Genomic DNA, 57,671 nt, shown 5'->3' with positions numbered 1-57,671 from the left:
CAGCATTGCAAGATTTTCAATTTTTTCTCTTTTCCATTTGTCTGCCAAAGCTTTATCATTTGCAATAAATCTTGTAGTTGAAGTAAGCAGTTCTTCAACTATTCTCAACTTATTCGCTCTTAACGATGAACCTGTTTCAGTAAGCTCAACTATTGCATCGACAAGGCTGCCGGCTTTGGCCTCCGTAGCTCCCCATGAAAATTCAATGTTTGCTTTTACTTTATTTTTTGCAAAATATTTTTTGGTGTAATTTATAAGTTCCGCAGCTACCCTTTTTCCCCGCAAATCTTTTATGGATTTTATTTTTGATGTTTCAGGAACACACAAAACCCAGCGCACCGGTCTGAATCCTGACTTTGCATAATTTAATTCGCATATTTCTTTGACTTTTGCTCCACTTTCGCATATCCAGTCAAAACCTGTAAGTCCGCAGTCAAAAAATCCGTCCTGCACGTATTTTGCCATTTCCTGTGAACGAATAAGCATTATTTCAAGTTCATCATCATCGCATGAAGGAAAATATGAACGCGAGGAAACATTTATTCTTATCCCAGCTTTTTTAAATAGTTCTAAAGTGGAATCCTGAAGACTTCCTTTGGGAAACCCCAATCTTAATTTTTTCATGACTTCTCCATAATAATTTTATTGATTTTCATTATTGCTCTGTCTTGCGATTACTTTATTTTCAAGCAGCACCGGCACATATCCTTTAAAAATTGGTATGTTTTTATGCATTGAAGCTGAAATGGTTTTGTAAAAAGAACGCGCTGTGCCGTCCAGCGCATGCGTCCCATAAGTAAGCGATGGAACTACAATATTTATACATACGATAAACCATACCAAAACGCTCAAAACCGCCCCGCCTGCTTTATCAATTAAATTCATATAGAAAAACCGAACAATCCTGAGAACAAATGCGCCGGCCATATAAGAAACCAAAGCACATATTGCAAAAATTAAATAGTAGTTTATTCCGAACTGATAAGGATATTTTTCAGCAGCCATAATCGAGACAAATCCCGCCAAAACGGCAAAAAAACTTCTGGTAAGCCCCGCGGACCAGCCAAACCAAGCTATTAAAGCGATGCTTACCAGTATAAAAATGTCTATCAATAGTGTCATATCGTTCTTATCACAATTCCACTTGCAAGTTTAGGATAAAAATATGTGGATTTTTGAGGCATCATTTCATTATTTAAGCTGATAGCCTGCAAAGATTCTACAGGAGTAGCCGGAACAATAATGGCTATTTTCCCTGTTTTCTTGGCAAGAACTACGGCCTCTTTATCATCTTTAACATAAGTAAATTCCGAAGCGTCCACGTCTGGCATAAGTACATAATGCAAAGCACTGACAGCAAGATATCTGTAAGCTTTGCATTTATCCGGCATAGCTTTTTTAAGCAGCCCTTCTTTTTTTATGGTAAGCGTTCTGTATTTTCCACCTTTATATATAAGCATCGGCTGTATGTCTTTTTTTAAAAATCTTGCGTAATCGCTTAAAGGCCGCACATCAAAATATTTTTCAATGTTTCCTTCAAGATTTTTTGGCTCTTCAATAACTCTGTGAGTAGGCCAAATCGAAATTCCAGGATCTTCCATAGGGCAAAGATAAGCCAAAACATAATTGTACGCTTTATCTGAAGAATATTTTTTATCTTTTGTTTTTCTTTCCTGACTGTAATTCCATGCGGTTTCGTATCTGTGATGGCCGTCAGCGATAAAAATCTTTTTATTTACGAGATATTTTTCAATATCGCATATTATTTCGCTGTTGGAAACTATCCAGAGTTTGTGGAAAGTTCCTTCTTTGTCTCTCGCCGTAGCTTCGGGACGACTTTTTGCTATTTTTCTGCATAAATCGACAATATTCTTTTTCCCGTCGTCAAAAAGTCCAAAAATCGGACTGATGTTTGCTTTTACGGCTTTAAGAAGTTTTAACCTGTCGGCTTTAGGCTTTGCCAAAGTTTTTTCATGGGGTTTTACTGAACCTTTTGCGGAATGCGGATTTTCAAGTTTTAAAGCGGCAAAAAAGCCTCTCCTTGTCATTTTTATCCCGTGGTCTTCAAAAACCTGTTCGTAAAAATAATATGCAGGTTTGCCGTCATACTTTAAAACGCCTTCTTTTATCCAGCTTTTAAAAATTTCTGATGCATTGACATATTTATTTTTTTTGCCTTTGATATCTGGCAATTCGACATTTATTATGTTGTAAGGAGAAAGTTTTTGAAGCCTTGCTTTTTCCTGCGGGTTTATAACGTCGTAAGGAGGACATATATAGTTTGTAATATTTTCTTGTGGATATCTTACTGCATCAAAAGCTTTAATTTCTGCCATGGCAAATCTCCATTTTTTAATCTCAAAATATAGTAATAACTAAATGGATTTTATCATAATTATTCCGACATTGTCAAAATGCCGCAAATCTTGTAAAATAGTCCAGAAATGAATCAAAAATTAAGAAAAATATATATTTGCATTATCACATTTATCGTAACGGCTGCCGCATATTCATGGGTATTGTTCACAAAAATAAGCAAGCTCGAATTTAAACCCGAACCTGTAGAATATATTATGGATATTGAGAAAACCGTAATCGTTTACAGAGATTCTTTTGATTTGGCTTTAAAGAAAACAAGGCTTGCAGACAATGATAAAACGGCAATAAAGAAAGAACTGGGCAAAATAGGATTCAAAATCGGAAAAATTAACGCGGGAGACTTTTTTGAAGTCGTCTATTCCACAACAACAGGGCAATGGATAAACTTTTGGTATTATCCCGCAGGAGAATCTTTTTACTCAATACAAAAGATGGATGACGGTTCAATCGAATCTTCAAAAAAAGTTCTTGCAAAAACACTATCTACTTTCAATATATCCGGCACGATAGATTCGTCTTTGTGGAACGCTATGGAAGGACAAGGTGTGCAGTCCAGTTTAATTATATCTTTTGCTGACATATTTGCATGGCAGATGGACTTTCTTACCGACACAAGACAAGGCGACGCTTTTACAATCATCTATGAGGTTGAAACCATAGCAAAGAAAAATGTACAGTCATATTCAAAAATTATCGCTGCACGATATAAATCAGGTAAAAAAATTTATAATGCCATTTTGTTTAAAACAGCAAAAGGAAAATTTGGATATTTCGATGAAAATGCAAAGTCTGTAAGAAGTGCATTTTTAAAAGCGCCGCTCCAATTTAAAAGGATAAGTTCAAAATTTAATCCGAACAGGCTTCACCCGATATTAAAAATAGTGAGACCTCACCTTGGTATAGATTATGCAGCTCCTACCGGAACACCAGTATCTTCAATCGGCGATGGAACCGTTACAAAATCTCAAAAAAATGGCGGATTCGGCAATTACGTCGAAGTTAGGCATTCAAACGGGTATGTAACATCTTACGGACATCTGTCAAAATATGGCAGAGGAATAAGAAGAGGCATAAGAGTAAGACAAGGACAAATAGTAGGATATGTCGGCAGTACTGGACTTGCAACAGGTCCGCATCTTGATTTCAGAATTAAAAAAAATGGTAAATTTGTAAACTTTCTAACGATGAAAACCCCGCCTGTAGCAGTTTTATCGGGAAGGGATAAAGAAGAATTTCTCAAATATGCAGAAGAAATGAAAATGAAACTTGATGAAATTTAAATCCTGATTTATCATTAAAAAAGTTTGCAGGGCACATTTTACTCCTAAAATAATCGTTTGCTTTGTGCCTGTCCTCTTAATTGAGGCAGGCATAGGCGGCGATTATACGAGTTAGTGAAATGGCTCAGATATTTTGCCGCCTTTTTATTTGCCTAACTAAAAACCCCAACAAAAAATAATGAACCTCCGGTATCAGTTGTCATTGCGGACTGCGAGCCGCAATCCATTTTTAAACTAGGCTTCCCGCTTCCGTGGAAAGTCCGCAGGGCAGAAGGTTAATAATAAAATAAAAAGTGAGATAAAAAATGAAAAAATTACTATTAGTTTTGCTGGCAGTCATTATTTTTTCAAGTTCAGAAATGGGCGGTTCTCTGAATGTTTTGAAGCAGGCTGACGTTTTGTAAATGCAAGTTATTTTAGTGACGGATACAATAATATATATGGTAATTTTGGGTTTAAATATTCATTTTAGTTTTGCTTGTCAATGAATGTTGTTTTTGAAATATAAAATAATTATCTTTGTTTATAACCCTTCTTTGTAAAGTTGATTTTTAACTTTATTTTTACCCTTATTTTTACTTTAATTTATTCTTTACACACACCTCCATTTATTACTATGGTTATGACTTCTATTGCTTCTAATCCGTCTTTGTCTACTCCCCTTACTGCTATCTGATATTTTCCCGTTGATAATACTTTCGTCTGCTTTCCTTTTTTATCCAGCATTATCTCTCCCTTAAATCCTTTTTCCTCATTATACTCAAAATCCCATTGCCATATCTCTACTTTATCCCCTTTGGCAACAAAGGTTATTTCTTTATCCTTCTTTGTTCCTGCTTCTTTCCATTCATAGCTAATCTCTATGCGCGGCGGTTTTGCTATTGGAATTATTTCTTCTACTTTCTTCAATATTATTTCTATTCCCTCATCTCTTTTTAATCTTGCCGCCTCTTCTACCGCTCCTTTCCCAAACGAAAACCCTATTATATATCCACGCTTGCAAGTTTTATCAAAACGCGCCATTGCTGATTTGAAATTGTCTATAACATTTCGCCCTATATTATCGCTGCGCTTCACTTGTATCGGCACGGATAAACCAGCTTCTTTTTTAATGCCGTCTATTCCACCATCGCTGCGCTGCTTACTATTGCTATTACCGCCAAACTGCTCTATTATAAAACTTTCAAACTCAAATGCAGGCTGATTGCGGATTGCTTCATAATCATATTTATACCGCTCCACGCTAAAAGTGGCTGAAAATAAATCTTGTTCCTTTTCCAACCTTGCCTGTGATACTGCTATTGCTTGCACAGACTGGTCTATCCCTATAAACCTTCTATTTAACTTTTGCGCTGCAACCAGTGTTGTACCTCCGCCGCAAAATGCGTCAAGTACCACATCACCTTCATTACTGCTTGCTTTTATTATTCTCTCTAATAAAGCTAACGGCTTTTGTGTAGGGTAACCGATATGCTCTTTGGAACTGCCTTGTACATTTCGAATATCAAACCATAAATTGCTTAATAATTGTCCTTTTGTTTCACTTAAATATTTTTTTGAACGAGGTCTTTTTGATAAATCAAATTTTCCGCTTGTATCCTTGGGGTAAAAAATTCTGTTTTCATTATCTAATATTTCCATTGTTTCCTTTTTATAGCGCCATCCTTTTAGCGGATATGGAAATCCTTTCCATTCATACATCATATTTGGTCGTGAATTTGGGCTCGACATATCCACTAACTTATATAAGCCTTTCCCATCACCGTCATCATATTTATAAAAACTGTCGGTATATTTTTCGTCTAAAGAACCATAAATGGGATTGTAGATGGATTTATTCGATTTAGTATAATACCAAATTGTATCGGTGAGTACGGAAAATTTCTTTTTTGCGTCATTATGGGAATTATGGCGCTGCCAAATAATCTCACATCTAAAATGATTCATGCCGAAAATTTTGTCCAGAATATCCACACGGATATAGGCATTTGCATGCCAGTCGCAATGTAAATATAAGCTCCCCGTAGATTTCAACACTCTATAAATCTGCTCCACACGCTCATATAGCCACCCAGTATAATGTGTTATTCCACCAGACCATCTATCCTTAAACGAGCGTATCTCCCCGTCATCTCCCCATATAACCTCATAATTCCTGTTAGAAAAAAATGGCGGATCTATATAACATAAATCCACGCTTTCGCTCGGCAGCTTTTTCAATACTTCCAAATTATCACCTAATATCAGCTGGTTTTTCATTTTGCTAATCCTTTATAGAATCACAGAAAAATATACAATTTTTAGAATAATCTTTCAATTATAAAATAGACTAGTTTCCATGCTGAAAAAAGGAATTATGAAATATGCCAATGATACGAGATAATTTACAAAATATTTTAGGAATTATAGTGATTTTTATCTCATAAGATATAAAAAAGACCTATTTGATGGAAAAGAGTGTAATAAAATTACTGATTTTGACAACGGGTGGATTAAATATTTTTATTTTCTCAGCCGTATGGCAGGTATTTGGAAAGGTTTTATCGAAAGAAAAACATCTTTATTTTGCGCACTGTTGACAAAAAAATCAACGATTTTTGTCTCCCCGTCAAGGCCGCTTATTGCAACAATCTGATAACCCCAGTTTGACGGATTTCCTCTTATATATTTTTGAAGAACTGAAAAAGATGATTGCAAATCATGAAATGAATTTTGTATCTCGGCCAAAAACGTTACAGAATTTGCGGTATGTCTGTACAACAAAATCTTGTCTTTATTTACTCTTAAAGCATATTCCCAAGCTGAATCTGGCGTTAAATATCCGTTAATATCTGGCATCATAGAGGTGGAACCGGCACCTTCAAAATTGTTCATATCTATATATATGTCAAAGTAAGATACTTTTTCATCCCAACCAATATCGCCTTCAAAAGAAAACGATATATTTAATCTGCCTTCTTTTGACAAGACCGTTAGATTTTTTAATATTCCGTCATTATTTATTGACACGCCGCCTTCAATCGGAAATATTTCCGTATGTAAAACTTCTTCGGTACCCATGTACAGAGCGCTATCCGTTATAAGAGGCTTTTTAGTGGACAATTCTTTATCTGAAGGTGATTCCGCTCCCAAAAGCCTATATATATTATTGTATGCTGCGTCAAACATTCTGCGGCTGGCAACTTTATTGGAAGATACTCCTTTTAAAATATCATAGCTGCAAAGGTAAAGCAGCTCACTTTGGGCATTTCTGTAAGAGTATTCGAGAAAATCGGCAGAAGTCCTATAATCATTGATAAAAGAAAATGCGTAATAAAGTTTAGTCATAATGTCCGGCTTTACGGAAAGCAGTTCAAAAGAAACCGATTTATTTTCCGGAATCATTTCACGTTTTACGGAGGACACATAAAGAGGAACCGCGGGTATTATATATTTGCTTCTGTCAAATAACTCTATTATATATTCCATAAATTCCTCATTGCGCAGATGTCTTTTTGTAATAAGCACGGGGATTATATTTTCTTTTTTGGACTCAAGCCATTTCATTACATTTTTTTGTGCGGTCGGAAAATTTTTATATATGGAAAAAGCCACAATACCATCAATATCATAAACTCCATTAAAAGATTCTTTCATATTATCAACATTAATCCATGAAAGTTTTAATCCGGCAAAATAATATAAAATATTGTGAGAAACTTCTCCTGAACGTAAAAATAGGCCGAACTTTTCTTTATTCACAGAATTTTCAAAAGCGCTTATTCCTCCGGCAATAAAATCGTTAAAGACTAGTCTGTCAACTTTTTTTTCACTTGAACTGTAAACTGTCGCAAGAATCGGAAACACGGGTTCAGGCTCAAAAACCAAAGAAGGCTCTATCCTGCCTCTTGATACAAGCTCTTCAAGCCCTGCCGCAACCGTACTGCCGGAAATGACAGGAACTGTCATACAAAATCTTTTTGAAAAAAGTATTTTATCCACAACTTTTTCGGCAATATCGGAACTTTCGGCAAAAAATACTATATATCTTACTTTTACCTCCGCGGCAAAAGATACAGCAGCAAGCTGAGCAATAAAAATAAAAGGCAATATTACTTTTTTCATACGATTTATTATACCTATACGGAAAAAACTTTTCAACTTGCCAAAATTCTGTTATTTTTTTGTTAGTATTTTGATTTTTTAAAAATATTTTTTTGGAATTTTAAATATTGTTATTTATATTGCTGGTCCAACTGAAAGCGCCACAGATCATAATCTTCAAGCCGTCCTGCCGCATATTCTTTATGACCCTGAAAAATATCCAACACGGAATTCAATGCTCCGGAAGAAACAAATCTTATTTGATATCTTATAAAATTTCCAAAATAATTTTTATAAGAGTATATTATGACAAATGATGAATTGTTCTCATAGTAGTCGCCGGTTACAAAAGTCCTGCTCAAAGGGTCGTATTTGCGGACTTTTTCTGTTTTATCCGAATCGTTAACATATGGGATAATTTTTTCTATATTTCCGTTATTGGTCATCCAAATTATCAGAACGGACCCACGATCTTTCCACTTTTCAACGTAAAGTATTTTGTGATTAGCGTCTAAACCTGCAATTTCAGCGATTCTTCTTTCATTCTCCGGAGTAAGATTGTTAATCATTTGAAGTGTAGGTTTGGATAGTTTAAAAAATGTCAAACCAAATAGTCTCGTGATAACCATTATTGTGGCCGATGCACAAAAGAACGCAAAAGTCAAAATTATAATCATCTTTTTTGTCTTTTCTTTCATTAAAATTACCCCTTAACAATAAAATTATAAATTTTATTGACAGATAAATCAAAATTCAATTTATTTTACGTGTGTATTTATTTCTCTTTGTCCTGCAAGTTATCACTTTTTCTATAAATATAAATGATTGCGTCTTCAGCAAATATGTTTTATAATTTGCCTTTAGATAAGGGTAAAAACTATGGCTAATCAATTTATTTATATTGTTCAAGCATCCAAAGAGTTGTCATTTTGTAAAATTGGCAGAACCGACGATTTAGAACGGCGATTGAAAGAATACAATAATATGACAGGAAAATCCAAAGATAATATCTATGAATACCTATTTACTTGCGAAGTATCGGATATGGTAAAAATAGAAAATGTAATCAAAGTAAAATTTGGTCATTTGAGAGAAGATAAAAGTAAAGAGATATATTTTTATAATTCAGGGCTGTTTGAGCAATATGTCAATTTTATTAAATCCCATAATTTGTTCGTGAGAGAAACATTTATAAAACTTGAACCTAAAAACAAAATTGTAAAAATCAAAGTTGTCAAAAAAACAACTCCATCATTAGAAGAACGGGGACTTACAAGAGAAAATATTATAACAAAAGCGAAAAAAATAGATAATGACGAATTTTATACAAGGTATGAAGACATAAAAAAAGAAATAGAAATGTATGACGCAGAAATATGGTGTGATAAGGTTATTTTTTGTAATTGCGACGATGCAGTAGATACTAATGAAACGGGACACAACCCTCGTAATACTTCTGCCTTTGCATTATACTTTTTACAAAACTTTCAAGAACTTGGGCTGAAAAAATTGATATGCACACATTATAGCGGAAAGGTAGATTTATTCAATCAGGGTTCAGCCGGATACATATTTACAAAAGACGGATTTTCAGAGTTTGGCACAAAAGAACATCCCAAAGGATACACGGGAAGTTTTGCCGATCCATTGTCTATAAAAATACTTAATGAAGAGGTGGATATAGTGTGTACAAATCCACCATTTTCAAGAGCAATAGAATATTGGAAAATCACCATTGAAAGTGGTAAGAAATTTTTGTTTATATCTAACATTGTCAATATCTTGAACACAGCATTTATTCCATATTTCAAAAACAATAAGGTATGGCCGGGATATAATAGTGTAGATTGGTATCTGAACCCTAAAAGAGAGACAGTAAGGGCTGCAGGACATTGGTATACAAATCTGCCAATAAACAATAGACCTAAATATAAACAATTAAAAATAATGCCGCTGAAAGATATACCCACACAATATAAAAAGTATGACGATAGCGGACTGCTATTAGTTGACAATAATTTTATCCCTGAGGGATATAAAAAAAGCTTTGGGGTTTCTTCTCGTCCGTTATTGAATGGATTGCTGGAAAAGGGATATAAAATTATAAACGATAAACAATACATTCCTTATATTAACGGAAAACCAACTTGGTCAAGAATAATAGTCAGAAAAGTTTAGAATATTCTTATCTTGCAATTTACCATCAAGTTAATCAATAGTCACTTGTATATTTTTCCCTTGCAAAAACCGTCAAAATATAATACATTTGTATTCCTAAAGGATTTTAAACTTTTTAAGGAAATCCAAAATGGATATTTTTGATAAATTACAAATTCTTGCCGCTTCAGCAAAATACGATATCGCATGCACTTCAAGCGGGACTTCGGACAATTCTATAGGCAGCGGCAGTATCGGCAGCAAATGTCTTGCAGGTATATGCCACAGCTTTGCCGCCGATGGTCGCTGCATTTCTCTGCTGAAAGTTTTACAGACAAATATATGTACATACGACTGCAAATACTGCTTAAACAGGAAATCCAACGACAAAATTAAAAGAGCCTTTTTTAAGCCCGAAGAATTGGCGGATTTAACCGTACAATTTTACAAACGCAACTATATTGAAGGTTTGTTTTTAAGTTCTGGAATTATCGGAAATCCGGATTATACATGCGAACTGATGATACAGACATTGACGCTTTTACGCAAAACGTATAATTTCGGTGGATACATACATGCAAAAGCAATTCCGGGAGCAGAAAGCAAACTCTTGCGGCAGATTGGGCTGCTTGCCGATAGAATGAGCGTAAATATAGAAATGCCTTCACAAAAAAGTCTTACTCTTCTCGCTCCAGATAAAAGTAAAAATTCAATTCTCAAGCCGATGGGATTTATAAAAGAAAATATATCCGAAAACAGCAGAGATTTAACCGTTTACAAAAAAACTCCGAAATTTGTTCCCGCAGGACAAAGTACGCAGATGATCATAGGCGCTTCACCTGAAACAGACATCCATATTCTAAAACTGACAGAAAGCCTTTATAAAAAATTTAAATTGAAAAGAGTTTTCTTTTCAGCTTACATTCCCGTATCTGACAATTCCATGCTGCCTTCATTAGACACAAATCCACCGCTTTTGCGCGAACATAGATTATATCAGGCCGACTGGCTCATGCGATTTTATAAATTCAACGCCGATGAAATACTTGATGATAAATCGCCGAATTTTAATCCTTTTTTAGACCCTAAATGCAATTGGGCCGTAAATCATCCTGAATTTTTTCCCGTAGAAATAAACAAAGCATCTTACGAACAATTACTGCGCGTACCGGGAATAGGCGTAAGAAGCGCTCAAAGGATAATCATGGCAAGAAGGTATGGTGGACTCAATTTTATCTCTCTAAAAAAACTCGGCATAGTTTTAAAACGTGCTCAATATTTCATAATATGCAAAGGCAGAAAAAATGATAGTTTGATAATAAAACATGACAATATTTTGAAGTCCTTAATGTCAAAAAAAGAATTTGATATGTACAAAAACGAAAAATATCCAAGACAGATTGATTTTTTTGAAAAACCAAAACTTACGCACAAAAAGGAGCATTTATGGCTGAATTTTCCACACGTAACATAATTTATGATTATGACGGTACTTTTGAAGGTTTTTTATGCTGCGCTTTTGAAAGTTTTACCCTAAGAGAAATTCCAGCAAACATATTAAATCAAAAAGATTTTCAACCCGGACTTTTTGAACATTTTAATATAATAACTGACATAGAAAAAGCAAACCTCGTTAAAAAATCAATTCAGAAAAAAATGAATGCAGAAACGCTTGTTTTTTTGGAAGATGCGCTTTTAACGTCTCTTAAACATAAGGAAATGTTTATGCTTGATTTTATGCGCATAGGATATAAAACTGGCAGAAAAATAATTAATATGCTTGCTGACGATACGGTCATTATTCTGACAAAAGCCGTAAAACAAATGACACATGAAGCACATAAGTTTACTGGGTTTACACGTTTTTCCGTACATGGCAATTTACTGATCGCAAAAATAAAACCTAAAAATTTTGTATTACAGCGCATAGTACCGCATTTTGCCGCCAGAATGCCTAATGAAAAATTTATAATTTACGATGAAACACATAATATGATATGCGCTTATGCAAAAGGCAAATACGTTATTTCGGATATTTCCGATATTAAAATACCTGAAGCCGAAGCCAAAGAGTATCATTACCGAAATCTATGGGAAATGTTCTATGACACAACAGCCATTGAAGAACGCAAAAATCCAAAACACAGAATAATTCTCATGCCGAAACGCTATTGGAGCAATATGACTGAATTTTAACCCAATTTTGTCATTAGGCTAAAAATTTCCTAATGACCGCCAAATAAACCTTCCCGACCGTGAGGTCGGGGAGGTCTATTATGTGTTTGAGCTTTTACAGTATGCCGATTAATTTTTTTATTTGTTTCTTTTTGGCTTTGACTGCTTTACGCTGTTTTTTTTGTCTTCTTCTTTTTTTGATTCATCTTTTGAATCTTGCGCAGGCTTTGCTTCTGGATCTTCTTCAGATTTTGCTTCGGGCTTTGTCTCAGGTTTTGCCACAGACTTTGCCGTAGGCTGAGTCTGTTTTTTTAGGTTGTTTATTTTATCTTTCTGTTTTACTGATTCAATCTTTGTCTGCTTAGTCCTCGTCTGAGCAGACTTTGTCTGTGCAGCAGGTTTCATTTGTTTAGTGGACTTTTGTTCAGGCATTACCTGTTCAGTTTTAGCCTGCTGGGATGGTTTTTGCGCAGTCTCAGCTGCTGTTGAAGGACGGCTTGTAACATTTTGCTGCATGTTTTGCGTCACAGTCTGCTGAACAGTGCTTTCAGATCTGGCAGGCATTGCCTGTTCGGTTTTTTTGTCAGTTTGAACACTTGTGTTTTTACGGTCATTATCAATATCAGGTTTTGGTTTTGGTTTTGCCTGCTCATTTGTCTGTTGATGTATGGGCTTAACTTCAGTTTTAGATACCGTCGTTACTGTTTGTACAGGCTTATTAGCCTCAGGCTTAGCATGACTATCATATTTTTGAGCCGTATCTCTTTTAACTGCATATCCTGCAGGCTTTTTATGTCTGGCAGCTTCTTCGTTTAAAAATCTTGTTATTTCTGCATTTTTTGAATAATGGACAGCGGTCCGAGCCTTTTTATTTTGGACATCAATATGTGCTCCCTGTACAACTAAAAATTTTACTCCGTGCATATTTCCGCGTTCAGCAGCAACCATTAAAGGGGTAAACCCATCATTATCTGCTGCATTCAACATTTTTTTATTGTAAGGATAAACAAATTCTAAAACTACAATGTCGTTTCTTTCTGCGGCATAAAACAGCAGACCTCGCCCTTTTGCATCTACCACGGAAACATTGGCTCCTGTTGCAATTAAAAGCCGCATAGCTTCAATATTTCCAAGCTTGCAGGCTTTAATTAAAGCGTAATCAGCGTTGCGTCCTGCGATTGGTAAACTTCTTTTTGCTGCGCCGTTATCCAAAAGATATTTTAAGACGGCAGTATCGCGTTCCCTAACGCTGTCTTCAAGAATATTTGGCGCAAAAATATAAGCTCTGTTTGAAACCAAAAGGCGCACCATTTTTAAATCATTCTTACGTACAGCCATTTCAATAGCGGTTTTATCGTTAGCTTTTAAATTTATGTTTGCCCCAAATTTAATAAGGTATTGTGCTACAGCAGTATTTCCATGTTTTACAGCTTCCTGTAAAGGTGTTGCTTCATATTGCGGGCTGAAAAAAATTTCGTTAACATTTTCTCCTCGGCTTAACAAATGTTGAATATCACCAAGATTGTTAACACTTACGGCATAAATTAACGGGGTCGTTGCGATTTTGCGGTTATGATGAACGGAAACGGACTGGGGCATCGGAGCGGGCAAAGGCACGGCTTCCTGCACAATTACCGTTCGCATGGCACACCCTATAAAACCGGCTAAAAAAAGAGCTGACAATAAAAAACAAATTTTTTTCATAAGTATCTCCTAAAACAAAGTTTTTTAATTTGACATATGATTATTTTAGCTTTTATTACGGCAAATTCAAATTGCTAATGCAGCAGCAGAATAAAAATCTCTTCTTGCTCTGTTGTTAAGCCAAAAACTGTTTCAGTAGACCAATGACTGCTTATTTGATTTTCTATTTCTTTTCTTAATGCATAACTCTTTAAAACAAATTTCTTGCAGCTTTCTTATATGTTTTGTTCAAAAACAGAATTTTTCGCTTTAATTATTTTACTACTTTGATTTTTCATGTATCCCACTGCTTCGGCAGCTGAAACTCTTTTTCTCCTTTAAAGACTTAACAGCGGCGGTAAGGCGGCAAGAATTAGCAGATATTTCAACTTTGCTTTCTCAAACAACTACAAGTACTGCATTAGCATGTTGAACTTAGCTCGTACAAAAATTTGACAATAACATAATAAGTTTATATAATCCTGTAAAGTTATTAAGTTCTTTTTGTTAGATTAAGTTTTTGCGTATTGAAATATTTCGCATAAAGTGATTTGCGGGATATTTTATTTTTATACTTTAAATAGTGATACTTATCACTATTTAAAATATTATAACGGTCATTATTTAAATAAGTTCTAATGATATAAATATACTGTCATAATTATATTCATTGCTTGTTATTCGTAATGATAAGCACCGTTAAGCGGACTGCAAACTGTTTATATTTGCGGGCTGCGTTTTTTATAAGTTAAATAATAGTGAAATAAATCACAAATAAATATAAAAGGAGAAAGAAGTATGGAAAAAGAAACAAATTACCCTACTGTTGACAGTGTTATGGCTCTTGAAGAGCTTATTGCGCGTGTAAAAAAAGCGCAGCTGATATTTTCAACTTACCCGCAGGAGCATGTTGACAAAATTTTTAAGGCGGCAGCGGTTGCTGCAAATCAAGAACGAATCAGTCTTGCCAGAATGGCTGTTGAAGAAACAGGTATGGGCGTGCTTGAAGATAAAGTTATAAAAAATCATTTTGCTTCAGAATACATTTATAATAAACATAAAAATGCAAAGACCTGTGGAATAATCAAAGAGGATAAACCCAATGGCATTAAAATCGTGGCGGAACCTTTAGGTGTAATAGCGGGAATCGTGCCTACAACAAATCCCACTTCGACGGCTATTTTTAAGTCTTTAATTTCTTTAAAAACCAGAAATGCCATAATTTTTTCTCCTCATCCTCGGGCAAAAGCCGCTACGATAGCTGCAGCTAAAATAGTTCTTGAAGCGGCCATAAAAGCCGGAGCGCCTAAAGACATTATAGGCTGGATAGATGTCCCCTCTCTCGAATTGACCAACATTCTTATAACTCATAAAGATATAGCCACAATTCTTGCAACCGGCGGGCCGGGAATGGTGAAAGCCGCTTATTCTTCGGGAAAACCGGCTTTGGGCGTCGGCGCAGGAAACACTCCTGCCATTATCGATGAGACAGCAAATATTCAAACGGCCGTATCTTCGATACTTATGTCTAAAACTTTTGACAACGGCATGATTTGCTCTTCTGAACAATCAATTATAATAGTGCAGGACATTTATGATAAAGTTATTGACGAATTAAAACTCAGAGGTGCATATATTTTAAATGCGGAAGAAAAAGAGAAAGTCGCAAAAACGATAATTATTGACGGCAAATTGAACGCAAATATCGTAGGGCAGCCTGCAACGAAAATAGCACAGATGGCAGGAGTAAGCGTGGCAACTGACGTGAAAGTTCTTGTGGGAGAAGCCGAAAAAACAACAATCGACGAAGAGTTTTCCCACGAAAAACTCTCACCCGTAATAGCAGCGTATAGAGCGGAGAATTTTGAAGACGCGGTTTCAAAAGCTCATCAGCTTGTGGAACTGGGCGGAGCGGGACATACAGGCGTTCTTTATACGGATGAAAGAAAGTCCGACAGAATAGATTTTTTTGCCGGAAAAATTCACGCCGGCCGTATTCTTGTAAATTCTCCATCTTCGCAGGGCGCAATAGGAGATTTGTATAATTTTAAAATAGAGCCGTCTTTAACCTTAGGCTGCGGTTCTTGGGGAGGAAATGCCGTGAGTGAAAACGTCGGAGTAAAACATTTACTGAATTATAAAACAGTTGCAGAAAGAAGGGAAAACATGCTTTGGTTTAAAGTTCCTCCGAAAATTTATTTTAAGCGCGGCGCGACGGATTTGGCTTTGCGCGAACTTGCAGGGAAAAAGCGCGCTTTTATAGTAACGGACAGATTTTTATTTGATTCCGGGTCGGTGTATAATATTACAAGAATAATTGAAGAAGTTGGAATAGATTATCAAATTTTTTTCGATGTAAAGCCCGAGCCAACGCTTTCAACTATAGATGACGCTTTGCAGATGATAAGAACTTATCAGCCGGACGTTATAATAGCTTTCGGTGGAGGTTCGCCGATAGATGCCGCAAAAATTATGTGGCTGATGTACGAACATCCGGAAACGGATTTTGATGATATAGCCATGAGATTTATGGATATAAGAAAAAGAATCTGCTCAATTGCTGATTTGGGAACAAAAACAAAACTCGTCGCCATTCCTACAACTTCGGGAACAGGTTCTGAAGTTACGCCATTCGCTGTTATTACCGATGATAAAACACATATAAAATATCCTATTGCCGATTATGCTCTTACACCGGACATGGCTATTATAGATCCGAATTTTGTAGATTCTATGCCTAAAAGTTTGTGTGCAGCTTCGGGGATAGATGCTTTAACACATGCTGTAGAAGCTTATGTGTCAGTGCTTGCTACAAATTTTACAAACTCACCGGCGCTTGAAGCTGTAAAATTGATATTTAGATATCTGCCGCGCTCTTATAAAGACGGTAAAGACGATCCGATTGCAAGAGAAAAAATGCATTATGCATCCACTCTTGCCGGCATGGCTTTTGCAAATGCGTTTTTGGGAATATGTCATTCTATGGCGCATAAGCTCGGAGCGGCATTTAATATCCCTCACGGCATCGCAAACGCTTTACTGATAAATCAGGTAATACGTTTTAATGCTACTGACTGCCCCAAAAAGCAGGGTATATTCCCCCAGTATAAATATCCGAATGCCAAAACAAAATATGGACAAATTGCAGATGAATTAGACCTCGGAGGAAATAATGATGATGAAAAAATAGAACTGCTTTTAAATGCCATAACCACGCTCAAGCGGGAAGTGGGCATACCTCTTTCAATTAAAGAAGCCGGCATTCCAGAAGACAAATTTTACGCTAAAGTCGACAAACTGGCGGAACTTGCTTTCGATGACCAATGCACCGGAGCAAATCCAGTTTATCCGCTTGTAAAAGATTTAAAAGAACTGCTTATAAAAGCATATAATGGAGAAATATAAAAAATGAAATTATCTGACAAAGTAATTAACAGGCTTACGTTGTATCATAATATTCTTGTCGGATATATGGAAAAAGGCGTCTATAATATCACAAGTCCGCAGATAGCGCTCCTGCTTAAAATAGATGCCTCGCAGGTAAGAAAAGATTTGAAGCTGCTTAACAACAGCGGAATATGTAAAGTTGGATATTCGGTAGTTGAGTTAAAAAAATCCATCGAAAATTTTTTAGGTTTTGTCAAAACCAAAGAAGCATTTATTGTCGGTGCAGGAAATCTCGGAATGGCTTTGGCCAAATACGATAATTTTGGACTTTACGGATTTAATATATTGGCTCTTTTTGATAACGATCCGCTAAAAGTCGGACTTTCAATAAATAACAAAGAGGTCCTTCATATTTCAAAATTGAAAAGTTTGGCGCAAAGTTTAAATGTAAATATTGCCATTTTAACCGTACCTAGACAATTTGCACAATCCGTTGCGGAATTGCTTGCAAAATCCGGTATCAAGTATATATGGAATTTTTCTCCATGTGTCATAGAAGCAGCGGAAGGTGTTGAAGTGTGGAATGAAAATTTAATAGGAAATTTCTTACAGTTTACGATTAATCACGGACAATGACGCGTTTTATCATGTAAGTCTTCGGGAAGCCATAGCCGCAGGTCGTGTCGGCGGCTTGCACTGGCTTTTTGTTGGGTTAAAGTATTTTTCCAATTTTAATTTGAAATCCTTCCTAAAACTAATCCGCTTTTAAATCTTAATTAACACGGCTTTTAAAATTCAAATAAATGCCATTTAATAAAAGACTGGGAGAATTATATATAATGTATGTCGTTTGGAAAGGATTATCATGAAAATAAAAAAATTAATTCATAAATTTAAGAAAAGATGGAAATGCCGCGGCGGATATTTAGATTTTTTTAAAATCGCACTCCCTCTTATAATTTCAACGGGCGCATGGGCAACACAAACTTTTATAAACAGATTCTTTTTAGCTTGGCATTCAAAAGAAGCTTTTGCCGCATCTCTGCCTGCCGGCGTATTGAATTTCTCAATTATGAGCATTTTTGTAGGCACTATAACTTATGTTGATGTATTTGTTTCACAATACTACGGGAAAAAGGAATATATATCGATAGGACCTTCCGTTTGGCAAAGTTTTTATTTAGCATTTATAGGCGCTTTTATATTGCTTCTAATCTCTTTGTTTTCTGAAAAAATATTCATTTTTATAGGACATGTCCCTGTTGTAGCTGCTGAGGAAATAAAATATTTTAAAGTTTTATGCTATGGGGCATTTCCTTCTTTAGCGGCTTCAGCTTTGTCAGGATTCTATGCGGGAAGAGGAAAAACTAAAATAGTTTTGATAGTGAATGTTATAGGTATATTGGTAAATATACTTTTTGATTATTTTCTTATTTTTGGAAAAGCAGGCTTTCCGGAACTCGCAATAACCGGAGCCGCGCTGGCAACAATTATCGGCGCAGTTACAATGTTTATAATATTTGCGGCGCTTATTACCTCAAGAACAAACAATAAAATTTACAATACGAGAAAATTAGTGCCGGATTTTACTTTCATAAAGAGACTTCTAAAGTTTGGTTTTCCAAACGGAGTCCAGCTCTTTTTTGACATGTCAGGATTTACTTTTTTTGTTCTTGTAATAGGCACTTTAGGAGAACTTGAACTTTCAGCTTCAAACATTGCACTTAACATAAATAATTTGGCTTTTATGCCGCTGATAGGCTGCGGAATTACGACTTCAATACTTGTGGGGCAGTTTCTCGGAAAAAATAAAGCTTCTTTAGCTGAAAGAAGTGTGTATACGGCTTTACACATTATATATTCTTATATATTTATTATGGTGTTGGCTTTTATCTTAATTCCAAACCTGTTTATCTATCCATTTTCAAAAGGTGCCGAAGCCGAGATAATAGAACAGATACGTCCCATGGTGATAAACCTTTTGAGATTTATTGCCTTATATTCCGTTTTTGACCCTATGAATATTATTTTTGCTTCCGCAATAAAAGGCGCAGGAGACACTGCTTTTGTCATGAAACTGCTGATAACCTTATCAATTTTTTTTGCAGCAGTACCTATATATATAGTTGTAATAATTCTTAAACTTGGTTTATATGTCGGCTGGAGCATAATGGTTTTATACGCCATATCTCTTGCTTTGTCTTTTTATTTCAGATATAAAACGTACAAATGGAAGAAAATGCGCGTTATAGAAATGGATATAATCAACGGATAAAATGTGAGATTGTTTTATTGTGTCTTTTAAGGTAAACTATAAAAAATATTAAAAAACGCCGAGGTGGTGGAACGGCAGACACGCAGGTCTCAGAAGCCTGTCCCCGCAAGGGCGGTACGGGTTCAAATCCCGTCCTCGGCATTTTAATTTTTTTATCTTTTTATAATAACGCTTTACGATGATAAATTGTATTTGCATTAGCGCAAATAAGAAAAAATCTTCAAAATATATGCAGACATATATCAACAAATAGACAATATTAGATAAATTTAATTATTTCCCAAAGTGATAATAATGAAAAACACATTATACACAAATGACAATCTATATATTATGAACGGGATGAACAGTCAATCTGTGGATGCGATATATTCTTACATATCTGTGCCGCAATGTGTGCATTGTGTTATCATATCCCCCGACTATATTCTTTTATCTATGATAACATATATTATTTCTCTCTTCAAAAATCACCGTTTTGACGGCTCGTGAAAATTTGTTAAACAAAAACAATTTGATTATAATTATTTAAGGCTTCATAGGTTTTTAATTTTTAACCATTGCTTGTTTTTGAATAGAGAATTCTTTAATATAAAAAGTAACATAGTTCCTTCCCCTGGTGTTTTCCTGCATGCAAAAGCAGATAATTCTATTTTATCGACGGAATACAAAATTGACAAACAGAAAATTTATCAGACTAATAAAAAACTCTGTGCCGGAAATATTTTTTCATGCATTTCGCATGAATTTTCACGATAATAGATTCTGTTATTTACTGTACTTTTTAAAAAATAAATATGGTTTTTGATTTTAACGGTTAAATTTAGTAAAATTGCTTTACATTTCAGTAAATTTTATAAATTCCCTAAGATTTAAAAAAATTTACAGAAGAGAGGTAAATAATTATGCAGGCTGTTATTATGGCTGGGGGATTTGGCACAAGATTAAGGCCTATCACATGCAGTATTCCTAAACCTATGGCGCCAATGGCAAATAAACCGATGCTTTGCCATATTATTGACCTTCTCAAGAAACACGATTTCAAAGATTTAACCATGATGCTTTATTATCAGCCTGAAATAATTACTGATTATTTCGGAGACGGAAAAGACTTAGGCATAAAAATAAAATATCTTCGTCCAGAATCGGATTTGGGAACAGCCGGCAGCGTAAAATATGCCCAAAAAAATATTGATGATACTTTTATAGTAATTTCCGGCGACGTGCTGACGGATTTTGACCTTTCAAAGGCTGTAGAATACCATAAAAAGAAAAAAGCTGCGGCCACGATGATTCTTACCAGAGTAAACAATCCTCTTCAATTTGGAGTGGTGATAACAGATAAAGACGGCAAAGTCGAAAGATTTTTGGAAAAACCGTCATGGGGCGAAGTTTTTTCTGATACGATAAATACCGGAATTTACATTTTAGAACCAGAAATTTTCGACTATATTCCTCAGGAAAAATCTTTTGATTTTTCCAAAGATTTATATCCTTTGCTGCTCAGAGAAGGCAAAGCCTTGTTCGGCTATATAGCTGAAGGTTACTGGAAAGACATAGGCAATCATGATGAATACAGGCTCGCTCAGTACGATATTCTTGACGGAAAAGTAAAAATCAGCCTTGATGGAAAAAAGATAAAAATCGGCGGAAAGGAAATTCTTACCGGCAGAAATGTAGTTATAGGCGATAATGTAGAAGTTGACGAGCAGGTTCTGCTCGGTGACAACGTGGTTATAGAAGATGGAGCGAGAATTTCCCGTTCTGTTATCGGTTCAAACGTGAGGATCGGCTCAGGTGCAGAAGTTCTTGGCTCTATATTATGGGAAAATGTATTTGTAGGAACAGAAGCTAGATTAAAAGAAGACGTGATAGGCAATTCCACAAAAATCGGCGACAGAGTCGTTGTTCAAGTAGGTACGATAATTGCTGACGAATGCCGCATAGGAGCAGACGCCATAATAAGGACAAATCTCAGAATCTGGCCGCATAAAATCATCGAAGCAGGTGCGATTCTTTCAAGCAGTCTCGTATGGGGAGAAAAATGGAACAAAGCTTTATTTAACGCTTACGGCATAACCGGGCTTGGAAATATAGAAATAACCCCAGAATTTGCGGCAAAAATCGGCTCAGCTTACGGAGCATATATAGGAAGCTCTTCATATATATTGACGTCAAGAGATGACCATCGCGCTACAAGAATGATAAAAAGAGGAATTATTTCGGGGCTTCTTTCGGCCGGAGTAAAAGTCGGAGATTTGAGAAGTTCTCCCATCCCCGTTGTAAGATATGAAATAGGAAACGAAGGCGAAGCCGGTGGGATTCACATAAGGCAGTCGCCTTATGATCCGCGGCTTGTCGATATAAAATTTTTTGATTCAAAAGGCAGTGATATTTCAATAAATCAGGAAAAAGCCATCGAACAGCTTTTTTTTAGGGAAGATTTTAAACGCGCTAACATGAACGATGTCGGCGAGATTACTGTCCCGCCGCGCGCAGTAGAATACTACAAAACAGGATATTTGAACACTATTAAAAAAGGCAAAATCAGAAACTCTAAACAAAAAATTGTCATAGACTATGCTTACTCGTCGGCTTCTATGATATTTCCCGCAATTTTGGGAGAATTGAATATTGACGTAGTTGCTTTAAACGCTTTTACGAATTCTTCAAAAATTACTAAATCTCAGGAAGAGTTTTCCAATTCACTTAGTCAACTTTCAGATATTGTCATAACTCTTAAATCTGACGCCGGATTTTTGATAGATACCGGCGCTGAAAAGTTATTTTTAGTCGATGAAAAAGGAAAGATAGTGCCAGACGATTTGGCAACGCTTATAGCCGCGTATCTGGTAATGAAAACGCATAAAAATGTAGTTATTGCTGTTCCCGTAAATGCTTCTTCCGTAATCGAAGAGCTTGCCGAACGGTTTGGTGCAAAAGTTAAAAGAACAGCTACAAGTCCGAGAAATATAATGAACGCGGCCAACGACAAAGGAGTAACTTTCATAGGAGACTGTATGGGCGGTTTCATTTTTCCGGAATTTCAAAATACTTTTGACGCCATGTACGCCATTGGGAAAGTTATTGAAATGCTTTCAGAGGAAAATTTGTCGCTTAGCAGAATAAGCCGTGAAATACCTTCTTTTGAAGTTTTGCATAAAGCGGTTCCGTGTTCATGGGATAAAAAAGGACAGGCGATGCGCAAAGCAATTGAAGATGCAAAAGGCAAAAAATCCGAACTTATAGATGGGGTAAAAATATATTTCAATAACGGTTGGGTTCTTTTGGTTCCCGATCCTGATGAAGCATTTTTTCACATCTGGGCCGAAGCCAGAGATATATCCACGGCTTCCGGATTTATTGAAATGTACGGCGAAAAAATCAAACAATGGCAGGAATAATTCCAACTCAATATTTTTAAGATAATTAAACAACAATTTCAGAGGAAAGATTTATGATTAAATTTGGAACGTCAGGCTGGAGAGGAATTATTGCCGAAGAATTTACTTACGACAATGTAAGAATAGCGGCTCAAGCCGCCGCTAAACTTATAAACGAAGAAAACAAGAAGGCTTCCGTAATTATAGGTTATGACACGAGATTTATGTCAGAAGATTTCGCGAAGGTTTGTGCACAAGTGCTGGCGGGAAATGCAATCAAAGTATTGCTTTGTAAAAGGAACACTCCTACCCCTGTAATAGCTTTTGAGATAATAAATTCAAAACTTGCGGGCGGCATAAATTTTACCGCCAGTCATAATCCGTACAAATATAATGGAATAAAGTATTCTCCGTCATGGGGCGGTCCTGCTTTGCCAGAAACCACAAAAAAAATAGAAAAGTATTGCGCTTCCATAAGCATAAAAGACGTTAAGATAATGCCGTTTGAAGAGGCAGTTAAAAATAAAATTATAGAAATTCACAATCCGCGTACGGCTTATATGAAAAAAATTAAACAACTTGTGAACTTCAAAGCTTTAAAAAAAGCTAATCTGAAAGTCGCAATAGATGTTTTGCACGGCTGCGGAAGCGATTATCTTGACGCTTTGTTTGACGATGCCGGAATAAAACATAAAACCATAAACAAGAATAGGGACACTATGTTTGCCCCGAATGGTGCTCCAGAACCGAACAATAAAAATATTGATACTCTTTTCCAAATGGTAAGAAAAGAATCCTATAAATTGGGACTGTCCACAGATGGGGACGCCGACAGATTTGGAATAATAGATTCGAACGGGGAATTTATAACGCCAAATCAAGTAATTCCGGTTTTGCTCTATCATTTGAACAAAACAAGAGGCTGGAACGGAATTGCCGCCAGAAGCGTTATGACAAGCCATATGCTTGATAGGCTTGCTGACAAAATCGGCGTTCAGGTCATAGAAACTCCCGTAGGATTTAAGTATATCGGCGAAATTATGGTAAATAATGCAAAAGATTTTATAATCGGTGGTGAAGAGTCCGGAGGACTTACTATACGGGGACATATTCCAGAAAAAGACGGTATACTCGCCTGTCTTCTGATAGCCGAAGCCGTAGCGATGAATAAAAAATCTGTGACCGCTATGCTTAAAGACATCAAAAAAATTACAGGCGAGATTATAACTTCAAGGCTTAATTTTCATCTTCCACTTGAAACTATGGAAGCTTTCAGAAATACACTTAAAGCGAAATCTCCAGAAAATTTTGCCACAATGAAAGTGCAAAAGAATATTTCTATTGACGGATATAAATTTATTTTGGACAACAGCACATGGATAGGGTTTAGACTTTCCGGTACGGAACCAGTAGTGAGAGTGTACGCCGAGTCCGACAGTCAGACAAAAGTAAATAAACTTTTAAAAGCAGGGAGAGCTTTTGTATATGGAAAATGAAAAGGATAGTCAGCGGCATGGCGGAATATTACAGAAAAAAACTTTAAAAAAAAGAATCGGGGTTCTTCTTAAAAGATATTTGGCAACGGGTCTGATAGTTATTATTCCCCTTTGGCTTACTTTTTTTGTAGTAACAATTCTTTTTAATTTGATAAGCAATTTTGCAGCTCCATATCTTATCCCCATGCTTGATTTATTTATGCCGGACAAAATATGGGTATATAGGTTTCAGAAGCTTATTTGTTTCATTGTCGCCATAGCAAGTATATGTTTGCTTGGTTTTGTCACAAACAGAGTTGTCGGAAAAACTCTTCTCAGCTGGCTTGAACAATTTATAGAAAAAGTGCCTCTTTTGGGAACGGTTCATTCTGCCGCAAAACAGTTTGTGCGTTTTGTTTTCGGCAAAGAACAAAATAATGGATTTAAAAAAGTCGTTTTGATTCCTTTCCCAAGCAAAGGTTCATATTCAATAGCTTTTTTAACAGGATATCATGAAGTTGACGGCGAAAGGCATGTTTGCGCTTTTATGCCCACGACGCCTAACCCGACCACGGGCTTTTTATTGTTGTTTAAAGAAGAAGATGTTAAAAATACGAATTATACCATTGAAGACGCTTTCCAGTTTATCATTTCTATGGGCGTTATAAGCCCTGATAAAGACAAAAGAAACGGCAAGAAACTTACGGAATCGGAAATAAAAGGAAATTTAAAGAAGTCTCCGTTTTAAATTAAAAAACAGAATTATTTCTTTGAAGTGAAGTATTTGTTGTTCTTTATTGAAGTAAATAGTTTAAAATAGCATGAAATTATGGAAAACTCAAAATTAACAGAAAAATTTCACACAGAGTTTAAAAAACTTGCTGGTATTTTCGGAAGAAATTATGCAGAGTGTGTGAAATATAATGAAGAACAAATTCGTAAGGATTTTTTAGATCCTTTAATTGAGAGTCTTGGCTGGAATATTAGAAATTCTGAGGGCTATATTGGAAAGTATCAAGAAGTCATTGTTGAACCAAATGTGAATGGGAAAGTACCTGATTATTGTATTCAGTTTGGCGGACAAAAGATATTTTATATTGAAGCAAAAAAACCAGCTATAAAAATAGATAAAGACCAAAAACCTGTTATTCAAGTTCGTGAATATGGGTGGAATAGTAAAATGCGATATTGTTTACTAACAGATTTTGAGGAATTTGCAGTTTATAACACAATAATAAAACCTAAAAAGAAAGATAAATCATCTACCGCACAATTACTTTATTTTCATTATAATGAATTGGACAAGATTTCTAATGATGGCAAGACTGCAAACTGGAAAAGATTATATGATTATTTTTCCAAAGAATATGAATTAAATGGCAATAATAGACTTGTTCCAATTAAAGGAAATAAAAGTGTTGATGAAGATTTTCTTGACACAATAGAAGAATGGCGGCAAAAGTTAGCAAAAGATATAATAAAAAGTGCCTCACAAGAAATTAAGGATAATCTTAATGAATTGGTGCAAAAGACAATAGACCGAATTGTGTTTTTAAGAGTATGTGAAGATAGAGAAATTGAAAAGGAAGACCAACTCAAAAATATCGCCGCTAAGCAAAATATTTATGCTGAACTTATAAAACTGTTTAAACAATCAGACAAACAATATAATTCTGGATTATTTCATTTCAGAAATGAACAGCAGCAATCAGAGGATTCGGATATATTATCAACCAAAATACAAATAAGCAATAAAGTGTTAAAAGATATAATAAATTCTTTATATTCGCCGTTTCCATATAGATTTGATGCAATGCCTGCTGATATTTTGGGTTCCGTTTACGAAAGATTTTTAGGAAAAGAAATTGAAATTAACGGCAAAAGGGTAACAATAAAAGACAAGCCCAATATTAAAAAAAGCGGCGGTATTTATTATACTCCATCTTATATTGTTGATTATATTGTTGAAAATACAATTGAAAAACAGCTTGAAACAAAAACACTCAATACAATTAAAGACTATAAAGTTGTGGATCCTGCTTGTGGCAGCGGCTCATTTTTAATTGCTGCATATCAAAAGCTTTTGGATTGGTATTTAGAGCAATACATAAAATCGCCAGAGAAAAATAAAAAATATATAGTAAAAGGGGATGAACAAAGTTATAAATTAACTATTACCGAAAGAAAAAGAATTCTTTTAGCACATATATATGGCATCGATTTAGATACTCAAGCAGTTGAAGTATCAAAGCTGTCATTATTATTGAAAGCATTAGAAGGGCAAACTCATACTGCTATTGCTAAACAATTATCTTTATTTGACAATGAACAACGGGTATTGCCAGACTTGGGAAATAACATACAATGTGGCAACTCGTTAGTTGGTTCAGATATCTATGGATTATATGATACTGACAAAAATCGTAAGCAAATAAAAGCATATGATTGGAAATTTGGTAGTTATGATTGTGTAATTGGTAATCCTCCTTATATGAAAAACACCACTGACAAAACACCTTTTCTTTTGCCTAAGCAATCATATTTGAAAGATTTCTATCAAGGTAAAATGGATTTATGGTATTTCTTTGCTGTGCTGGGAATTAAATTATTGAAACCATATGGTAAACTTGGATTTATTGCAACAAATAATTGGAATACAAATACAGGCGCCGCAAAGCTGCGCGGCTTTATTTTAAATAATTCAAAGATCGAAAGTTATGTGGATTTTAATGAATATAAAGTATTTCAAACAGCAAGTATTCAAACAATGATTTTTATATTATCAAAGGAATCTGTAAATAGTTATCAATTTGACTACATAAAAAATACTAATAAAAAAGTTATTATTGAAAATCTTGCCATTTCATTGAAAGACAAAAGATATTTTAGCAAAATATCAGCAGCCATAAAAAGTAAAGAGTTGAAGGATAACTTTATAGAATTTGTGTCAAATGATACACACATATTATTAAATAAAATTAAAAAAGCAGGAAATTTTAATCTAGATAAAGACGAAATGACAAATGGAATCCACCCGCATTTCGATTTTATTGGTAAAAAACAAGCAGAGAATTCAAGGCATAGAGCCGGGGAGGGGGTTTTTGGATTGACCACTGCTGAATTAAATTTGTTGTGCCTGACAGCCGAAGAGAAAAAGTTCATCAAACCATATTATAATTCCACTGACTTGCTAAAGCGATATTATGGTAATCCAAATAATAAAATTTGGTTGATTTATACCACTTCTAAATACAAAGATAAAAAATCTATGAACACCTATCCAAATTTAAAAGCACATTTGGATTTATATAAAGATATAATTGTTTCTGATAATAGACCATATGGATTGCATCGTTCGCGGGTAGAAGATTTTTTTATTGGTGAAAAAATTATATCTGCCCGCAAATGCCCTAAACGGCCTGCTTTTACTTATACAGATTTTAATAGCTATGTATCTGCCGCATTTTATGTTATCAAGACATCTCGCATAAACCTAAAATATTTAACGGGATTATTGAATTCGTCATTAGCTGCATTTTGGTTAAAATATAAGAAAACACAAGGTGGCAGCTATCAAGTGGATAAAGAGCCATTGCTGAGTATTCCACTCGTCAAAACCAATAATAAAAAACTTGAAACAGATTTGATTGCAAAGGTTGAAACGATTATTGAAAAGAAAGGAAAGGAATTATCGGAAACAAATTTACAAGTTAAAAAAACATATCAAATGGAAATTAAAAAATCAGATTTTGAGATTGATGATTTAGTGTTTCAAATTTACAAGGTAACCGATAAAGCAGAACAAGACTTTATAAAGCAAAGTATCTGAAAAATCTATCAGAATAGTCAAGATACTTTGCAGCAGCTATGCAAATTTTAATTTATTGTTTATCAAGTTTTTCATAGAGTTGTACAATTGGACTATCCATCCAACATCAAACAAAGACACATTGGATATTAGAACATTGAAAGTATTACTGCATGTCAAAGGATAGTTCAGTTAAAAAATCATAGGCGGTTAAAATGAACAAAGACAGCTTTTTACCTCCCACAGGAACGCGCGACATTGAACCTGCTGCCGCAGAAATAAGAACTAATGTCATAAACACCATTACTGCAATCTATAAAAAATACGGATTTAATTTTATCGAAACTCCGTGTCTTGAGAAATTAGAAAATTTGCTCGGGAAAAAAGGTGGGGAGAACGAAAAATTAATTTTTAAAGTACTCAAACGTGGCGGCGAATTAAAAGAAGCGCTTCAAAATATTCCCTTTGCAGAAAACGATTTAGCGGATTTCGGGCTGCGTTATGACCTTACCATACCGCTTGCTCGCTATTATGCCCGCTATAAAGATAAACTTCCAAAACCTTTTAAAGTTTTTCAAATCGGCAGCGTGTGGAGAGCCGAAAGACCTCAAAAAGCTCGTTACAGACAATTTACCCAATGTGATATAGACATTATAGGTGACCCTGCTCCAAACTGCGAAATAGAACTGATATATGTTACTTGCAAAACGCTTCACGAACTTAAAATAAAAAATTTTGAAATAAGAATCAACGACAGACAAATATTAAAAAAAATAAGCAGAAACTGCGGCATAAACGACGATGACAAATACAGAGATTTTCTCATATCTTTGGATAAACTCGATAAAAAATCTTTAGATGATATTATTGAAGAGCTTGGAAAAAAAGGTTTTAACAAAGATATTCTTTCAAATATAAAAAATACCTTTGAAGGTTTAAAATCCGCAGCAAAAAGCATAGATTTATTGTTTAAAGACGACTCTGATCAAGAATATTTAAAAACATGCAAAAGTTTAACAGCGATAATTGAGGGAGTAAAAAATCTTTTGGGAGATGTAAATATCAGATTCGATCCAACGCTTGTGCGTGGAATGGATTATTATACAGGCACGATTTACGAAGTCAACGAAATAAATGAAAAAAATTCTTTTGGCGGCGGCGGACGCTACAACAATATGATAGGCAGTTTTTCACAACAGAATGTTTCAGCATGCGGTTTTTCTCTAGGATTTGAAAGAATAATCGATTCTTTTTTTTCGGCAGCTTCGGATAATAACGGGAAAAAAATCAAAAAAGCGGCTTTGCTCTACTCTTATGGCGACAATTTTTGCGATATAATACATTATTGTGAAAAACTTAAAGAAAATTATTGTGTAGTTTCAATTTTTGACAAACAAAAAAATACAGCAAACCAGCTTGCAAAATTGAAAGAAACAGGATTTACGCATTGGGGAATTTATAAAGGCGAAAATACGATAATAGCAGAGATGGAAAAGTAAAAACTGCATTTAACTGTTTTTTCTCCCACCTAAATTGGCTTTTTATCGTAGTTTCTTATTTTTTCAAAAAAAACAGTCAAGTAAGTTATAATCTCATCTGCAAGAACTGTCTCTCAAACAAAGCTGCAAGCAGCTTTCTGCTTGTCATCCTCTGTGATGACAAATTCCTAATTGGCAGCAAATATTTGCAAGCTTTCTATTACCTTTTATATTCCCACCATTAGATTTTATAATTGCTTATCAAAATGCTGTTTATGCTGTCAATCAAATATTGTTCCTGCGTTCTTTTGTATTCTTTGTATAGCCAGAGAATTTCATTTTTATATTCTTTATTCTTTCATTCGCCAATGCAATATATTTATTGTTAATATCATATCCGACATAATTTCTTTTTAATTTTATTGCAGAAACAGCCGTTGTCCCGCTTCCCATAAAGGGATCTAAAACAATATCAGTAGTAAAAGAATATAACTGTATCAATCTATTCGGTAATTCTTCAGGGAAAGGTGCAGGATGTCCAATGCGTTTAGCACTTTCAGCATTCATTGTCCAGATTGATTTTGTCCACTCCATAAATTGTTCTTTGGCTATAGTATCTTTTTTTATTTTTAATTCGTCTTTTGTTCTTTCCCGCTTATATATACCTTTTGAAAATACTAAAATATATTCGTGAACATCGCGTAATGTTGGGTTACCTGCGCTTTTCCAGCTTCCCCATGCTGTTGAAGGACTTGCACTGGCTGCCTTATTCCAGATAATCTCTCCTCGCATATTAAAACCAATACTAATCATTATTTCTGAAATATAATCAGAAAGTGGAATATAGGGTTTTCTTCCTAAATTGGCAACATTAACACAAGCACGTCCACCATTAACAAGCACGCGAAATGTTTCCGTAAATGCCTGCCGTAATAATTCAAGGTATTCTTTTAATGATAAATCATCATCATATTCTTTTGAAACATTGTAAGGCGGGGAAGTTATCATTAAATGCAATGAATTATCGGGAATCTCTTTCATATTTATACATGAACCCTGAATAATAGTATTAAGATATTTGTGTGGAAAACTATTTACTTTTTTTGAAATGTCAACTTCTTTTTCCAATTCTTTATATAGCTTTGAATTATAAAATTTTGCGGAGTCGTGGTTTATTCTTCCATTTGTACCGAAAGCACTTGTAGAAGTACCTTGTCTTGTAGTTGTTAACCCTTTTGCCATAATTCCACCCATCTTTCAAACGGTTTAAAATTTATAGTCTTTCTTTTCCAATCAATTGGTATTTTTAAAGTATCTGGATTTGATATTAATTGTCTCATTGCCTCGACACCTATTTCAACACCTCTAGGATTTGTTCCCTGCTTTGGTAACTTTATGTATTTTTCTCTACCGATCAATTTTAACGTCTTATTTTGAATCTCTTTACTTATATAATAAAAACCACCGACATTATCCCAATTTATCTGAACTAATATCATATCACAACACGGTATATATTTACTACTAAATTCTAATGCTTTTTGAGTATCAACAGTCCATATCAATTTTACACCACTTAGATTTTTTCCGGTAATTGTCTTAATAGAAATTGGATTCCCAAATACTTTAACATCTACTTCTGCTTCAGTTATTGGTAATTCAGTCTCAACATTTTCTTCACTAAATTTGTATATTAGGAGTGCACTAACAATCTTTTCTCGAACAGAGCCTACTTCCATTCCAACTTTCCCAGCTCTTGAGCTTTCCAACTCAGCCAATTGAAAAAGTTGTGGTAATTTGACTTTAATTCTTGAAACTAAGCTTTTATCTTCAAACAGCTGACAAATTTCATCGCTCATATGAAAAACTCCCTATTTTTAATATTATAATTTTACTTTTGACAAGTTCACGTATAAATATCCCGCATGGTGAAGATTTTATATTTAAAAAAGCATTTGAGGCGGTTTGATAATTTAAACCTTTGTGATATCTTTTTGTATTATACAAAAATGCCAATTTTTAAGTTTTTGATTTGCAGTATTGCAATTTTTTATACAATCTTCGTTTTTATATGTGTTTGAATTTTTACAGAATTAAGCATATTGCGGCAGGTATTTTTTAACGAGTTTAAGCATTTCAGCATGAGTCATAGAAGTCGTTCTTCCGCTTTTAAATAAAGCGTCAATATCTTCTTTGATTTTGATTACCGCAGGATTGTTTTTATCAATTTTTTCTTCTGAAACCCTAAGTCCCGGAAGCTGGGTATTAACCCAAAATGCAATTCCCGCAAGGCCCGCTCTGTCGGTTATTTCCACTTCCGGAGGTCTGTTTAAAATTGCTTGAGTATCGAACACATTATAGATTTCCTGTTCTTTTAAAAGTCCGTCGGCATGAATGCCGGCCTTTGTCATATTGAAATTCGCGCCGACAAAAGGCTGGTTTTTGGGAATATCGTAATTGAGCTTTTTTTTAAAATATTCCGCGATTTCGGTAATAGCGGATAGATCCATTCCGTTTGTCGTCCCCCTAAGAGCGACATATTCTATAGCCAAAGCTTCAACGGGCGTGTTTCCCGTTCTTTCGCCTATTCCCAGAAGAGAACCGTTTATTCCGCAACAGCCGTAAAGCCATGCAGACACTGAATTGCTTAAAGCTCTGTAAAAATCATTGTGCCCATGCCATTCAATGTATTCCGATGGAACTCCTGCATGATGAGTAAGCCCGAACATAATTCCGTTGACATTTCTGGGCATTGCAGCTCCCGGATAACTTACTCCGAAACCGAGCGTATCGCATGCTCTGATTTTTACCGGCATTTTCGCCTCTTTGGAAAGTTTCATAAGCTCTACCGCAAAAGGAACTACAAAACCGTAAAAGTCCGCTCTTGTTATGTCTTCGAAATGGCAACGCGGTATGATGCCTTCGGAAAGCGCCGCTTTTACTATGCCAAGATATATATCCAAAGCTTCTTTTCTGTTTTTTTTCAGTTTTAAAAATATATGGTAGTCCGAACAGGAAGTCAATATTCCAGTTTCTTTTAGACCCATTTCTTTGACAAGCTTAAAATCGTTCTTGTTTGCTCTTATCCATGAAGTTATAATCGGAAACTCATACCCTTTCTCCTGACATTTTCTTACGGCTTCTTTGTCTTTATCGGAATAAAGAAAAAATTCCGTTTGTTTTATAATTCCATTATGTCCGCCGAGTTTATGCATTAGCTCATATAGATAGGCTATTTGCTCTACAGTAAAAGGATCCATAGCCTGCTGACCATCACGAAACGTAGTATCCGTAATCCAAATATCGTTAGGTACGTTCATAGGCACTACTAAATTATTAAACCCTATTTTAGGTACTTCGGTATATTGAAAAGTTTCTCTGAAAAGATTCGGTTCTTTAACATCCTGAAGTTCATAATGATATTCTTCTGGTTCCAGAATATTTTTCTTTTTGTTAAATGTAAGCATATATGAAATCTCCTTAAAGTCTATATTATATATATTAGCTTAGTCTAATATTTTACATTTTTAAGCCTTTAATTTCAATTTAATGTATAATATCACAACATATTAGAGATTTTAGTTTTTAAGAAACTGCTGAAATAAAACAGTGTTTGATATTTTTCAAAAGCGGTAAAATTTGCAATGACAAATATATAAAACAAAATAATATACATCATTTCCTTCCCGTTGTAGAAAAATATTTAAAACCGCATTTTATATGATATAATTCTCATTGAAAAGAAATGCAATAAATCATTATTTTGCTTCGTTTTAGAAAAATATGAAAAAATTTTTTTTTACTTTATTTTTTGCCGCTTTTACCTGTTCTTATTCTATCGCAGAAAGAATCGATTGGGAAACTATAACAAGACAAACAAACGAAAAAAATCCGAACATTCAAATGGCAAAATTAAGATTTGAAAATGCAAAACAGGCTTATATCCGGGCATTAAGTGGATATATGCCCGGCATTTCTTTTCGTGGAAATGCTTCTCAGAGCGAGAATGATGGAATTTTTTCAAGAAATTATTCTTATGGTTTAAATGCCAGCCTTTCGATTTTTTCCGGTTTTGACACATACAATGATGTAAGACAAAAATCTGCCGAACTTAAAGCGGCGCAGGCAAGTTATGACAGAACTGTATCAGACGCGGCATATGAGTCCGCGTCGCAATACGTAAATCTTATGTGGGCTTATGAAACTGTCGAACTTTCGGAAAAGATACTTGAAAGAAGAGCGGAAAATAAAGATATGATAAAACTGAAATATGATTCGGGAAATGTCGATTTAGGCTCGTTAAAAAGAGTCGAAGCCGATGAGGAGCTTTCAGCTTATGATCTCAGAAAAGCTAAAAGATATATCGAAACGGTTTCAGCGGCTTTGCTTAAAGCTATCGGAAGAAAAGATGATGTCCTTCTTGAAACCGATGAAAAACTGACATTAAATGAGAGAAATCTCATAGTTCCAGAATATAATTCGTTGATAGTTTCAATACCGGAATTTTTATCTGCGCAATATAATATCGAAAGCTGCGAAGCTCAGTCATTAAGAGCAAAAAGCGCATGGTGGCCAACGATAAGTTTAACAGGAAGTTTCGGACGTTCCGGCAATAAATGGTCGCCTGACAGAAACAGCTGGGACAGCGGGCTTTCAATTTCATACCCTTTGTTTACCGGCGGCACAAGGATAGCCGATGTGAAAATAGCGGAAAATCAGCTTAAAATAGCAAAAGAAAATTTAAACAGTGTCAACAATTCACTCAAATCTGCTGCTATGGCATACCATAACGGCTTGGCCGATGCCATGGAAAATATCGTTATAAGAGAACATTACTTGTCAGCTGCACAGCAGCAAGCCGAAATTTCACAGAGAAAGTATGTCAACGGTTTGTCCACTTATCAGGATTGGTATTCAATAGAAAACGATTATATAAATTCCCAAAAAACGCTTTTAGATGCAAAAAAAACAGCAGCGCTTGAAAAAGCTAAATGGCATAACTTTATAGGAGAGGGGTTCGTTCATCCCGGAAAATAATATTATGAAAAAATTCTTTATCTTTTTGGTATTTATTGCTGCAGCAGGCGCCGCTGGATTTTTTATTTTTAAACCTTCTAAGCCCGCTATTGAAAAAGAAACGCAGCTTGAACAAAAAGATTTGCACGTGGAGTTCAGAGAAACTGGCGAAGTGCGTCCAAGAAACAGACTTGAAATCAAGCCTCCTTTTTCTGGAAGAGTCGAAGAGATTCTTGTTGTAGAAGGCGACTCCGTACAAAAAGGGCAGGTAATCGTATGGATGAGTTCCGGAGAAAGAGCCGCCATGGTTGACGCTGCAAGAGCTATAAGCCAGGAAGAATACGAAAGATGGCAGACCATATACAGACCAACCCCGATAGTTGCCCCAATGAACGGCTTCATTATCTTAAGAAGCAATGAGCCCGGACAAACGATAACTTCAGCCGATGCAATACTTGTCATGGCGGACGATTTGATAATTGAAGCAAATGTTGACGAAACAGATTTAAGGTATATAAAAATCGGCGATAATTTAAAAATGTCTCTGGACGCTTACCCCGATGAAATATTTAGCGGTATAGTGGAACATATAGCTTATGAATCGACCGTGGTAAGCAATGTAACTGTGTACGCAATAAAAATAAGGCCTATAAAGAAACCAAAAGTTTTCAGGGCAGGAATGACTGCAACGATAACAGTAACCGCAGAATCAAAAAAAGGTGCATGGTCTATACCGAGCAATTTTATAATCGAAAGAGGCAAAAAGAAAACGGTAACCGTTAAATCTTTGACGAAAAACAATAAAGAAATATTGGTAACAAGAAATATAAATACAGGCGTTACCGATGGCAAATTTACTGAAATTTTATCTGGACTCAAACAAGGAGACACGGCGGTCATACTTAAAGAAAAAAAGAAAGAAAAAGCAAAATCGTTTATAAGCAGGTAAAATGAAAGTAATAGAATTAAAAGACCTGAAAAAAACCTACCATCTTGAAAAGCTTGACGTTCCGGTGCTTCACGGAATCAACCTTGAAATATCACAGGGTGAATTTGTCGTGATAATGGGTCCATCTGGAAGTGGAAAATCTACGCTTTTAAATATATTGGGACTTTTGGACAAACCCAGTTCTGGTTCGTTTAAGATTGCGGGAATAGAAATATCAAAATATAGCGATGACGAACTTGCTGCACTGAGAAACCATTTTTTAGGTTTTATTTTCCAACAGTTTAATCTCCTGTCAAAACTTACAGCCGCAGAAAATGTTTCTCTTCCGATAATATACGCAAATTCAAAAGATGAACACAATCATGAAGACCCTAAAAAACTTCTGGAGCTTGTCGGACTTAAAGAAAGAATGTACCATCGTCCGAACGAACTTTCCGGGGGCCAGCAGCAGAGGGTTGCGATTGCACGTTCACTTATAAACAAGCCTCTTATAATTTTTGCTGATGAACCTACCGGAAACTTAGATACAAAATCGACAAGAGAAATTATTCAGATATTGAAAGATTTAAACAATGCCGGCATAACAATAATCATGGTAACTCACGAGCCGGAACTTGCCTCTTATGCCACAAGAACTATAAGAGTACAGGACGGTCTCGTTACAGATGACGAAAAGAAAAAAGAAACAGCCGTCTCAAAACGAAACGGAGAAACTCAAGCTTTTACGCATAAAGTTTTTTCTTTTTCAAGAATTAAAGATTATTTCATTCAGGCTTTCCGTTCTCTGGTCGGAAACAAAATGCGTTCCGTACTTTCCATACTCGGAGTTATGATAGGAGTGGCAAGCTTAATCTCAATGCTCGCCGTAGGAAGCGGTGCACAAAAAGCCATTGAAGACCAGGTGGCAAGCATGGGATCAAATTTGCTTATGGTTTTTCCGGGAACTGCACAAAGAGGAGGCATTGCTGCGGAAGCCGGTTCGAGAATGCGTTTTCTGCATGATGACATTGCTGATTTAAAAAGAAGCGTTCCCAACATTGTCGGCATAACTGGATACGCTAACGGCAGAATACAAGTTGTCGCCAACGGAAACAATTACAACACAAGACTTGAAGGCGTTTCAGTCGATTATGCAGAAATGAGAAATTCTCTGCCTGAAAAAGGAAGATTTTTTACTGAACAAGAAAATATTGAGAAAAAAAGAGTCGCACTGCTGGGAAAAACCGTAATAAAAGAGATATGGGGTGACGAAAATTTTGATCCTATAGGAGAATATATAAAAATTAACAGAATAGATTTTCAAGTAATAGGAATTTTGGCGGTAAAAGGTTCGAGCGGCTGGAGAGATGAAGATGATAAAGTTATTATACCTTTAAATTCTTCAATGCACAGAGTTCTTGGCACGGAATATTTAAACAGCATGGATATTCAGGTAAAAGAAAATGCCGACATGAACGAAGTAGCCGACGACATAGTGCAGCGTCTTTTATTTACGCACAGATTTCTTCCTAACCAAACCGAAGCCGTCAGAGTCAGGAATATGGCGGAAATACAGGAAACGATGTCGTCAATGACAAAAGCATTTTCACTGCTTTTAGGTTCTATCGCTTTCATAAGTTTACTTGTAGGCGGTATAGGAATTATGAATATAATGTTTGTTTCGGTTTCAGAAAGAACAAAAGAAATAGGTTTAAGAAAAGCCATCGGCGCCAATAATGCCGATATTCTTTTCCAGTTTATAATAGAATCAGTAGTGGTATGCTGCGCAGGAGGAATTATCGGAATAATTTTTGGCGGCGGCGTATCTATGATAATAAGCAAAGCCGCAGGCTGGACTACCGCAATAACTTCTTTTTCGGTAACGCTTGCTTTTTGTTTTTCGGCTTTTACAGGTTTAATTTTTGGAGTATGGCCCGCCAGAAAAGCTTCACTCCTCAATCCTATAGATGCTTTAAGGCATGATTAACACCAGAAAGGCAGAAATTTATAAGATTATAAACTTGGAAGGCAAAAAAGTTTAACTGTTTGGATTTTGTGTTTTTTGCAGCTTTTTTAGCAATTTTTTTCTTAAAGAATATATAAATTCTTTCCCTTTTTTTCTTTTTGTAAGAAAACCTTTTTTTGCAAGGTACATTAAATCTTTTCTGGCGGTTTCATATACGATGCCAAGCTTATTTTTAAAATACTCAATATTTCTGGCATTTTGGTTTTCGGACAGTTCTCTGATAATGCTTTGATGTCTTATATTGAGTTTTATTTCTGCGTTTATTAAAACATTTGTACAATCCGCGGCATTCTTTTTTTCCAAAAAATTTTTGAAATTATTTATCGCTTCAAAACAAACGTCAAGGGTAAAATTGATGAAATATGTGATATCTTTTTCATCGATTCCGACATACAAAAAAGCTTTAGCATATTGTGTAGGCATCATACGCAAAACTTTAGAAATGGTAAGATATTTAAATGCGTTTAAGCCGTTTTTGAACGCATACCAATAAAACAAAATTCTTGCCATCTTTCCGTTTCCTGCATTAAAAGGATGTATATAAATAAATAAAAAATGTATTATTGCGGCTTTTATTATATCGTCTGCATCGGTTTGCATATTTGCATAATCACAAAGCGAATTCAACAGCATTTCAATATCTGTGGCTTGCGGCGGCTTATACAAAACTTCGTTATCTCTTATATCTGCAACCCGCACATTCTGTGTGTCTTTTCTGAAAACTTCCGTATCGTTTAAGTTCATTACTATGGAATAAATCTTTTTTATGAAATTTACGGAAAGTTTCTCATCGGCATGTTTTTCAATAAAATTCAATGCTTTATAACTGCAAATTACCGTTTGTTCGCTTTCATTTGCCGCGGGAATATTTGCGCGTAACATTTCTTTAGCCGTTTCTCTTACGACATCTGCTCCTTCGAGTTTGCTTGACGCTATCGCTTCTTCCATTTTCGTATTTGCAAAATATTCATTTTCTTCATCAAGCGAAAGATTCATATTCGCGTTAAACGTTTGTACAAATGCCATTTTTCTTAAAATTTCTGGATTTATCAGATATTTAAAAATGTTTAAGCCGAGTTTTATTTTTTCCGCATACAGTCCGCAGCGCTTGAACTTTAATATTGACCAAAATAGTTCTGGAGATATATTTTCCGGCAGAACAGTATATTTTGCTTTATCCCAATATTCGTAAGAATCATTTGCATTTTTAAGCTCTGCGGCTATTTCGCTGTTTTCTGCAGCTATCTCATGAATATTTATGGTATTGTCAAGTAACGCTTTTTGAAGAACAGACTGCCAGTTAAAATTCACTTTTTCAGGTAACTGCATAGCAACCCCTCCTACAAAATTTATTTTTAGTAATTTAGAATAATATTAATTTAAAATAAATGAAATTTCAATGAATTTTAATTTATTTACAAATTTTTTATAATTAGTAAAAAGGAAGAATGTCAGAAGCTTCCAATCTTTAATCCTCTATTCTTCAGCCTTTCTCGCTTTCTTATAAGCATAAATAAAAAATGGCAAAATTATCGCATACGGGGAAAAATATATGGCGCAGACATACAGTAATAGAGACAAAATTATGAAATGTTTATCCTGATTATGTTTCAGTCCTTTGGCCGTGGTAAATGTATAAGTAAAAAAAGATATTTCGCAAAATAAAAAGCTTGCAATCGCTGCCGGGTTGATTATTGAATAGATAAATTTAAACGCCAAAAAACCAGCGGCAGTCAGGGAAATGGTAAGTGCTGTATTATAAGATTTAACTATTCTTAAAATCGACAAATAAAAAAATATTAATACAAAAATGTACAAATATCCTTTTGCGGCATTTTCCACATTAAACATATGCCTCAAGATAAGAGAACAAAACATTATTATTTCGGCTATGGCAGCAGTTATTAAAACATGCCATGCAGTTTTATTCACATTAAAATCCTGTGGAAATTAAACAGCAAATTCTGTCAGCTGTCATTTTGTTGATGGGCTACAGACATCATGAGTTTTATTCTGTTTATCTGATTTACTTCGCTTGCGCCGGGATCGTAGTCAACAGCGGAAATATTGATGTCGGCATATCTTTTTTTAAGTTCTTTCATTACACCCTTTCCTGTAATATGGTTGGGCAGACAGCCAAAAGGCTGTACGCAGACTATGTTGTTTACGCCGTCTTCTATAAGTTCAAGCATTTCTGCAGTTAAAAGCCAGCCTTCGCCGGTTTGATTGCAGACCGAAATTATTTCGGAAGCTTTCGAAGCAAGCTCTTTTGTAGTATGATACGATTCGAAATGTCTGCTTTTTCTGAGCGACTTTCGTATAATCGAACGAAGCCTTTCAATATATCCGCTTGCAAGCCATGAAATCGCCCTGTTTTTAAAACTGCCGGCAAGATATTTGTGTTTGTAAACATCGTCAAGAATACAATAATTTATAAAGTCCGTCATGTCCGGCACGATCGCTTCTGCACCCTCTTTTTCAAGAACCGAAACGAGATTATTATTCGCGTCTGGATGGAATTTTACAAGAATTTCGCCGACAACTCCAACGCGCGGTTTTTTGATTTTTTTTATTGGTATAGCGTCAAAATCTTTTACTATTTTTTTGACGGTTTTTTTAAATTCGAAATAATACGTTTTTTTTATCCTATCTGACAGACGCATAAGCCAAGTTTCAACAAGAGCGCCAGTTTGTCCAGCATAAACTTCATAAGGCCGCATGCGGTTTGAAAGTCTCATAAGCAAATCACCGTAAAGTAAAACCAAAAGAGCATCTTTAAGCATTCCTAAAGTTACGCCTAACTGTTTATTTAAATCCTGATTTGTGGTACTTAGAGAAATAACTGGAACATTTTTAAAACCCGCTTTTTCAGCCGCTTTTCTTAAAAAAGCCGCATAATTTGTCGCGCGGCATCCGCCTCCTGTCTGGGAAATTATCATCGCGGTTTTGTTTATATCGTATTTGCCGGACTTTAAAGCATTTATAAGCTGGCCAACTACTACTATGGTAGGATAACATGCGTCATTGTTTACATAACGCAGTCCTTCTTCAATGTCGGCTTTGTTGACTTTTGGCAGAATTTCAATTTTTATACCGTGTCCACGCATTACAGCGCCAGCAAGACGAAAATGTATCGGCGACATCTGCGGCGCAAGTATGGTATATGAATCTTTCATGTCTTTGGTAAATTCTGCAAATTTTGTGCCTTCAAAAATATTATCACCGAATTTTAAGCCTTTTCTTTCTTTTATCGCAGCAAGAAGAGAACGGATTCTTATTTTTACCGCTCCGAGATTTGAGCCTTCGTCAATTTTTAAAACTGTATATATTTTTCCAGATTTCGAAAGAATTTCTTCAACTTGTTCTGTAGTAATCGCATCCAAACCGCAGCCAAAAGAATTGAGCTGTATAAGTTCAATACTGTCAATTTTTGTGACCAGATTTGCAGCGCGGTATAAACGCGAATGATACATCCATTGATCTACAAAATTGATTCTGGGCAAAACGCCCGACAAATGTGCGACAGAATCTTCGCTTAAAACTATCATTCCGTGAGAAGCGATTAAATCAGCCACGCCGTGATTTATCGCCGGGTCAATATGATAAGGTCTGCCAGCCAGAATTACCGCCGGTTTTCCTGTTTCTTTAATTTCTTTTATAAGTCTTGCGCCTTGCTGCCTTATATCTTTTTTAAACAAATTTAATGCCGCCCTGCCACGAAGAACGGCAAAAATCAGCTCTTTTTTCAATATTTTAAAATCTTTTAACTCTTCCGCCAGCCTGTAAATCAATCTTTTTATATTGTCAAAAGGAAGAAAAGGCTGCAAAAATTTTACATTTTTTTCTTCGAGAATTCCCATATTTAAACGTACTACTTCAGGATAGCTTCCCACAACCGGACAATTATAATGGTTGTCCGCATCTTTAAACTCTTTTACTTCAAAAGGGATACACGGATAAAAAATTGTTTTTACACCTTTACCCACGAGATTTTCTATATGCCCGTGCACTATTTTTGCGGGGAAACAAACAGTTTGTGAAGGTATGCTTTTTAACCCTTCGTTGAACAGAGCGTTTGATGAAGGATCCGAAAGTACTACCCTAAAACCCAGTTTCGTAAAAAACGCAAACCAGAACGGATAATTTTCATACATGTTCAAAACACGCGGTATGCCGATTTCGCCGCGCAATGCTTTCTCCGCTGGAAGCGGTTTATAAAAATCAAAAAGTCGATTATATTTGTAATCAAACATATTGAACTCAAAGTTTTGCACTTTTTTATTCTGAAGAAAGTTTTCGCATCTGTTCCCCGATATGAACGTCTTTCCATCAGGAAAAACGCTGATATTTAACAAACATCTGTTTTCGCAGCCTTTACAGCGTGTGTTTCTCATTTTACAGCTGAATTTTTTAAGCATTTCTTTATTTATAATAGATGTTGAAGATTTTTTATTTTGCATCGCTATGATTCCCGCTCCAAACGCGCCCATAAGACCGGCGATGTCTGGCCGCGTAACCTCGGTGTTTAAAAGAACTTCTGCAGCCCGCAAAACGCCGTTATTAAAAAACGTTCCACCCTGCACGACGATATTACCGCCGAGTTCCTGTGGATTTGAAATTTTAATAACTTTATATAGAGCGTTTTTTATAACCGAATAATCAAGTCCGGCGGAAATGTCTCCAGCGGCAGCTCCTTCTTTCTGCGCCTGCTTAATTTTTGAGTTCATAAAAACCGTGCATCTTGACCCTAAATCAACAGGCTTTTTGGAAAACAGTGCCAGTTTTGCAAAATTTTCAATGCTGTAATTTAAAGATTCGGCAAAATTCTGTATAAACGAACCGCAGCCGGAAGAACAAGCTTCGTTTAAAACTATTTTATCTATCAGCCCGTTTTTAACATATATGCATTTCATGTCCTGCCCACCGATGTCAAGAATAAAAGAAACCTGCGGATTAAAATGATGTGCAGCTTTATAATGCGCTATTGTTTCAACCACACCTTCATCAAAGCCAAGAGCGGCTTTAATCAGCGCTTCGCCGTAACCTGTAACACAAGAACTGGCAATATACGCGCCTTCGGGAAGTTTGGAATAAATATCTTTGAGAATATCTGCTGCTGATTGCAGCGGATTACCATTGTTTGAACCGTAATGCGAATAAGCTATTTCTTTATTGTTTGTAAGCAGAACGGCTTTTGTTGTTGTAGAACCAGCATCAACGCCTAAAAACAAATCATTTTTATATTGTTGAAGATTTTGTCTTTTTGCCGCGGTTTTAGCATGTCTTTTTATAAAGGCTTCAAATTCAGCCTCATTTTTAAATAAAGGAGAAATTAAGTCTGAACTTTGATGTAAAGTCTGGTCTTTTAGACTTTCAAATTTTGTTCTGAGTTCGGAAAGCGTAATTTCTTCACCGCCGCTCAATAATGCCGCTCCAAAAGAAACAAAAAAATGCGCATTGTCCGGAAACAATACGTTTTCAGGGGCAAGCTTAAGAGATTTTATGAAAATTTTTCTAAGTTCAGACAAAAAGAAAAGCGGCCCGCCAAGAAAACAGACGTTTCCGCTTATAGTTCTTCCCCTTGCTAGTCCTCCGATAGTCTGGTTTACAACAGCCTGTAAAATGCTTGCTGCAATATCTTCTTTTGCCGCTCCTTCGTTGAGCAGCGGCATTATGTCAGTTTTTGCAAAAACGCCGCAGCGCGCCGCTATCGGATAAATAGTTTTATGATTTTTTGCAAGTTCATTGATTCCAAAAGCGTCCGTTTTTAAAGCCTGTGCCATTTGGTCGATAAACGCTCCTGTGCCGCCTGCACAGGTTTCGTTCATTCTCTGGTCTATTGAAGATGCATCAAAAAAAGTTATTTTGGCGTCTTCACCGCCAAGCTCTATAGCAACGTCAGTTTTCGGCAAAAAAGTTTTTATGGCTTTACTACAGGCAATAACTTCTTGTTCAAAACCTATTTTTGCTTTTTGCGATAACGCAATTGCTCCTGAACCCGTGGCACAGATTGTCATTTTTGCAGCCCACAATTCTTTCGGCGTTTCATCTATAAGACTTAAGACGGTATTTAAAAGATCAAGCTGATGTCTTTTATAATTATGATAAACCTGCTCGTTTTTTTCATTGAGAACCGACAGTTTTACTGTTGTCGAACCTATATCAAGACCTGATTTAAATATTTCTTGTGATTCTTTTGGCACTTTTTTACCCCTCATTTATTCATATAAAAGTTATTATATCAAAAAAGCCTTGACAGACAGCAGTCTTAACAGACAGCAGTCCTTGCAGACAATTAGAAAAACAGCGGCTTAGTAACGGCGGGAATTTAGAAGATTAGAAGCTTTTATTAAATTGTCAATCTCAGACCAGAATATAAATCTACCGCATACATATAATAATCTTCATATTCGATGTCAGAGGCGCCTAAATATATTACTCTGCATCCGACATCTAAGTTTAAATGTTTTGTAAGAACAAACGATATTCCAAAATCGATGCTTGCGGAAAAACAGTCGTCAGATTTTTGTTTTTTTGTTCCCGTATAAAAAATTTTATCTTCGACATGTGTCAGCCCCAGCCCGAATCCCATATACGGAACAAATGAGGGAGTCATGTCAAGATCGAAAAAAACGTTTGCCATAAACGAATCAAATTCTTGTTTAATATCTGGAAACCACCTGTAACTTTGTTTTGCTTCTGTTCTGTGCGTATATTCAACCTCAAATCTCGTATATTTTAGGACTTTCACGCCTAAAGCCGCCGAACCGGCAAAAACTGTGTCGGTACTTTTATCATAATATCTGTCTTCGTAATAATAATTGTTATAATAATGCCTGCGATGGTAATCATAATAATATCCTAAATCGAAGTTTGATTCAATAAAAGAAACAGCGCCTTTAAAACCTATATACGGTCTTGCCGTATCTGAAAAGGCGGCTGCCGAAAACAAAAACAACAGCGAAAATGCCAATAATCCTTTTTTAATCATTGTATACCTCCTTTTAATAAAAGATACATTAAAATTCCATTTTAGGCAAGCAGTCAAGATGGCCGGCATTGACCAAAATTTTCACTTTTCAGGCTTCTGCCATTCACATTTTTTTTATATAATTAACAATCATGAAATATTTAAGCGAAGATACCATAACTGCGCTTTCGACAGCCGCAGGGCAATCAGCAATCGCCGTAATACGTGTTAGCGGAAATCAAAGTTTTGAAATCGTACAAAAACTTTTTCATCCTTCTTCTAATTTTGAAAAGCAGGTAAAGCATGGATATATTTTTGACGGAAATGATAAAGTCGATGAAACGCTTTGCACTTTTTTTAAAGCGCCTGCAACTTATACGGGCGAAAATCTGGTCGAAATATCCGTACACGGCAATCCTGTAATAATCAACAAAATTTTAAATATTTTATACAAAAATGGCGTGCGGGCAGCTGCGCCTGGAGAGTTTACTTATAGAGCTTTTATAAATGGGAAAAAAGATCTTGCTGAAGCAGAAGCGGTTTGCGCTTTAATAACAAGTAAAACTGAAATTGCCGCAAAAGCGGCTTTAAATAATGTTGCGGGCGAATTTTCAAATAAAGTCATAAAAATTAAAGATTCTATTATAGATTTGCTCGCTTATCTTGAAGCTTCTTTAGATTATCCAGAAGACGATATTCCATTTATGAATACCGAACAGAAACAAGAAATGATAGTTTCGGCAATAAATGAAAATAAAAAGCTGCTTGACAGCTATAAAATAAGCAAAACTCTTCAAAAGGGGTTAAAAGCCGCCATTATAGGAAAACCTAATTCCGGTAAATCTTCACTTCTTAATGCAATTTTAGGTAAAAACCGCGCCATAGTAACTGAAATTGCAGGAACTACAACCGATACAATTGAAGAAACCATAGATTGCCGCGGCATACCGCTTACAATAATAGATACTGCGGGTTTAAGAAGTCATACAAACAGTTCTATTGAAGTTTTAGGTCAGGAACGGTCAAAAGAAGCAGCAAATAAATCCGATATTTTGATATGGACTTTTGATTCTTCTTTAGAATTGGATAAAAATGATATTATAATTGCACAATATTTGAACACATTATGTTTAAACTCATATATAATAGGTGTACTTAATAAGTGCGACCTGCCCACTAAAATTAATGAAAAAGATATAAGAGATTTAGGAAATTTTAATATATTTTTAAATGTTTCAACTATATCTGGTTTAGGCATTGCGGCAATTATGGATACTATTGCAAGCTATGCCGGAATTTCGGATTTAAATAATGAATATTTGCTTATAAATTCAAGGTATTTCGCTCTTTTAACTGAAGTGCAAAACAGCATTGAAAAAGCTAAAAAAATTGTGGATTCAAACGGCGAAGATGAAATTGCCTGTTTTGAAATTAGAAATGCCGTAACAGCCCTTGAAGACATTTTGGGAATAAATACACCACACGATATTCTGGATACTATTTTCAAAAACTTTTGTATCGGGAAATGATATTTGATTTAATAATAATTATAAAGCAATAGAAATAAAATACTGCTTTGCCGCCACTATATCATAAAATAAATATGGAGCTTACATGGATTTAATTGCTGAAGGGTTAAAAAAAGGTTTAATCTCTTTTGACGATGAAAAAGAAAGGAGATTTATTACATATATTTTTCAAAACAACAAAAAACGACTCTTCACAAATCCTGAAGAAGCAATACAAGCAGAATCTTATTTAAAACTGATTTTTAAATATCATTATAAGCCTCAACGTATTAAATTATATGTTCCGGTAAAAATGGGAACTCTAACTAAAGAAGCAGACATCGTTGTTTATAATGACGACGAATGCATGCAGCCATATATTTTAGTCGAATGCAAGCATCAAGAAATCACAGAACTTGAATTTCAGGCAGCCATTAAGCAAGCTTACAGCTATGCATTTGCCCTGCCTAATGATATTAAATATATATGGATAACTTCCAGAATACGTAATGAATATTTTAAGGTTGACAAACAAAAACAATCCCGTATAACTCAACCGGATATTCCGCAGTCCGGAGTAAAAAAACTGACAAACTACAAATATGTTTATAATGCTGCGAAAATGAAACACGGAGAAGGATCCCAACAATTTGAAGATTTGTCCATTATTTCGCAGGATGAACTTACAAAGAGATTTAAGCAGGCGCATGATGCTCTTTGGGGAGGAGGACAACTAAATCCTTCTGAAGCTTTTGATGAACTTGATAAGCTTATTTTCTGTAAAATATGGGATGAACGTAAAGGCAGAGCCGCTGGAACGCCTTATGATTTCCAAATAATTACGGCTGATAAAGAAGAAATAAAAAGTTATAAAAAATTAAGTGAAAAAGAGCTTGAACAAGCAATAAGAAATAAAGAAAATGAATTATTGGCTAAAAGGATATTTTGTCTTTATGAAGAAGGGCGCAAAAAAGATCCTGAGGTTTTTCGTGATAATATAAGGCTTTCACCTGAGAAAATTCGAACTGTAGTAGGTTATCTTGAAAGCGTTAATTTAGGTGAGACAGACCTTGATGCGAAAGGCCGCGCTTTTGAAACTTTTATGGACTCTTTTTTTCGCGGTAATTTTGGGCAGTATTTTACGCCGCGTCCTATAGTAAAGTTTATTACTGATGTTCTTCCTATTACAAACGATTCAAAAGTACTGGACACTTCATGTGGAAGCGGCGGTTTCTTACTCTATTGTCTGGATAAAGTCCGCAAAGCGGCAAATAAATTGTATCCTGAGTTTAAAACAGACATTTCTGAAAGTAAAAAACATTACAAATACTGGCATGTTTTTGCTGAAAAAAACCTTTTCGGAATTGAAATAAACGAACAGATTTCCCGTGCCGCAAAAATGAATATGATAATACACGATGACGGTCACACCAATGTAATAAGTGCGGACGGATTGCTTTCTCCTAAAAAACTTGAAGAAATAAGCGGAAATAAAGGTTTTAAATATAATAATTTTGATTTTATAGTTACAAATCCGCCTTTTGGCAGCATAGTAAGACTTACAGAAAGAGCATACTTAAAAGAATATAAATTAGGTAAAAAAGAAGAATACTGGCTTGCGCTTAAAGCTGAAAATGAAGAAAAACTTGAAAGACAAAACCAAAGCACTGAAGTTTTGTTTATTGAGCAGTCTCATAAATTTTTAAAAGAAGGCGGTTATTTGGGTATCGTAATCCCTGATGGGATTCTTACAAACAGCAGCTTGCAATATGTGCGAAACCTTATAGAAGACTGGTTTAGGATTATTGCAGTTGTCTCAATGCCGCAAACCGCTTTTGCTTCTACAGGCGCCGGTGTTAAGAGTTCTGTTTTATTTTTAAGAAAATGGACAAAAGAGGAAACGGATACTATAGAGCAGCAAAAGACAGCATTACAGGCAAAGATAAAGCTGAAAAATAAGTATTTAGAAAAAATCGAATCTCTCAACAATGAAAAAAAAGAAGTTTTAAAAGAGCATAAAGGTTTTGAAAATAAAACAGGAAAAACAAATAAAAAAGATATAGAAAAAACTGAAGAATTTAAGGCATGGAAAATAGAAATCAATGAAAGCCGCATTCAACAAATCAATGATGTAAAAGAAGAGTTAAACGATTTATACCAGAAGGAAAAAGCCAAAACACTTGCCGACTATCCTATATTTATGGCAATAGCCGAAGAGATAGGCTATGATGCCGCAGGAAGAAAAACGACTGCTAACGAACTTGATATTATAGGACAGGAGCTTAAAAAATTCATCGAAGCGGTTGAAAATGGAAGAATATAAACTGTCAAATAATATCAATTCAGATAAAATTTTTATAACACGCTTTTCAGAGTTGGCGGGGAGATTAGACCCTTATTATTACAAACCTGAATTTGTGAAGCTTGAAAAGCAGCTAAATACAATTTCTTTTAAAACATTTCATGACTATATTTCAGATATATCAAGTGGAGCAACTCCAAATAAATCTGAAAGTGAATCATATTACACAAACAGATCCGATGGAGTTCCATTTTTGAGAGTTCAAAATATTATTGGTGGAGAACTAGTTTTGCAGGATTGTATTTATATTAATAAAAACACTCACTCAACTATGTTAAAGAGAAGTCAAGTTCATGAAGATAATTTAATTGTGACGATTACCGGCAGAATAGCCAGTGCTGCTGTAGCTCCAAAAAATTTTCAAGGAAACACAAATCAACACTCTGTAGTTATTAAAACAGCAAACAGAAAAATTAGTGAATTTTTAGCTGCTTTTTTAAACTCAAACATAGGACAAAAACTCGCATTAAGAAGAGCAGCAGGAGGGACGAGGCCGGCACTAGATTATAAAGCGCTTTTTAGTATTCCTATAGTTTACAATGAAGCAGTAATAGATGTGATGAATAATGCTTATACTCAAAAAAAAGAAAAAGAAGCGCAGGCAAAGGCTCTGTCAGCAAATATTGCTGATTATCTGCTTAAAGAATTAGGTATAACATTGCCAAAATTTAATAACAGTTTAAAAAATAGAATTTTTATTACTAATTTTAGTGAAATATCAGGAAAGAGATGGGATTCTTTTGCTGTTTTTAATATAAATTTTAAAATTGATGGCGGAAAATTCAAAAATTATAACTTAAATAGTCTTGCACACCTTACTAAGGGAGAGAGTATAACTTCTGATAAAATTATTGAAGGGATGTATCCTGTAGTAGCTGGTGGACAAGTAAGCCCGTATTCTCATAATACTTATAATTACGGCGGTAATGTTATTACCATTAGTGCCTCTGGTGCATATGCAGGATATGTCTGGTATCACTCCAATCCTATTTTTGCTTCCGATTGTACTGTTATATATTCTAGAGATGAACAATGCATATCTACAATATTTTTATATGAAATATTAAAACTAAAACAAAAAGAAATATATCATTTACAACAAGGTGCCGGACAGCCTCATGTATATGCAAAAGATTTGAAAAACATCCAAATCCCCATTCCTCCCATGGAAAAACAAAAAGAACTTTCTTCAAACATACAAAAAATAAGGAATGAAGCAAAGAAATTGCAGGAAGAAGCTCAGGAAATACTTGAAAACGCTAAAAAAGAAGTTGAATTCATTATTCTTGGAAAAAAGAAAATATAATAAAACCTAACATTCATATCCTTTCGGAATTATTAAAATTAGATTTTATAAAAAATAGTGTAAATTTACAGCAAAGGAAAAACATGCGTCAAAAACATGGGCAGAATTTTTTAATTGATAAAAATATCGCAAATAATATTGTGCGGGCAGCTCAATTTAATTTTTCAGATGAAGTCATTGAAATTGGACCGGGAAAAGGAATTCTTACAAAAATCATACAGACGCAAGTGAAACATTTGACTGCCGTTGAAATAGATGCAAATCTTCTTGCAGTGCTGCGCCATTATTTTAATTTCCATAATGCGCAAAATATCGAGCTTATAAATGCAGACTTTTTGAAATACGAAATTCCTGATAAAATTTTAAAGTTTATATCAAATCTACCGTATAATGTTGGAACGGCAATCATTCAAAAAATTCTTCCTTTAAAAAATTGGACTTCCTGCATTTTTATGCTGCAAAAAGAAACAGTAAACAGGCTTGCCGCAAAACAAGGCACAAGCGATTATGGATATATTTCGATTTTTACACAATATTATGCGGATGCTGAAATTTTATTTGACGTTTCTCCGAAATGTTTTAACCCTCCGCCAAAAGTAATCTCTTCTGTTATAAAACTCACAAACAAAAATCTGCAAAAGCCCGAACCGCTTTTTTTTGAATTTATAAAACACGCTTTTTCAATGCGCAGAAAAACAATTTTAAATGCTCTTTCTTCATTTAAAAATTTAGAAAAAAACCAAGCAAAAAAAATCTTAACAACATGTAATTTCGATTCGTTTTTAAGGCCTGATAAATTTTCTATTTCGGATTTTTTTTGCTTGACTACTGAAATCAAAAAATATATAATTTTGCAATAATAAATCAATTTTTAAAATACTACCTTTTTTATAAAAAATCGTTCGGTTTATATCTTTATCCACATATGTGGATAAGGTTGGGGAAAATATGAATAATTCAATATCTGATTTATGGAAAAAGGTTGTGGATAACATTAACCTTTTAGTCTCTCAAGAAGCTTACAATTTATGGATTGCACCGCTAAAACCGCTTTCTTTAGAAAATAATATTTTTACCGTTGCAGTGCCAAATGTTTATTTTTCGCAATGGATTGAAACTCATCAGCAAAAAAATATCGAAAAAACTTTGTCAGAACAAACTGGACAACAAATTATTCTTGAATTAAAACCTCAGCTGGATTTAACACCAATTTTGGCAAAAGTTGAAAAAACTCCTGCACCGGCGGATATTTCCGCTGCGATTTCACAAAAAGATCAAATCAACACGAAATATGTATTTAACCGTTTTGTCATTGGGTCTTCCAACAGATTTGCACACGGATGTTCGGAGTCGGTTGCAAAAAATCCCGGAAAACAATTTAATCCTCTTTTTATTTACGGCGGCGTGGGTTTAGGGAAAACACATTTGCTGCATGCTATAGGAAATTATATAAAGCAGTCAAATCCCCGGTTGCGCATGCTTTATACTACCGCTGAAAAGTTTACAACGGAATTTATTGAATCGCTGAGATTTGATAAAATGACATCATTTAAAAGCAAATACAGAAGTTTGGACTGTCTTTTGATAGATGATATACAGTTTTTGGTGGGAAAAGAAAGTTCTCAGGAAGAATTTTTCTATATATTCAATTCTCTTTACGATTCAAGAAAACAGGTTGTTATTTCTTCGGACAGGCCGCCAAAAGAACTTGAAAAAGTCGAAGAAAGGCTTATTTCCCGCTTTGAATGGGGTGTTATAGCTGACATTCAGCCGCCGGATTTGGAAACAAGAATTGCAATTTTGCGCAAAAAAGCGGAAGATGAAAAATTATATGTTCCCGATGATGTTATTTTGTACATTGCCACGCATGTAAAATCCAACATTAGAGAACTTGAAGGTTCGCTGCTTCGCATAACGGCTTTTTCAGCTTTCACAGGCACACCTCTTACTGTTGATTCGGTAGAAAAAATATTAAAAGATATCATCGTTGGTTCTGCCGAGATGAAAATTACAATAGAAAATATTAAAAAAGTGGTGGCAAATGAGTTCAATATAGATTTGAGAGACATGAAATCTAAACGCAGAACCGACGCAATCGCTTTTCCAAGGCAGATAGCCATGTATTTAGCGCGTACGATGACCGACGAATTTTCCACAAACGATATAGGCGATGCTTTCGGCGGAAGAGATCATACTACGGTAATGCATGCCTGTAATAAAATAAAAGAAAAAATGAATTCCGACCCATATTTCAATGCAAAACTTAATCAGATTATCAAAAAGATAAGGCTTGCCGAAGAATAAAGGAATTTTTTTGAAAAAAATTTTTTCGTTTTTATGTATTATTTTTTTTACGGCTTTTTTACATGCCGAGAAACATCCTTTATCAAAAGAAATTTTTTTCAGCAGCAGCGTATTCATAACGGCAAAAAAAAATTCAAAACCATACAGCGGCATTGCGGACAAGTTTTATTCAGACGGACAGCACGAAATGTCCGGGTTCTTCATTAACGGGAAAGCTTATGGCACCTTAATAGGCTATTATCCCGATGGAACTCTTCATTATACCATGCCGTGTTACAAAGGAAATCCCGATGGGAAAGTAAAAATTTATAATAAAGACGGGGTTCTTGAATATGAATTTAATTTCAATCGGGGAGTCGCGCAGGGAACGGCAAAAAAATACTATTTTAACGGACGATTAAAATCCAAAGCGAATTATAGAGACAACAAACTTGATGGCCTTGAAATAGTTTATGATAAAAATGGAAAAATTGAAAGTAAGACCACTTATTCAAACGGATTAGTACACGGCAAGTCCGTACATTATCATAAAAATGGGAAAATAGCTTCGGAAACAAAATTTATTAACGGGAAAGCCGAAGGAGAGTTAAAAACTTATTTCAAAAGCGGGGAAATAGCATCTAAGGCAGACTTAAAAAATAACCTTCTTAACGGGAAAGCCATAATTTTTGAAAAAGGCAGTGGTTATTTTATAGATCTTACATGCAGAGACGGCAATATAATCAAGGGTTATTTTGTTAACGAGTCAGGCAAAAAAAAAGTTTTAAGAAAATCGCAGATCAATAAATGTTACCGAAATTTATCCGTTGAAACATATACAAATAAAACGGATTTTTTTGTATTTTACAAAGATTTAAAATAGAAAATTAAATCATGTATAATATCTGTATAACTCATATAAAAATGGTATAATATTGAATATTTGGAAATTTTGATAATTGTGTTGATAACTTTTTTGATTTGTTAACGTATTTGTTATAATTAACTTTTTGAAAATTTATATTGATAATTATAAGTTTTTTATCATAAATAAATATTATAAACATTATACTGTCAACTATAACAACAACTATGTTTTTTTAAAAAAAAGGGAGGAAGTAGATGAAAATAAATTGTGGAAAAGACGAACTTATAAAAGGAGTTCTAACAGTGCTGCCGGTGGTATCTTCAAAAAGCACTTTACCTGTATTGTCAAATTTTTTGCTTGAAACCGAAGTCGATAAAATAAAACTTTCATCCACTGACCTTGAAATAGCCGTAAAATGTCATATTAAAGGCGAAATAATTCAGGAAGGCGGCATAACTGTTCCCGCAAAAAGGTTTGCCGACATAATAAAAGAACTTTCATCAGATGATGATATAGAAATACAAGCTGATGAGACCAATCAGATAAATATAAAATCTGGCAAATCAAGATTTACGCTTATGGGAATTTCAAAATCAGAATATCCAGTTATACCTGAATTTCCCAAAGAAAATAACTTTACCATCAAGAAAGATATTTTTGCTTCAATGCTTAGAAAAACCGTTTTTGCCGTATCAAAAGATTCACAGAGATACGTGTTAAACGGAGTTTATTTTGTAATTGAAGAAAACGCTTTAAAAATGGTGGCAACCGATGGCAGAAGACTTGCTTATATTATGACCGATGGTTTAGATATAAAAATAAAAAGTAAAGTGATAATACCCACAAAGGCCGTAACCGATATTTTGAGATTAATATCTGCTGCAGACGTTAAAATCGAAAACGTAAAAATTGGTATTACAGAAAACCAATGCGCCGTGGAAATAGGCGGCATAATATTTCTTTCGACTTTAATAGAGGGTATTTTTCCTAATTACGAACAAGTGATTCCCAAGAAGGCTGAATCGAAAATAAAATTAAGCGTAAAAGACACTTTAAGCGCTGTAAAACAAATGGCTTTGCTTACTAACGATAAGCTTTCTTCAGACAGAACCGCCGCAGTAAAATTTTATCTTGGCATGAACGTATTAAGAATTTCGGCTTCGACCGCAGGACTTGGTTCTGGAGAAGTTGAAGTTGATATCGACTATAAAGGTGAACCCATTGAAATAAATTTCAATCCGAATTTCATAAAAGAAGTTTTACAAAATATTGATGAAGATTTTACAAATTTTGAGTTTATGAACGCCCTAAATCCCGCCACGCTTATTCCGGAACAGGATAAAAATTATATCTGCGTCGTAATGCCCATGAGAGTGTAAACATCGATGCCTTTTACAGAAGTTTCCAAAATAATTGGAGTCATAAAAAAAGATCTTGGTTTAGACGAAGATTTTTTTGTTGTTGCAAAAGTATGGGAAAAAGAGCTTGGAATTGAAGGTATTGAAATAAGCGGATACAAAAATGGAATTATCTATGCCGAGACGTCTTCGACTGCGGCAATAAACGAAATAATGATACGTAAAAAAGAAATATTAAAAAAACTCAACCAATATTTAAGCGGCAAAAAATTGAAAAACATAAAAATGAAAATAAAATAATGAAAAAACAAGTGTGTGGATAAAATTTAAAAAATAAAAATAATAAAAAAGAAGCTTTGTCTCTTGAGTTAAGCAAAGCCTGAGGAGTTTACATGTCGGAAGAATTAAAGAAAGACACTTATGATGCGTCTAACATTACCATTCTTGAGGGGTTGGAAGCAGTACGCAAAAGACCTGCGATGTATATTGGCTCAACGGGCACGCAGGGGCTGCATCATCTGGTTTACGAAGTAGTTGACAATTCCATAGATGAAGTTCTTGCTGGATATTGTAAAAATATAGATGTAGTTATACATACGGACAATTCGATAACCGTTTTGGATGACGGCCGCGGAATTCCTATTGACCCTCATCCGGATCCAAAATATAAAGGCGTTTCAGCTTTGGAAATAGTTATGACAAAACTTCATGCCGGCGGAAAATTTGATAAAAACTCATATAAAGTTTCCGGTGGTCTGCACGGAGTGGGCGTTTCCTGTGTAAACGCTTTAAGCGATTTGCTTGAAATTGAAGTTTACCGCAACGGAACAATCTATAAACAAAATTATTCAAAAGGTAAACCGCTGGGGCCGGTAAAAGAAAGTGGAAAAAGCGATGAAAGAGGAACGAAAGTTACTTTTCATCCAGATCCAGAAATATTTTCCGCAATCGTATATTCTTTTGATACGCTTACAAACCGTTTAAGAGAGCTTGCTTTTTTAAATGCCGGCACGCATATAAGAATTGCCGATGAGAGAGATGACAAAGAACATATTTTTGACTATGACGGCGGAATAAAAACTTTTGTCCAGTATTTGAATACCAATAAAAATGTTATAAACAAAGATCCGATATATTTTTCAAAAGAAAAAGACAATGTAACTGTTGAAACGGCAATGCAGTATAACGATTCCTATAATGAACAAATTTTTTCTTTTGTAAACAACATCAACACTATTGAAGGTGGAACGCATTTGTCTGGTTTTCGTTCTGCACTTACAAGGGTTGTAAACGAATATATTAAAAAGAATGAAATTTCAAAAACCAAAGATTTAAAACTTTCCGGTGAAGACATCCGCGAAGGATTGACGGCCGTTATTTCAGTAAAAGTGCCGAATCCCCAGTTTGAAGGGCAGACGAAAACCAAACTTGGCAACGGAGAAGTTGAAGGTATAACTCAATCTGTTGTCGGGGAGGCGCTGACGATTTTTCTTGAAGAAAATCCCGGAATAGCAAAGCAGATTCTTGAAAAGGCAATCAATGCCGCAGAAGCGCGCGAAGCCGCAAGAAAAGCCAGAGAAATGACCAGAAGAAAAGGTGCTCTTGACAGCGCATCGCTTCCCGGAAAACTTGCCGACTGTTCGGAAAGGGATCCGCATAAAACCGAACTGTTTATAGTTGAGGGAGATTCTGCGGGCGGTTCGGCAAAACAAGGAAGAGACAGAATGTTTCAGGCGATACTGCCGCTGAAAGGTAAAATTTTAAATGTCGAAAAAGCAAGGCTCACTAAAATTCTTGCAAATGACGAAATAAAAACTCTTATAACGGCTATAGGCGCGGGTATCGGCAGAGAAGAACAAGATTTCAATATAGATAAAGTCCGCTATCATAAAATTATTATTATGACGGATGCCGATGTTGACGGCGCACATATCAGAACGCTTCTTTTAACTTTTTTTTACAGGCAGATGCCGCAGCTGCTGGAAAAAGGGTACATTTATATAGCGCAGCCTCCTCTGTATAAAGTCAAAAAGAATAAAAAAGAAATATATCTGGATTCTGAAGAAGCTTTAGATAAATTTTTGTTTCAGCAGGCGCTTGACGGCATAGAAATGGCGCTTATGCAGGAAGGAAAAGAAACAAAAGTCGTGGATGAAAAAAAGTTAAAACAGATAGCAGCGTCATTGAGCGAACTTGACGTTCTTATGAAAAAAATTCGCAAAAAAGGCGTCGATTGGAAAGAATACCTTAAATTCAGGCAAGACAGAAGACTTCCTGTGTACAGAGTTGTTAAAGAGGGGCAGGTCAAATACATTTACTCCGACAAAGAATGGAAAGAGTTTAAAGAGCAGCTTCTTGAAAAAAGAAGAGAACTTCTTGCTTCGCAAGGAGAATTTGCCGCTGTTACGGAAAATATGCAGCTTGAAGACGTCATGCCGGAATATAAAGATTTATGGGAACTTCCGCGTATAGACAAGCTTGCCGATCAAATTGCAGCTGAAGGTCTTCATCTTGAACATTACGGCGAAACGCATACGAAACCGGTTTACAGGCTTCAGGATGCGCAAAAAAAAATACAAGGCGATGTGTATGAACTTCATTCTACTGCGGAACTGCTTACAGTAATAAGAGAGCTGGGCAATAAAGGAGCTTCAATACAGAGATATAAAGGGCTTGGAGAAATGAACCCCGAACAACTGTGGGAAACTACTATGGATAAAGCCAACAGAAAACTTTTACAAGTTACACTTGAAGATGCCGTCGAAACTGACCAAATCTTTACGACATTGATGGGAGATCAGGTCGAACCCAGAAGAGCATTTATACAAACGCATGCTTTGGACGTAAGAAATCTTGATATTTAAAAAAATCGCGGAGGCAAAAATGAATTGTAAAAAAACGATGCTTATGTCGATTTTTTTAGTTTTTTCGATTACCATATTAACAGTCTGCGGAGAAAGCGATAAAAGCGTCGATAATACGCTCAGTCAAATAGCGGCTGAGGCAAATAAAGATTTGCCTCAGATGATAGACTCTCAGATAAGGATAGATAGCATAACTACACTTCCAGGCAAAAAAATACAGTATAACAATACGCTTATAGATGCTGTAAGCGAAGAAATAGATATTGAAAATTTTAAAGAATCGGCGGGCCGCACGTTGCTGGCGGCGGTAAAAAATAGTCCTTCGTTGGAACCATATAGAAGGAAAAAAGTTACCTTTATATATTCCTATCATGACAAATCCGGAAAAGAAGTTGCCACCTTCAAATATGTTCCGGCAGATTATAAATAAAAAATGCCGTCATTAAATACAAAAAATGAAAATGAAATGCAGATTATAAGAACAAAAAATTTTATTGCTGTTTGAAAAATCAAATAAGGATTTAAGAAAGAGATTTTATGTTATAAACCGTGTTTTAATTGGTCGTAAAGATATAAAAGATTGAAGAGGAAGCACAAAGATGGGAAAAGATAATGAAAT

General features: G+C 35.2%; 39 protein-coding genes and 1 tRNA gene (1 of these 40 running past the window's edge). 26 read left to right on the top strand and 14 right to left on the bottom strand.

Annotated features, from left to right (window positions below; genetic code table 11):
- The 3 genes in view from hisG to LBD46_05155 are tightly spaced (at most 18 nt apart) and all read right to left on the bottom strand, a layout consistent with a single transcriptional unit that may run on beyond the window.
- On the bottom strand, positions 1–624 hold the 5' portion of the coding sequence (gene hisG / locus LBD46_05165) for an ATP phosphoribosyltransferase (GenBank protein ID MDR2426552.1). It extends 249 nt beyond the left edge of the window; the window shows 624 of its 873 coding nt (coding positions 1–624); the start codon lies at positions 622–624; its stop codon lies off the left edge, out of view.
- Between the two features lie 18 nt (positions 625–642).
- Positions 643–1,122, bottom strand: a complete 480-nt coding sequence (locus LBD46_05160; GenBank protein ID MDR2426551.1) for a CvpA family protein — start codon at positions 1,120–1,122, stop codon at positions 643–645.
- Positions 1,119–2,336 (bottom strand): DUF1015 domain-containing protein, encoded by a 1,218-nt coding sequence (locus tag LBD46_05155; protein ID MDR2426550.1) that lies wholly within the window; start codon positions 2,334–2,336, stop codon positions 1,119–1,121. Before LBD46_05155 ends, LBD46_05160 begins: the two co-directional genes overlap by 4 nt.
- 108 nt (positions 2,337–2,444) lie before the next feature.
- Between LBD46_05155 and LBD46_05150 the strand changes: the two genes are divergently transcribed.
- Entirely contained in the window at positions 2,445–3,659 is a 1,215-nt protein-coding gene (locus tag LBD46_05150) for a peptidoglycan DD-metalloendopeptidase family protein (GenBank protein MDR2426549.1), read from the top strand.
- Between the two features lie 585 nt (positions 3,660–4,244).
- Here LBD46_05150 and LBD46_05145 read toward each other — a convergent pair.
- From LBD46_05145 to LBD46_05135, 3 genes are all read right to left on the bottom strand, one after another.
- Positions 4,245–5,918, bottom strand: coding sequence for a restriction endonuclease (locus LBD46_05145; protein ID MDR2426548.1), 1,674 nt, complete (start codon positions 5,916–5,918; stop codon positions 4,245–4,247).
- Between the two features lie 243 nt (positions 5,919–6,161).
- The gene (locus LBD46_05140; GenBank protein ID MDR2426547.1) at positions 6,162–7,763 is read right to left on the bottom strand and encodes a hypothetical protein; all 1,602 of its coding nucleotides are present in this window, start codon (positions 7,761–7,763) and stop codon (positions 6,162–6,164) included.
- Positions 7,764–7,873: 110 nt separating this feature from the next.
- A complete protein-coding gene (locus LBD46_05135) occupies positions 7,874–8,440 on the bottom strand; it encodes a hypothetical protein (protein MDR2426546.1) in 567 nt (188 codons plus the stop codon).
- Positions 8,441–8,621: 181 nt separating this feature from the next.
- Between LBD46_05135 and LBD46_05130 the strand changes: the two genes are divergently transcribed.
- The 3 genes from LBD46_05130 to LBD46_05120 all read left to right on the top strand — a co-directional run bounded on the left by LBD46_05130 (position 8,622) and on the right by LBD46_05120 (position 12,095).
- Complete coding sequence (locus LBD46_05130; protein ID MDR2426545.1) at positions 8,622–9,920, top strand: GIY-YIG nuclease family protein; 1,299 nt, start codon at positions 8,622–8,624, stop codon at positions 9,918–9,920.
- Between the two features lie 130 nt (positions 9,921–10,050).
- Positions 10,051–11,373 (top strand): putative DNA modification/repair radical SAM protein, encoded by a 1,323-nt coding sequence (locus LBD46_05125; protein ID MDR2426544.1) that lies wholly within the window; start codon positions 10,051–10,053, stop codon positions 11,371–11,373.
- Positions 11,346–12,095: a TIGR03915 family putative DNA repair protein gene (locus LBD46_05120; GenBank protein ID MDR2426543.1), complete on the top strand. Its 750-nt coding sequence runs from the start codon at positions 11,346–11,348 to the stop codon at positions 12,093–12,095. Before LBD46_05125 ends, LBD46_05120 begins: the two co-directional genes overlap by 28 nt.
- A 117-nt stretch (positions 12,096–12,212) precedes the next feature.
- Here LBD46_05120 and LBD46_05115 read toward each other — a convergent pair whose 3' ends face one another.
- Entirely contained in the window at positions 12,213–13,778 is a 1,566-nt protein-coding gene (locus LBD46_05115; GenBank protein ID MDR2426542.1) for an ankyrin repeat domain-containing protein, read from the bottom strand.
- Between the two features lie 777 nt (positions 13,779–14,555).
- Between LBD46_05115 and adhE the strand changes: the two genes are divergently transcribed.
- The 9 genes from adhE to hisS all read left to right on the top strand — a co-directional run bounded on the left by adhE (position 14,556) and on the right by hisS (position 29,584).
- Positions 14,556–17,162: a bifunctional acetaldehyde-CoA/alcohol dehydrogenase gene (gene adhE / locus LBD46_05110; GenBank protein MDR2426541.1), complete on the top strand. Its 2,607-nt coding sequence runs from the start codon at positions 14,556–14,558 to the stop codon at positions 17,160–17,162.
- A gap of 3 nt (positions 17,163–17,165) precedes the next feature.
- Positions 17,166–17,780: a redox-sensing transcriptional repressor Rex gene (locus LBD46_05105; protein ID MDR2426540.1), complete on the top strand. Its 615-nt coding sequence runs from the start codon at positions 17,166–17,168 to the stop codon at positions 17,778–17,780.
- Positions 17,781–18,009: 229 nt separating this feature from the next.
- Positions 18,010–19,419: an MATE family efflux transporter gene (locus LBD46_05100; protein ID MDR2426539.1), complete on the top strand. Its 1,410-nt coding sequence runs from the start codon at positions 18,010–18,012 to the stop codon at positions 19,417–19,419.
- Positions 19,420–19,476: 57 nt separating this feature from the next.
- Positions 19,477–19,560, top strand: a tRNA-Leu gene (locus LBD46_05095).
- Between the two features lie 764 nt (positions 19,561–20,324).
- Entirely contained in the window at positions 20,325–22,823 is a 2,499-nt protein-coding gene (locus LBD46_05090) for a mannose-1-phosphate guanyltransferase (protein MDR2426538.1), read from the top strand.
- Positions 22,824–22,876: 53 nt separating this feature from the next.
- Positions 22,877–24,298, top strand: a complete 1,422-nt coding sequence (locus LBD46_05085) for a phosphoglucomutase/phosphomannomutase family protein (GenBank protein ID MDR2426537.1) — start codon at positions 22,877–22,879, stop codon at positions 24,296–24,298.
- A complete protein-coding gene (locus LBD46_05080; protein MDR2426536.1) occupies positions 24,288–25,025 on the top strand; it encodes a DUF502 domain-containing protein in 738 nt (245 codons plus the stop codon). The genes LBD46_05085 and LBD46_05080 overlap by 11 nt, the downstream gene beginning before the upstream one ends.
- Before the next feature lie 81 nt (positions 25,026–25,106).
- Positions 25,107–28,106: an N-6 DNA methylase gene (locus LBD46_05075; GenBank protein ID MDR2426535.1), complete on the top strand. Its 3,000-nt coding sequence runs from the start codon at positions 25,107–25,109 to the stop codon at positions 28,104–28,106.
- Positions 28,107–28,300: 194 nt separating this feature from the next.
- The gene (gene hisS / locus LBD46_05070) at positions 28,301–29,584 is read left to right on the top strand and encodes a histidine--tRNA ligase (protein MDR2426534.1); all 1,284 of its coding nucleotides are present in this window, start codon (positions 28,301–28,303) and stop codon (positions 29,582–29,584) included.
- Between the two features lie 264 nt (positions 29,585–29,848).
- Here the strand turns inward: hisS and LBD46_05065 are convergent, their stop codons facing one another.
- The 3 genes from LBD46_05065 to LBD46_05055 form a co-directional block, all read right to left on the bottom strand.
- Positions 29,849–30,805, bottom strand: a complete 957-nt coding sequence (locus LBD46_05065) for a site-specific DNA-methyltransferase (GenBank protein ID MDR2426533.1) — start codon at positions 30,803–30,805, stop codon at positions 29,849–29,851.
- Positions 30,790–31,422, bottom strand: coding sequence for a ThaI family type II restriction endonuclease (locus LBD46_05060; protein ID MDR2426532.1), 633 nt, complete (start codon positions 31,420–31,422; stop codon positions 30,790–30,792). Before LBD46_05060 ends, LBD46_05065 begins: the two co-directional genes overlap by 16 nt.
- Before the next feature lie 234 nt (positions 31,423–31,656).
- Entirely contained in the window at positions 31,657–33,030 is a 1,374-nt protein-coding gene (locus LBD46_05055; protein MDR2426531.1) for a hypothetical protein, read from the bottom strand.
- A 316-nt stretch (positions 33,031–33,346) separates the two neighbouring features.
- Between LBD46_05055 and LBD46_05050 the strand changes: the two genes are divergently transcribed.
- From LBD46_05050 to LBD46_05040, 3 genes are read left to right on the top strand one after another with little or no spacing between them, the layout of a single operon-like run.
- Positions 33,347–34,600 (top strand): TolC family protein, encoded by a 1,254-nt coding sequence (locus LBD46_05050; protein ID MDR2426530.1) that lies wholly within the window; start codon positions 33,347–33,349, stop codon positions 34,598–34,600.
- Positions 34,601–34,604: 4 nt separating this feature from the next.
- Positions 34,605–35,528, top strand: a complete 924-nt coding sequence (locus LBD46_05045; protein MDR2426529.1) for an efflux RND transporter periplasmic adaptor subunit — start codon at positions 34,605–34,607, stop codon at positions 35,526–35,528.
- 1 nt (position 35,529) lies between these two features.
- Positions 35,530–37,494, top strand: coding sequence for an ABC transporter permease (locus LBD46_05040; GenBank protein ID MDR2426528.1), 1,965 nt, complete (start codon positions 35,530–35,532; stop codon positions 37,492–37,494).
- A gap of 51 nt (positions 37,495–37,545) precedes the next feature.
- Here LBD46_05040 and LBD46_05035 read toward each other — a convergent pair whose 3' ends face one another.
- From LBD46_05035 to LBD46_05020, 4 genes are all read right to left on the bottom strand, one after another.
- The gene (locus tag LBD46_05035; GenBank protein ID MDR2426527.1) at positions 37,546–38,862 is read right to left on the bottom strand and encodes a Fic family protein; all 1,317 of its coding nucleotides are present in this window, start codon (positions 38,860–38,862) and stop codon (positions 37,546–37,548) included.
- 147 nt (positions 38,863–39,009) lie between these two features.
- Positions 39,010–39,465 (bottom strand): hypothetical protein, encoded by a 456-nt coding sequence (locus LBD46_05030; protein MDR2426526.1) that lies wholly within the window; start codon positions 39,463–39,465, stop codon positions 39,010–39,012.
- 35 nt (positions 39,466–39,500) lie between these two features.
- The gene (locus tag LBD46_05025) at positions 39,501–43,736 is read right to left on the bottom strand and encodes an acyl-CoA dehydratase activase-related protein (GenBank protein MDR2426525.1); all 4,236 of its coding nucleotides are present in this window, start codon (positions 43,734–43,736) and stop codon (positions 39,501–39,503) included.
- Positions 43,737–43,882: 146 nt separating this feature from the next.
- Positions 43,883–44,524 carry a porin family protein gene (locus LBD46_05020; protein ID MDR2426524.1) on the bottom strand — a complete coding sequence of 214 codons (642 nt, stop codon included), beginning with the start codon at positions 44,522–44,524 and terminating at the stop codon, positions 43,883–43,885.
- A 131-nt stretch (positions 44,525–44,655) separates the two neighbouring features.
- Between LBD46_05020 and mnmE the strand changes: the two genes are divergently transcribed.
- From mnmE to LBD46_04970, 10 genes are all read left to right on the top strand, one after another.
- Complete coding sequence (gene mnmE, locus LBD46_05015) at positions 44,656–46,032, top strand: tRNA uridine-5-carboxymethylaminomethyl(34) synthesis GTPase MnmE (GenBank protein ID MDR2426523.1); 1,377 nt, start codon at positions 44,656–44,658, stop codon at positions 46,030–46,032.
- Between the two features lie 85 nt (positions 46,033–46,117).
- Complete coding sequence (locus LBD46_05010) at positions 46,118–48,334, top strand: N-6 DNA methylase (GenBank protein MDR2426522.1); 2,217 nt, start codon at positions 46,118–46,120, stop codon at positions 48,332–48,334.
- Entirely contained in the window at positions 48,321–49,679 is a 1,359-nt protein-coding gene (locus tag LBD46_05005; protein MDR2426521.1) for a restriction endonuclease subunit S, read from the top strand. Before LBD46_05010 ends, LBD46_05005 begins: the two co-directional genes overlap by 14 nt.
- 83 nt (positions 49,680–49,762) lie before the next feature.
- Positions 49,763–50,539 carry a 16S rRNA (adenine(1518)-N(6)/adenine(1519)-N(6))-dimethyltransferase RsmA gene (gene rsmA, locus LBD46_05000; GenBank protein MDR2426520.1) on the top strand — a complete coding sequence of 259 codons (777 nt, stop codon included), beginning with the start codon at positions 49,763–49,765 and terminating at the stop codon, positions 50,537–50,539.
- Positions 50,540–50,627: 88 nt separating this feature from the next.
- Positions 50,628–51,983: a chromosomal replication initiator protein DnaA gene (gene dnaA / locus LBD46_04995; protein MDR2426519.1), complete on the top strand. Its 1,356-nt coding sequence runs from the start codon at positions 50,628–50,630 to the stop codon at positions 51,981–51,983.
- 10 nt (positions 51,984–51,993) lie between these two features.
- On the top strand, positions 51,994–52,845 hold the full coding sequence (locus tag LBD46_04990; GenBank protein ID MDR2426518.1) for a toxin-antitoxin system YwqK family antitoxin: 852 nt from the start codon (positions 51,994–51,996) through the stop codon (positions 52,843–52,845).
- A gap of 239 nt (positions 52,846–53,084) precedes the next feature.
- Positions 53,085–54,209, top strand: coding sequence for a DNA polymerase III subunit beta (gene dnaN / locus LBD46_04985; protein ID MDR2426517.1), 1,125 nt, complete (start codon positions 53,085–53,087; stop codon positions 54,207–54,209).
- Between the two features lie 6 nt (positions 54,210–54,215).
- A complete protein-coding gene (locus LBD46_04980) occupies positions 54,216–54,488 on the top strand; it encodes a DUF721 domain-containing protein (protein ID MDR2426516.1) in 273 nt (90 codons plus the stop codon).
- A gap of 92 nt (positions 54,489–54,580) precedes the next feature.
- Positions 54,581–57,052 carry a DNA topoisomerase (ATP-hydrolyzing) subunit B gene (gene gyrB / locus LBD46_04975; protein ID MDR2426515.1) on the top strand — a complete coding sequence of 824 codons (2,472 nt, stop codon included), beginning with the start codon at positions 54,581–54,583 and terminating at the stop codon, positions 57,050–57,052.
- A 19-nt stretch (positions 57,053–57,071) separates the two neighbouring features.
- Positions 57,072–57,482 (top strand): hypothetical protein, encoded by a 411-nt coding sequence (locus tag LBD46_04970; GenBank protein MDR2426514.1) that lies wholly within the window; start codon positions 57,072–57,074, stop codon positions 57,480–57,482.
- Positions 57,483–57,671: the final 189 nt, after the last annotated feature.

The sequence above is a fragment of the Candidatus Endomicrobium procryptotermitis genome (assembly GCA_031279415.1).
GTDB classification, from domain to species: Bacteria; Elusimicrobiota; Endomicrobiia; order Endomicrobiales; family Endomicrobiaceae; genus Endomicrobium_B; species Endomicrobium_B procryptotermitis.
Note: the sequence above shows the minus strand (reverse complement) of the source record. Positions and strands in the feature narration are given on the sequence as shown.

What these genes read in the sequence shown, in the direction of transcription:
- LBD46_05160 (MDR2426551.1), bottom strand. Translation starts at nt 1,122, where the DNA reads ATGACACTATTGATAGACATTTTTATACTGGTAAGCATCGCTTTAATA.
- LBD46_05155 (MDR2426550.1), bottom strand. Translation starts at nt 2,336, where the DNA reads ATGGCAGAAATTAAAGCTTTTGATGCAGTAAGATATCCACAAGAAAAT.
- LBD46_05150 (MDR2426549.1), top strand. Translation starts at nt 2,445, where the DNA reads ATGAATCAAAAATTAAGAAAAATATATATTTGCATTATCACATTTATC.
- LBD46_05145 (MDR2426548.1), bottom strand. Translation starts at nt 5,918, where the DNA reads ATGAAAAACCAGCTGATATTAGGTGATAATTTGGAAGTATTGAAAAAG.
- LBD46_05140 (MDR2426547.1), bottom strand. Translation starts at nt 7,763, where the DNA reads ATGAAAAAAGTAATATTGCCTTTTATTTTTATTGCTCAGCTTGCTGCT.
- LBD46_05135 (MDR2426546.1), bottom strand. Translation starts at nt 8,440, where the DNA reads ATGAAAGAAAAGACAAAAAAGATGATTATAATTTTGACTTTTGCGTTC.
- LBD46_05130 (MDR2426545.1), top strand. Translation starts at nt 8,622, where the DNA reads ATGGCTAATCAATTTATTTATATTGTTCAAGCATCCAAAGAGTTGTCA.
- LBD46_05125 (MDR2426544.1), top strand. Translation starts at nt 10,051, where the DNA reads ATGGATATTTTTGATAAATTACAAATTCTTGCCGCTTCAGCAAAATAC.
- LBD46_05120 (MDR2426543.1), top strand. Translation starts at nt 11,346, where the DNA reads ATGGCTGAATTTTCCACACGTAACATAATTTATGATTATGACGGTACT.
- LBD46_05115 (MDR2426542.1), bottom strand. Translation starts at nt 13,778, where the DNA reads ATGAAAAAAATTTGTTTTTTATTGTCAGCTCTTTTTTTAGCCGGTTTT.
- adhE (MDR2426541.1), top strand. Translation starts at nt 14,556, where the DNA reads ATGGAAAAAGAAACAAATTACCCTACTGTTGACAGTGTTATGGCTCTT.
- LBD46_05105 (MDR2426540.1), top strand. Translation starts at nt 17,166, where the DNA reads ATGAAATTATCTGACAAAGTAATTAACAGGCTTACGTTGTATCATAAT.
- LBD46_05100 (MDR2426539.1), top strand. Translation starts at nt 18,010, where the DNA reads ATGAAAATAAAAAAATTAATTCATAAATTTAAGAAAAGATGGAAATGC.
- LBD46_05090 (MDR2426538.1), top strand. Translation starts at nt 20,325, where the DNA reads ATGCAGGCTGTTATTATGGCTGGGGGATTTGGCACAAGATTAAGGCCT.
- LBD46_05085 (MDR2426537.1), top strand. Translation starts at nt 22,877, where the DNA reads ATGATTAAATTTGGAACGTCAGGCTGGAGAGGAATTATTGCCGAAGAA.
- LBD46_05080 (MDR2426536.1), top strand. Translation starts at nt 24,288, where the DNA reads ATGGAAAATGAAAAGGATAGTCAGCGGCATGGCGGAATATTACAGAAA.
- LBD46_05075 (MDR2426535.1), top strand. Translation starts at nt 25,107, where the DNA reads ATGGAAAACTCAAAATTAACAGAAAAATTTCACACAGAGTTTAAAAAA.
- hisS (MDR2426534.1), top strand. Translation starts at nt 28,301, where the DNA reads ATGAACAAAGACAGCTTTTTACCTCCCACAGGAACGCGCGACATTGAA.
- LBD46_05065 (MDR2426533.1), bottom strand. Translation starts at nt 30,805, where the DNA reads ATGGCAAAAGGGTTAACAACTACAAGACAAGGTACTTCTACAAGTGCT.
- LBD46_05060 (MDR2426532.1), bottom strand. Translation starts at nt 31,422, where the DNA reads ATGAGCGATGAAATTTGTCAGCTGTTTGAAGATAAAAGCTTAGTTTCA.
- LBD46_05055 (MDR2426531.1), bottom strand. Translation starts at nt 33,030, where the DNA reads ATGCTTACATTTAACAAAAAGAAAAATATTCTGGAACCAGAAGAATAT.
- LBD46_05050 (MDR2426530.1), top strand. Translation starts at nt 33,347, where the DNA reads ATGAAAAAATTTTTTTTTACTTTATTTTTTGCCGCTTTTACCTGTTCT.
- LBD46_05045 (MDR2426529.1), top strand. Translation starts at nt 34,605, where the DNA reads ATGAAAAAATTCTTTATCTTTTTGGTATTTATTGCTGCAGCAGGCGCC.
- LBD46_05040 (MDR2426528.1), top strand. Translation starts at nt 35,530, where the DNA reads ATGAAAGTAATAGAATTAAAAGACCTGAAAAAAACCTACCATCTTGAA.
- LBD46_05035 (MDR2426527.1), bottom strand. Translation starts at nt 38,862, where the DNA reads ATGCAGTTACCTGAAAAAGTGAATTTTAACTGGCAGTCTGTTCTTCAA.
- LBD46_05020 (MDR2426524.1), bottom strand. Translation starts at nt 44,524, where the DNA reads ATGATTAAAAAAGGATTATTGGCATTTTCGCTGTTGTTTTTGTTTTCG.
- mnmE (MDR2426523.1), top strand. Translation starts at nt 44,656, where the DNA reads ATGAAATATTTAAGCGAAGATACCATAACTGCGCTTTCGACAGCCGCA.
- LBD46_05010 (MDR2426522.1), top strand. Translation starts at nt 46,118, where the DNA reads ATGGATTTAATTGCTGAAGGGTTAAAAAAAGGTTTAATCTCTTTTGAC.
- LBD46_05005 (MDR2426521.1), top strand. Translation starts at nt 48,321, where the DNA reads ATGGAAGAATATAAACTGTCAAATAATATCAATTCAGATAAAATTTTT.
- rsmA (MDR2426520.1), top strand. Translation starts at nt 49,763, where the DNA reads ATGCGTCAAAAACATGGGCAGAATTTTTTAATTGATAAAAATATCGCA.
- dnaA (MDR2426519.1), top strand. Translation starts at nt 50,628, where the DNA reads ATGAATAATTCAATATCTGATTTATGGAAAAAGGTTGTGGATAACATT.
- dnaN (MDR2426517.1), top strand. Translation starts at nt 53,085, where the DNA reads ATGAAAATAAATTGTGGAAAAGACGAACTTATAAAAGGAGTTCTAACA.
- LBD46_04980 (MDR2426516.1), top strand. Translation starts at nt 54,216, where the DNA reads ATGCCTTTTACAGAAGTTTCCAAAATAATTGGAGTCATAAAAAAAGAT.
- gyrB (MDR2426515.1), top strand. Translation starts at nt 54,581, where the DNA reads ATGTCGGAAGAATTAAAGAAAGACACTTATGATGCGTCTAACATTACC.
- LBD46_04970 (MDR2426514.1), top strand. Translation starts at nt 57,072, where the DNA reads ATGAATTGTAAAAAAACGATGCTTATGTCGATTTTTTTAGTTTTTTCG.